We start from the raw sequence: 43,127 nt of genomic DNA, 5'->3' as shown, positions 1-43,127 counted from the left end.
GACGCGCGTCACGAAGGGGGGCGCGGTTATGCCTGCAGTACCGGGCGCTTCGCGGTGGAGCGCACGAGCACGAGGTACACGACGGCCGTGACGGCGAAGCCGACCAGCCAGGCGATGTCGATGTACTGCAAAGGCTCGGCGAACGGGCCGGTGAAGAGCGGCGTGATCATGAACGGGACCTGGGCCGCGAGGCCGATCGCGTAGCTCCCCAGGCCGACCGCGTTCCACTTGCCGTACCGGCCGCCGTCGGGCATGAACATGTCGGCGATCGAGTACTCGCCCTTGTGCACGATGAAGTAGTCCACGAGGTTGATCGCCGACCACGGGATCAGCACGTAGAGCAGCAGCGTGAGGAAGGCCTCGAAGTTCGTCATGAAGTCGCCCTGACCGAGCACGGCGATGACGGTGGCGAGGGTGCCGGAGGCGATGGTCGTCCAGACCCGCACCCGCGAGGTGATGGTCGTCTTGAAGTTCGACTGCAGCACGGTCAGCCCGTTCATCACCGCCGAGTACAGCTCCACCCCGTTGATGAGCGCGGAGCTGACGGCGAAGACCAGCAGCACGATCAGACCGATCGCCCCGAGATGATCGCCGAGCGCGGCGAGCGGGTTGTCGGGGTTGGCGGCGCCGAGCAGCACGCCGAGCGACATCACGAAGACCGAGCTCAGCATGAGGCCCAGGTAGGTGCTCCAGAACGCCGTCTTCGGGCCGGTCTTCTTCGGCAGGTAGCGCGTGTAGTCGGAGACGTAGGGCGCGTAGGCCAGCTGCCAGACGACGCCGATCGCGAGCATGGCGAAGAAGCCCTCGGGGTTGAACACGGCATCGTCGCGCGAGGTGACGACCTCAGGCCGCATCCAGAACATGATCATCGAGACCGCGACCGCGACGCCGATGAAGATCGACAGCCACACCATGGTCTTGCGCAGCAGGTCGTAGCCGAAGACGCAGAGCACGATGCCGATCACCGCGAAGAGCACGATGGCCAGGGTGCCGTTGAAGTCGGGCAGCACCACGAGCAGCGAGTCCTTGGCGACGATGAGGATGCTCGCGAAGAAGCCCATGAACATGATGAACGCGATGAGCGCGAAGAGGCTGGCGCCCAGGTAGCCGAACTGCGCCCTGGCCTGCAGCATCTGCGGCACGCCGAGGTGCGGCCCCTGCGAGGCGTGCAGGGCGGCGCCGAACGCGCCGATCACGTTGCCCGCCACGATCGCGAGGATGCTCCATCCGACCGGCAGGCCGTAGGAGCCGCTGGCGACCGCGCCGGTGACGACGGCGAGCGGCATCATGTTGAGGCTCACCCAGATGGCGAAGATCGACCAGTTGGTTCCGGTCCGTTTGCTCTCCGGGATCGGCATGATGTGCTCTTGCTCGAACTGCACGAAACTCTTCGTGATGACGGGTGGTTCGTTGGACATGGTTCTTCTCTCTTCGTGTGGTGAGATACCGCCCGGTCGCGTCGATGCGGCCGGGCGCGCGGTGCACGTCTAGCGTTCGCGGGTTCAGCGTTCGAATACGGTGTCGCCTCCGAGGACGGTGCGAGCGACCCGGACCCGGTCGAAGTCGCCGGGGTCGCCCAACGGGCCGGTGAGGAGGACGAAGTCGGCGAGGTAGCCCGGGGCGAGCCGGCCGATGCGCTCGGCGAGGCCCGCGATCTCCGCCGCTCCGAGCGTGTACGCCCTGATGGCGGTCGGAACGTCGAGCCGCTCGCTCGGCGTCATCGCCTCCCGCGACGCATCGTTCAGCGCGTGCGCATCCGATGCGGGCGCCGTGCGATTGCAGGCCGTGTGCAGGCCCCACAGCGGATCCGGACTGGTGACCGGCCAATCGCTGCCCATCGCCAGGTGGGCACCTGCACGGTGCAGAGACCCGAACGGGAAGTGCCAGCGGGACCGCTCGCTGCCGAGCAGCGGCAGCTTCCGCTCCAGGATCTCCTGATCGGCCCGCGCCCACAGCGGCTGCAGATTCGCGGTGACGCCGAGTTCCGCGAAGCGGGGGATGTCCGCGGGATCGGCGAGGTCGATGTGCGCGATCTGGTGCGGCTGTCCGGGCCCGTTGCTGCGCCTCGCTGCGGCCACCGCGTCGAGGCACTCGCGCACCGCACGATCGCCCACCCCGTGGAAATGCACGCGCAGCCCGGCGGCGTCGATGGCCGTCGTGATCTCGGCGAGCGCTTCCGGCGGGATGACGGAGTCTCCGCGCGTCTCCGGGTGCACATCGGTGTAGGGAGCGACCAGCGCGGCGGTGCAGTTCTCGCAGATGCCGTCCTGCATGATCTTGACGCTGCCGACCTCGAATCCGGCCTCCCGGCACTCGCGCACGCGCGCCAGGATCCCGTCGATCGCGTCGACCCCGGCACCGGGCGGCCACCAGATGGACCCCGTGACCCGCGCTCGCAGGGAGCCGTCAGACACGGTCTCGAGATACGCCGGCACACAATCCGGCAGTGTGAGATAGCGGCCGAGGATCGCGTCGTGCCAGGCGGTGACCCCGAGCGAGAAGAGGTGCTCCTGAGCCAGCAGGAGGGCCGAGCGCAGGTCCTGGGGCTGAGGCTGCGGGATCAGCGAGGTGACCAGTTCGCCGGCCGATTCGAGGAGCATGCCGGTGGCCGCTCCGTGCTCGTCGCGCACAATGCGTCCCGCGGGTGTATCCGGGGTGTTGTCGTCGACACCCGCGAGTTCCAGTGCCCGAGAGTTCACCCAGACGCCGTGCGCATCGTGACTCGTGAGCACCGCCGGCCGATCCGGCACGAGCGCGTCGAGCAGCCCCTTCTCGGGGAATCCGCCCGGGAACGCATCGCCGAACCACCCGGCGCCGACGATCCATTCCCCCGCGTGCGAGGCGGCGTAGTCGCGGATCAGCCGGGCGTACCCGTCGATCGAGTGCGCCCCGTCGAGGTTGCACCCGAGCAGGCCGAGCCCGCCCGCCTGCGCGTGGATGTGCGCATCGTGGAAGCCCGGGAGCACCGCGGCACCGCCTGCTTCGAGCACCTCCGTGCGGGCTCCGATCAGGCCGCGGATCTCGGCGTCCGAGCCGATCCCGACGATCCGCCCGTCCGAGACGGCGAGCGCCGTGGCACTGCTCGGCTCGGGCGCCCAGAGCTGGGCTCCCAAGACGACGAGGTCTGCTTCCGAGTGCTGCATGATGGAGCTTCTCCGATCGGTGTGGGGACTCGTCCAGCGGGTTACGGTGTCGCGACCGGAACCGCGATCCTCGCCCGTTTCCACAGCACGTAGACGACAGCCGGAACGATGAAGCCGAAGATCCAGGCGATGTCGACGAAGCCGAGCGGTTCGGCGAGCGGACCCGTGTAGAGGGTGGTGACCATGAAGGGTACCTGCACCACCAGGCCGACCGCGTAGCTTCCGAGCCCGATCGCGTCCCACTTGCCGTACTCCCCGCCGTCGCGGCGGAACATGTCCTCGACGTTGTAGTGGCCCTTGCGCAGGATGAAGTAGTCGGCCAGGTTGATCGCGGACCAGGGGATGAGCACGTACAGCAGGATGAAGACGAAGTCCTTGAAGATGACCAGGAAGTCGTCCTTGCCGAAGATCGCGGCGAACATCGCGAGCAGCGCGTAGGCGATCGTCATTCCGATGCGCTTCGCCGTGTTGATGGTGATGCGGGAGGAGATCGACTCGAGCACCGTCAGCGAGGACATGACGCCCGAGTAGATGTTCGCCGAGTTGATGACGGCGGAGGCGATGCCGAACGCGAAGAGCACGATGGGGCCGAAGCCTCCGAGCAGCGCGCCGAGGGCGCCCATGGCGTTCCCGTCTTCGGTCGTGAGGCCCACGAGCGCCCCGAGCAGCATCACGATCACGGTGCCGATGACGAGTCCGAGATAGGTCGCCCAGAACGCCTTCTTGGCTCCGCTCTCCCGCGGCATGTAGCGGGAGTAGTCCGAGACGTACGGGGCGTAGGCGAGCTGCCAGGTGACCCCGACGGCGAGCATGCCGAAGAATCCGGCCGTGTTGAACCCCAGCTCGCGCGTCGTCTCGTAGGTCGCGGGATTGGCCATCGTCACGATGAGCGACGCTACGAACAGCAGGCCCAGCACGATCGACACCGACGCCATCGCCTTGCGCACGAGGTCGTAGCCGAAGATCGCGACGATGAGGGCGATGAGCGCGCAGACCACGATGCCGACATTGATCGCGTCGCTCTGGAACACGGCCATGAAGCTCTGCGAGGCGACGATGAGGTTCGACGCGAAGAAGCCGAGGAACATCAGCACCGCGATGAGCGCCAGCAGGCTCCCGCCGTAGTACCCGAACTGGCCCCTCGCCTGGAGCATCTGGGGGATCCCCAGCTGCGGCCCCTGCGAGGCGTGCAGCGCCGCGCCGATCCCGCCGATCAGGTTGCCGAGCACGATCGCGACCAGGCTCCACCCGATGGAGAGGCCGAAGAGCGTCGTGGCGAGCGCCCCGGTCACCACGGTCAGCGGGAGCATGTTGATCCCGAGCCAGATGAAGAACAGCCCGCGTGTCGTGCCGTGTCGTTCATCGTCCGGGATCGGGCGGATATGCCGACGCTCGAAGGTCACGATCTTCGTAGTGGAGGTGGTGAGCTTCGGGAAGTCTTCGGACATGGATACGCTCCTTTGCGCGGGAACCCGGATCGGGAGATGCTGTGGTGAGGTCTGCTGGAGGGGCGCGGATAGGCTGCACCGTCAGCCTGCGAGAGCCTGCGGGTCGCGGGATCTCCCCTCGGCCTCTGCGGCTGCTCGAAGAATGACGAGCGCCTATCCGCGCGATCGATCTAGAGGCCGGCGCCGTCGGTCGCGATGGCGAAGGCGCGATCCAGCAGCTCGGCCAGCTCGTCGATGTCGGCGCGCGTCATCACGAGCGGCGGCGAGACCTGCACGAGCGGGTTGCCCTCGGCATCGATGGCGACGCGGCAGATGAGGCCGACCTCGGCGAGCGCGGGGTTCAGGTGCTCGCCGACGAAGTCGCCCGCGCTGATCGGCTCGGCCTCCCAGCGCTTCGCCGCGTGGTTCGTGACGAGTTCGAAGCTGCGGTGGAAGCCGTCGCCGCGGAAGTCGCCGACGATCCCCGCGTGCTTCTTCGCGACCCCGGTGAGCTTCTCCTCGAGGTACGGGCTCAGCTCGGCGACGTTCTCGACGACGCCCTCGCGCTCCATGATCTCGAGGTTCTTGAGCGCCGCCGCGCAGGCCACGGGGTGACCGCCGTAGGTGAGCGCGTGGTTGAACATGCCGACCGGGCCGTCGAGCACCGTCTCGATGATCCGGTCGCTCGCGATCACACCGCCCAGCGGCATGTACGCCGACGCGATGCCCTTCGCGAACACGATCATGTCGGGCTGGAAGTCGTAGTGCTGCGAGCCGAACCAGCTGCCGAGGCGACCGAAGCCGGTGATGACCTCGTCGGCGATCATGAGGATCCCGTGCCTGTCGCAGAGGGCGCGCACCCCCGCGAAGTACTCGGGCGTCGGGGGCTTCAGACTGCCGCCGGCGTTCTGCAGCGGCTCCATGATGATCGCCGCGATCGTGTCCGGCCCCTCCTGCACGATGAGCGACTCGAGCTCGCCGAGCAGGAACGCGGTGGTCTGCTCCGGGGTCTCGCCCTCGGGCCGGCGGTAGCGCTTCGTGTTGTGCGTGTGGCGCACGCCCGACATGAGCGGCTCGAACATGGAGCGCACCGCGGTCATGCCGTTGAGGGACATGGCCCCGAAGCTGGTGCCGTGGTAGGCCACGCGGCGGGCGATGAACTTGTGACGGCTGCCCTGGCCGATGGTCTGCTGATACTGGCGGGCGAGCTTGATCGCCGCCTCGTTCGACTCCCCGCCGCCCGATGCGAAGAACACGCGGTTGAGGTCGCCGGGGGCGAGCTGTGCGATCTTCTGGGCGAGCAGCGCCGCCGGCGGATGCGTGACGCTCCAGGTGGTCTGGTAGGGCAGGGCGGCGAGCTGATCGCGCACCGCGTCGCCGACCTCGGCGCCGTGGGTGTAGCCGAGCTGCACGCAGAAGAGGCCGGCGAGGCCGTCGAAGAAGCGGCGGCCGTTCTCGTCGAACACCGAGCAGTGCTCGCCGCGCACGAACACGGGCAGCTCGTCGTCGCGGTACTTGCTCGCGGGGGTGAAGTTCATCACCAGGTGGCGCTTGGCGATCTCCGCGAGACCGCTCGGAGCCTCCGAGACCGTGTCGGCCAGGTCGATGGTTTCTTGCTGCAGAGTCATGATTCCTTCGAGTCCTCTCAGTCGGCTCTGACCGGGCGACGGAGCCGTTGCACACTCATCGTCACACCGGTCAGAACATCTGTAAAATAGTGAAAATCTGTCTTGATCATCTGGAAATCAGATCGCTTCGTGCGTGCTGGGTGGCTGGGATCCTGCGGCTGCGCGCAGATGAGATCCTGCGACTGCGCGCAGGATGACGGGATGAGGCGGAGCGCGAACGCCAGGGCGATTTCGACTCGCTGACGCTCGCTCAATCAGCGGGAAGCGCTCAGCCCCACTGCATCCAGGTGGTCTTGTAGTCGGTGTAGTTCTCGAGCGCGTGCACCGAGAGGTCGCGTCCGAAGCCCGACTGCTTGAAGCCGCCGAACGGAGTGGTGAAGCCCAGCGCATCGACCGTGTTCACCGATACCGTGCCCGCGACGAGGCGCTGCGAGACCCGGTGCGCGCGCGACAGGCTGCCGGTCCACAGCGAGGCGGCCAGGCCGTAGGGCGTCTCGTTCGCCCGCGCGATCGCCTCCTCCTCGGTGTCGAACGGCGTCACCACCGCCACCGGCCCGAAGATCTCGCGCGTGTGCACCTCGTGGTCGGCCGCAACATCAGTGACGATCGTCGGCTCGATGAAGGCGCGGGACCCGCCGATCTCGGGGCGGGATCCACCCGCGTAGATCGTGCCGTCGCGACGCGCGTTCTCGATCGTGGCCCACACCGTGTCGGCGTGCGCCTCGGAGACGAGCGAACCGATCCCGGCCTCGGGATCGAGGGGGTCCCCGGGCGCGTAGGCACCGGCGGCCTCCGCGTAGAGGCGCAGGAACTCGTCGTAGACCTCGCGCTCCACGAAGATCCGCGAGTTGGCCGAGCAGACCTCGCCCTGGTTGTAGAAGCTGCCGAACGCCGCCTTCTCGGCGGCGAGCCTCAGGTCGTCGCAGTCGGCGAAGACCAGGTTCGAGCTCTTGCCGCCCGCCTCGAGCGCGAGGCGCTTCATGTTCGACTGGCCCGCGTACTGCTGCAGCTGCTTCGCCACCTCGGTGGAGCCGGTGAAGGCGAGCATGTCGACGTCCTCGTGCAGCGCAAGCGCCCGGCCCACGGTCGAGCCTCGGCCCGTCACCACGTTGAGCACACCCGCGGGAATCCCGGCCTCGATCGCCAGTTCGGCGAGCAGCAGCGTCGAGTGCGATGCCTCGACCGGCGGCTTCACCACGACCGTGTTGCCCGCGGCGAGCGCGGGGGCGAGCTTCCAGGTGGCGATCTCGAGCGGGTAGTTCCAGGCGACGATCACCCCGATCACCCCCAGGGGTTCGCGGGTCACGAGCGCCGTCGATCCCGGCGGCGTGACCGGGATCAGGTCCTCCTGCTTCTCGATCGCCTCGGCGTAGAAGCGGTAGAGGGCCGCGGATCCCGGAGCATCGATCGTCGACGACTCGCGCACCGGCTTGCCCATATCGAGGCTGTCGTAGAGCGCGAACTCGTCGGCACGCGCCTCGATGAGTCGGGCGAGTTCGAGCAGGCGCTCGCGACGGAAGCCGGCCCCGGCGCGCGACCAGGATCCCGACTCGTAGGCGGCGCGCGCGGCGGCGACCGCCGCATCGACGTCGGCCTCGTCGCACGCGTGGACGTGGGAGATCACCTCGCCCGTCGCCGGGTTGGTCTTCTCGATGGTCGCGCCGGATCGCGCATCGACGCGCGCGCCGTCGATGACCGGGCGGCCGTCGAACTCGAGGGCCGCCGCGGCGGCCTGCCACTCCTCGTAGCTGCGGGACATGTCTTCCTCTTTTCGTGTGGTTCGGGATCTAATCGCGGCCCGAGCGGCGCAGCGCCACGTCGAGCGCGGTCCAGGCGAGGGCGGTCGCGCCGTCGCGCAGCGTCTGCTCGGCGACCGGGCCGACGCAGGCCGCGGCGAAGCCCGGCTGATGATTGCTCGCCTCGCCGCCGACGCCGATGTAGGGGTGGATCGCGTCGACGACCAGGGACACGTTGCCCATGTCGGTGGAGGCGCGGTTCATGGTCGCGGCCTGCGGATCCACGTCGAAGTCGCGACCGAGTGCGATCGCGTTCGCACGGTACAGCGCGAGCGCGTCCTCGTCCGCGCGCATCTCGGCGTAGCGCTTGCTCTCGGGGGTCACGGTGAGCCGCGCCCCGGTCGCGAGCGCTCCGGCTTCGAAGCACTTGAGCACCCGCTCCTCGAGCTCGAGCAGCTGCTCGGTGGTCTCGGCCCGCACGTACCAGCGCCCCTCGGTGCGCTCCGGGATCGCGTTCGGCGCCTCTCCCCCGCGCGTCTGCACGCCGTGCACCCGCACCCCGGAGGGGAGCTGCTGCCGCATGAGCGAGATCGCGAGCTGCGCGATGAGGAAGGCGTCGTTGGCGTTGATCCCGAGTTCGGGGTACGCGGCGGCGTGGGCCGCCCGGCCGTCGTACTGCACGTGCCAGTGCGCCACCGCGAAGGGCCGCGCCTCGGCCACGTCCACGGGAGCCGGGTGGGCCATGAGCGCGAAGTCGAGCTCCTGGAACGCACCGCGCTCGAGCAGCTCGATCTTGCCGCCGCCGCCCTCCTCCGCCGGGGTGCCGATCACCTCGACGGCGATCCCGAGTTCATCGGCCACGGCGGCGAGCGCGATCGCCCCGCCGGCCGACATCGCCGAGATGAGGTTGTGCCCGCAGGCGTGACCGAGCCCTGGGAGGGCATCGTACTCGGCGAGGAAACCGACGGTGAAGCGGGGCTCCGCCGATCCGGAACCCGCGCCGGAGACCGCTCGGAACGCGGTCTCGAGGCCCAGGTACGGCTGCTCCACGGCGAAGCCGTGCGCGGCGAGCACTCCCGCGACCGCGGCCGAGGAGCGATACTCCTGCCAGCCGAGCTCGGGATCGTCGTGCAGCCGGTTCGAGAGCGCGACGAGTTCGCCGTCCACCCGCGACAGGCGCTCCGCGATCCGGCGCTTCAGCTCGTCACTCATCGCCGGGCACACCGTACGACGGGGCCGCGGTCGGGTCGATGCCGCGGCTGACGTAGTCGTCGCGCTGAGGCAGCCACTCTTCCAGGACGCGTCCGAGGGCGCCGATCGGATCCTCATCGGCCCAGTCCACCCGCAGGTCGGTGACCCGCCAGCCGGCATTCGCCACGACCGAGATGCCCGCCGAGTGCACCGGGCCCGCCTCGCCCCCGGCGGCCATGGCCGCCCGCAGCGCGGCATACAGTCGCTCCTCGATGCGCCCCGTCGCAGAGAGCGCCGTGTCCACCAGCGCGTCGAGCACGTCGAGACTCGCGAGCATGTTGCCGCCCGCGACCGCGTTCTCGCGGGCCGCCGATCCGAAGACCCCGAGGGCGCGGCCGCCCGAGTAGACGGCGGCTCGGCCGGCGCCGTCGAGCACCAGCAGCTGACGGTAGTCGATCGTCGCGGGATCGGCCGCGGCGACGACGGCGTCGAGGGCCTGCTGCGCGGACGATCCGGATCGCAGCCGATCCAGGAGCTGCGGCCCGAGACGCGGGTCGGTGACGTTCTGCGAGTGAGCGCCGCCGATGCCGTCGGCGAGGTTGAGGCACCGGGCCGCGACCGCGGGCGAGGAGGAGATCGCCGAGCCGAACTCGCCGGTCTCGGGATCGCGGAGGATCAGGGAGAAGGTCATGGCGCGCGCTTCCTACTTCTCGCTGATGACGGCGGTGGCGTCGATCTCGACGAGCCACTCGGGGCGGGCGAGCGCCTGCACCACGATGCCGGTCGAGACGGGGTAGACGCCCTTCAACCACTTGCCGACGGTGCGGTACACGTCCTCGCGGTAGCGGGGGTCGATGATGTAGATCGTCACCTTGACGATGTCCTCGAGGCGACTGCCCGCCTCGTCGAGGAGCATCTTGATGTTCGCCATCGCCTGCTCCGTCTGAGCGGTCACGTCGCCGATCCCCACCGACTCGCGGGTCTCGAGATCCTGGCCGATCTGACCGCGGAGGTACACCACCCCGTTCGCCACGACCGCCTGGCAGAGGTCGTTGTCGAGGTTCTGCTCGGGATAGGTTTCCTGGGTATTGAACTTCCTCAGCCGCACGTGGGTCGTCTCAGCCACGGGGTCCTCCTCGTCGAGTGATGAATGGTCGTGTTCTACAGGCACCATTCTCGGGAGCAGCCATAGCATCTGTAAAATAGCTAAAACTTACCCAGATCATCTATTCAACAGATCGCCTCTCCGCGCCGCCCGTACCGCCGCGGAATGCCTCAGCACAGGGAGATCGGACATGCCGCAGCGCTTCCCGCTCACACTCACGCAGCTCGTCTACTTCGCCGAGTGCGCCAAGACGCTCAACATGACCGCAGCGAGCCAGGAACTCCACGTCGCGCAATCGGCGGTATCGACCGCCATCACGCAGCTGGAGCGGGCTCTCGGCGCGCCGCTCTTCATCCGCCAGCACTCCAAGGGCCTCGTGCTCACCCCCGCGGGCGAGACGCTGCTGCGGCACTCCCACCAGCTCTTCGACCACCTGAACGACACGCTCGAGACGATCCGGGCCGAGCAGAGCGACATCCGAGGATCGATCACGGTCGCCTGCTTCAACACGCTCGCCCCGTTCCTGCTCCCCCAGCTCATCAGCACGCTGCAGCAGCGATACCCGGAGCTCGAGATCGAGGTCACCGAGGGAGATCACGAGGAGAGCCTCGCCGCGCTGCGCGGGGGCCGGGCCGAACTCGCCATCACCTACAACCTCACCGACGCCGACGGCATCGACCGCGCGATCGTGGGCGAGTTCCGACCCCACGTCATCGTGCACACCGAGCATCGGCTCGCATCGCGCAAGCGGATCGCGCTCGCCGACGTCGCCGACGATCCCTTCGTGCTCCTCGACCCGCCCAGCAGCAGCGCCTACTTCCAGGGGATCCTGCTGCAGGCGGGGATCATGCCGAAGATCAAGTACCGCAGCTCGAGCTACGAGACCGTGCGCTCCATGGTCGCGGCCGGCCTCGGCTACTCGATCCTCAACCAGCGCCCCCGCATCGAGCAGACCTACACGGGCGCCAGTACCGTCGCGATCGAGATCACCGACCCCGTCGCGAGCCTCAGCGTCGCGGTCTCCACCCTCGCGCAGTCGAGGCGCTCGGCCCGGGCTCGAGCCGTCGAGGCCGTGGTGCGCGAGCTCCTCACCGACCCGCGCGTCTGAGCGGGCCCCTCCTCGCCCTCGCCGTCCCAGCACCCAGCACCCAGCCCAACGCGTAGCCATCCCAGCGCCTCAGCCGCTCAGCACCCAGCCCCCGAAACCCCCACTCCCAGAAGCCCCAGCCACCCCAGCGCGAGAGGAGAGTTTCGGCGCCGAAATCGCCCGCGATCCTGGCGCCGAAACTCTCCTCTCGCGCGATCCCTCGGCCACCACCGATGCATGCGTTAAAGCGATCCAGTAACTGTCCTGAATCTAATAGATAGATGCAGTGATCCGCGAACGCATATTGGCTTTGCCCGTTCCTCCTGGGGTTTGCTTGGGGCAGCGGGATGAGCCGGTTCTCATCCCCGGTGCGGATCCCGGCGCGCCCCGCATGCCGGTCCGCTCCCAGCCATCGAGCCATCCGAGTGGAGAAGAACTATGTCCAGCCCAGAAGCCGAGGTCACCGAGGTCCTCGTCATCGGCGCCGGCCAGGCCGGGGTCGCGATGAGCGAGCACCTGACCGCGCGCGGCATCCCCCATGTCGTCCTCGAGCGCAACCGCATCGCGGAGCGCTGGCGCTCGGAGCGCTGGGACTCGCTCGTCGCCAACGGCCCGGCATGGCACGACCGCTTCCCCGGTCTGGAGTTCGACGACGTCGACCCCGACGAGTTCGCGCCGAAGGAGCGCGTCGCCGCCTACTTCGAGGCCTACGCCGAGAAGTTCGATCTGCCGATCCGCACCGGCGTCGAGGTGACATCGGTGCGCCGCAACGAGGGCCGCGGCGGTTTCATCGCGGAGACCAGCGCGGGCGCGTTCGAAGCCCGCTACGTCGTCGCCGCCACCGGCGCCTTCCAGCTGCCGTCCGTCCCGCCGATCGTCCCCGAGGAAGCGGGCATCAGCCAGATCCACTCCAGCCAGTACCGCAACCCGCAGCAACTGCCCGAGGGAGCCGTGCTCGTCGTCGGCGCCGGATCCTCGGGGGTGCAGATCGCCGACGAACTGCGCCAGGCGGGGCGCGAGGTCTTCCTCGCGGTCGGCCCGCACGATCGTCCGCCGCAGCGCTACCGCGGCCGCAGCTTCGTGTGGTGGCTCGGCACGCTCGGGCTGTGGGAGAAGTCCACCCCGGCCGAGGGCGCGGAGCACGTCACGATCGCGGTGAGCGGCGCGGGCGGCGGGCAGACCATCGACTTCCGCAACCTCGCGGCGAGCGGCATCACCCTCCTGGGCCGCGCGAATTCCTACGCCGACGGCGTCATGAGCTTCGGCTCCGACCTGGCCCGGAACATCCGCAGGGGCGACGAGAACTACCTCTCGATCCTCGACGAGGCGGACGCCTACATCGCACGCACCGGCATCGACCTGCCCGAGGAGCCCGCGGCTCGCGAGCTCGGCCCGCTCCCCCGGTGCGTCACCGATCCGATCCTCGAGATCGATGTCGCGGCGGCCGGCATCACCTCGATCGTGTGGGCCACCGGCTTCCGCGTCGACTACGGCTGGCTGCAGGTCGACGCCCTCGACGAGCGCGGGCTGCCGCGGCACGAGCGCGGCGTCTCGGCCGAGCCCGGGGTCTACTTCCTCGGACTGCCCTGGCAGTCGCACCGCGGCTCCACCTTCATCTGGGGCGTGTGGCACGACGCCAAGTTCATCGCCGACAAGATCGAGATCCAGCGCGGATACCTCGCGTACGAGGGCACCTCGATCCCCGCGGCCGGGCTGCCGACGGCGGCAGGGGCCCCGGCGCCGACGGCGGCTCAGTCGCCGCAACTCGCGAGCGCCTGAGGATCCGGCCGGAGGATCCGGGCGGAGGATCCGGCCGCACACCGGAGCATGCTGCAGCCGCTCCCCGCCCCGAATCCCGGAGAGGGGCTTCAGCATGCTCCACCACCGGGCGTCTATATTCGGGTCATGAACACCAAAGAGTTGAACGGGGTCATCTACACCCTGACGCGCCGCGACGCCCCGGGGCCCGACCTGAGCGCCTGGTACTGGCTCGGCGCCGACGGCACCGTCCTGGAGCTCGAGGAGATCGAGATCCGGACCCTGCGCGCGAGCGAGGTCATCCTGGACGAGTAGTCGCCGTCGAGGGCGAGCACCGGGCGGCAAACACCGGGCGGCGCTCAGGACGCTCAGCGTCGAAAGATGAAGAACGCCGGCAGATCCCAGGATCTGTCGGCGTGTCCCCCTTTCGCAGCTCCCCCGTGCCCGGCCGAAGGGGCCCCGGGAAGTCCCCGCAGGGAGGAGAGCACCACCGCGCCAAAGCGAGTCTCAATACGCCGAATCCGCGGTGTGGATCCTGCGACTCGTTCCTCGCGCAGGACGACGAAGGACTCTGCCCCGTTTGCACGGCAGTGCCCTCCGGTTCTGAGCCCGGAGTCGATACCGGCCCTCGATGCGACACCGTCGTGCGGATGGAATCTCGATCCGGCCGCGCGATCACGCGGCAAAATGAGGATCACCATGCTCCCGCACCCTCAACTGTCGATCAGATCGAGCACCCGGCGTAGAAGCAGAGCAACGCTTCGAGGTCACGAGCGGGGCAGCGCACGACGGTGTCGAGAATCTTGCTCCCCGACGCTTCTGATGTCTGAACGGGGCTAGGCTGGCATCATGGCTGCGCTCAACGGGTCCACCATCCAAGAAGTGTATTTAGCCGGTGGTTGCCTCTGGGGTGTGCAGGCGTTCGTCAAGACCCTTCCCGGAGTGGTGTTCACCGAGGCGGGAAGGGCCAACGGGAGGAGCCGCACGCTCGACGGAAGCTACGACGGCTATGCCGAATGCGTGAGAACGAGGTTCGATCCAGACATCGTGTCCGTGAGCGAACTGATGGCGTATCTCTTCGAGATCATCGATCCGTACAGCGTGAACAAGCAGGGTGAGGATATCGGCGAGAAGTACCGCACGGGCTTGTACTCAGAGGATCCCGAACATCTTAAGCAGGCCAGGGCGTTCATCGGCAGGAGACACGATTCCGACCGCATCGTCGTCGAGATTCTCCCTCTGGTGAGGTACGTGAAAAGCGGAGAAGAGCATCAGGATCGGCTGACGAGGCATCCCGGTGATTACTGCCACATTCCCAGAGAACTGCTGCACAAGTATGTCGCGCCGTGAACTCACGAGACGCGTGCGGGACGAGACGGCGAAGTGCGTCGAAGCCGAACAAGGCAACCCCTGCGAAGCGCAGCAGAGGGCGGGCCGAAGGTGAACGCCAGATAACTTCCTAGCGCGACCGCTCCATCGGGCCGACTTCGCTTCGCGCCTCTCACCTGAACTGCACTGAGACCAGTGGCGGTCACACGATTCACGAACTCCGGCAGACCCCCGAAACGATACTCGTCACGCGAGGTGTGGAGCTCCTACCCAGTAGTAGCTCAAGCACCCCCGAGCAGACAGAACCCCCAAGATTCCATAGAATCCCGGGGGTTCTGTCGTTGTTCCCGTGGCGGAGGGTAGGGGATTTGAACCCCTGATGCAGGGTTACTGCATGCTTGTTTTCAAGACAAGTTCCTTCGGCCGCTCGGACAACCCTCCGCCGTCGAGCTTAGCAAAGCCGCCGCCCCGCGATCCCGCGCGCTGCCTGGCCCGATTCGAGTGCCAGCCCGCTGCGGAAGATATGGGATCTGCAGAAGATATGCTTGGCTCGCGTGAAGATGTCATATCTTCTGCAGATCCCATATCCACGGACGTCGCGCCGGCGGTCGGCCGACGGTCGCGCCGGCCCTTCCACCGGCCCTCGCACCCGCTACTCCCGCGCGTGGTCGAAGAGCTCGGTGCTGAGGTAGCGCTCCCCCGTGTCGGGCAGGATCGCGACGATCGTCTTGCCCGCGTACTCCGGCCGCGCCGACAGATCCCGCGCGGCCGCGAGCGCGGCGCCCGACGAGATCCCGACGAGCAGTCCCTCGAGCGCCAGCGCCTCGCGGGCGGTGCGGATCGCCTCGTCCTGCGGGATTCCGATGATCTCGTCGGCGATCTCGATCTCCAGCACGGGCGGGAAACCGTTGCCGCCGATGATGCCCTGGATCTTGTGCGGCTGGAACTCGCCGCCCTGCAGCACGGGCGCCTCGGCCGGCTCGACCGCGATCACGCGGATGTCCGGATTCTGGGCCTTCAGGTAGCGGCCGGCTCCGGTCAGCGTGCCGCCCGTCCCCACGGTCGCGACGAGCACGTCGACCGAGCCGGCCGTGTCGGCCCAGATCTCGGGCCCCGTCGTGCGCTCGTGCACGGCCGGGTTCGCGTCGTTGCCGCCCTGCCCCGAGAGGAACGCACCCGGTGTGCTCTCGAGGATCCGGCCGGCCTCCTCGTTCGCCCCGGCCATCGCCTGCGGCCCGGGTGTGAGCACGAGCTCGGCGCCGAGCGCCCGCAGCAGCGTGCGCCGCTCACCGGAGACATCGTCGGGCATCACGATGATCACGCGGTACCCCTTGACGGCGCCGATCCAGGCGAGTGCGATGCCGGTGTTGCCGCTCGTGGCCTCGATGATGGTGCCGCCCGGCTGCAGGCGCCCGTCCGCCTCCGCCGCCTCCACGATCGCGAGCGCGGTGCGATCCTTCACGCTCGACGCGGGGTTCGCGGCCTCGAGCTTGCCGAGCACCCGCGCCCCTCCCCCGGGCACCACCCGGTTGATGCGGACGAGCGGGGTTCCTCCCACGAGCTCCGCGACACTTCCGGCGACGCGCTCTGCGCGCGCGGCCGGGATCGGGGTCGCATCGGCGGCGGACTCCTGCAGCAGCTGATCAGACACTCACGGGCTCCGTTTCCACGTCGGCTGCGGCGGCCGATGCCGCCGTGTGCTCGACGGTACCAGCGTTCCCCTCGCGCGCGCCCGGCGCGTCGTCATATGACGACTCGAAGAAGCCGCGGGGGCGGGGCAGCCCGAGGTGTCCGCGGAACGTGTCGGTCTCGTACTCGCGGCGGTGCAGACCGCGCTGCTGCAGGATCGGCACGACCTCGTCGACGAAGCGGTCGAGCTGCGACCACAGGTAGGGCGACTGGACGTTGAAGCCGTCGGCCGCCCCGCTCGTGAACCACTCCTCGAGAAAGTCGGCGACCTGCGCAGCCGTGCCGTTGATGATCGGGAATCCGTCGATGATCGCCGAGTACAGCAGGTCCTTCGCGCGCAGCGGCTGGGCACCGCCGGGCTTCCGATCCGTGCGCGACGCGGCCTGCGCGAGCAGCCGCCGTCCCTCGTCGTTGACACTCGCGGCGAGTTCCTCGGAGACCAGCCCCTCGAGACCCAGCGCGGTGAGGTCGGCGCCGATCCGCGCCGAGACGACGGCGAGGTTGCGGAAGCCGTAGCGCAGAGGCCCGCCGTTGCGCGGGTTCTCGACGAACTCGCGCCAGTGCGCCGCGTCTTTCCCGCCGGTGATCGGATCCTCGTCGAGGGGCAGCGACTCGTTGAGGCGATCGTAGACCGCGATCGCCGATTCGCGGGTGTCGCCGATGATCGGGGTGACGCCGGGCAGGAAGAAGACTTCGTCGGGATTGCGCCCCAGGGCTGCCGCGCGAGCGCGCACATCGGCGTTGAACTCGGCCGAATCGCGAATGGACTTGGGGCCCGTGAAGTTCACGTCGCACCACTTCGCGGTGAGCTGCCGGGACAGCTCGCTCGCACCCGCGTAGAGGAGCGGTGGGTGGCCCTGCGGCGGCCGTCGCAGCGGCAGCGTGCCCTCGACGCTGAAGTGCTTCCCCTTCCAGTTGAGACGGTGGATCTTGCTGTTGTCGATGAACGCGCCGGACGCTTTGTCCTGGATGTAGGCCCCGTCCTCGACGCTGTCCCACAGCCGTTTCACGATCTCGATGAACTCGTCGGCGCGCTCGTAGCGGGTCTCACCGCCGAGGTCGGGCAGGCTGAAGTTGCGCGCGGCGACGTCGTTCGCGCCGAGCACCACGTTCCAGGCGAGCCGGCCTCCGCTCAGGTGGTCGAGCGAGGCGGTGAGCCGGGCGAGGATGTAGGGATCGTAGTAGGTCGGGTGCGCGGTGACGACGATGCCCACCCTGCTCGTCTGCAGGGCGAGCTGCGACGCGAGCGTGAACGGTTCGAGTCGCCCGGTGTTGTGCGTGGTGATCCACTGCTCGGTCACCAGATCTCCCGGCAGCGTGTCGCCCAGAAAGAAGAAGTCGAACTTGCCACGCTCGACGGTCTGCGCGGCTCGCAGCGCGTACTCGAAGTCGAAGGCGCCGTCGGTGGGCGCCTCGGGCTGGCGCCATCCGCCCCAGTGGGTGCCGTTCACCCAGTACATGTAGCCGAGGTGCAGGTGCCGTGCCGGTGTGTCGCTCATGGTGTGCCTTTCTGATGCGTGGTTCGGGATCGGGTCGGGCCGGGATCGGGTCGGGCTGGGATCGGGGCGGTTCGGGATCGGGGCCGGGATCAGGGAAGCGCCGGATCCCGCACGATGCCGGGAAGATCGGGCTGCGGGATCGCCGCGAGGAGCTCGCGCACGTAGTCGGTGCGCGGCTGGCGCAGGACATCGAGCGCGGTGCCGCTCTCGACGACCGCCCCGTGCTGCAGCACGAGGATCTCGTCGGAGATCTCGCTGATCACCCCGAGGTCGTGAGAGATGAAGAGATAAGTAAGGTCGAGTTCGCGCTGGAGCTCCGCGAGCAGGTCGAGGATCTGCCGCTGCACGGTGACGTCGAGGGCCGAGACCGGCTCGTCGCAGATGAGCACCTCCGGGCGCACCGCGAGCGCGCGGGCGATCGCGATCCGCTGGCGCTGACCGCCCGACAGCTCGGCCGTGTACCGGCTCGCGACGCCGGCGGGAAGACCGGTCAGGTCGAGCAGCTCGGCGACTCTGCGACGACGCTCTCCCCGGTTTCCGAGGCGGAACCCGGTGAGCGGTTCCTCGAGGATCGTCTCGACCGTGTGCCTCGGGTTCAGGGCGGCGAACGGGTTCTGGTAGACGATCTGCAGCCGGCGGTAGAGCCCGCGGCGGCCCCTCGCCCCGCGGGCTCCGTACTCGACGGGTTCGCCGTGGATCGACGCGCTGCCGGCATCCGGCTTCGCGAGGCCCGCCAGCGTGCGCATGAGTGTCGTCTTCCCGGATCCGGACTCGCCGACGATGCCGAGCGTCCGGCCGCGGCCCACGCTCACAGAGACGTCGTCGAGGGCGACCACCGGTTCACCCGCGCGGTTCGGGAAGGTCTTGCGGAGCCCCTCGGCGAGCACTACGGGGGCTTCGCCCGGCTGCTCCTGCGCCGCCCGCGCCCGCGGCGCATCCGCGAACGCCCGCCTGGATCGAGCGACATCGACGGCGGTTCGCCCGAGATGCGAGGAGGCGATCAGGCGACGCGTGTACGCCTCTGCCGGCGCCGACACGATCTCCGCGGCGGAGCCGTGCTCGACGAGCCGGCCGTTCTGCAGCACCACGATGCGCTGGGCGCGCTCGGCCGCAACGCCGAGGTCATGGGTCACGAGGAGTACGCTCAGCCCCTCCGCCCGCGTCAGCTCGACGAGCAGGTCGAGGATCCGCTTCTGCACGGTGACGTCGAGCGCGGTCGTCGGCTCGTCGGCCACGATGAGTTCGGGGTCGGCCGCGATCGCCGCGGCGATGAGCACGCGCTGGCACATGCCGCCCGAGAGCTCGTGCGGGTAGCTGTCGTAGACCTGCTCGACCCGTCGCAGCCCGACGCGCTCGAAGAGCTCGAGGATGCGCCGGCGCCGTGCGCCGCGATCGAGCCGGGTGTGCACGCGCAGCGGCTCCTCGGCCTGCCTGCCGACCGGGATCAGCGGGTTCAGCCCGAGCAGCGCGTCCTGCGGCACGTATCCGATCGTGCTGCCGCGCAACCGCTCGTACTGCTTCGCTGCCAGGCCGACGAGTTCGCGCCCGTCGAGCCGGACCGAGCCGGAGGAGATCCGAGCATTGGGCGCGAGGGTGCCGGTCACGGCCCGGGCGAGCGTGCTCTTGCCGGATCCGGACTCGCCCACGAGCGCGAGGATCTCCCCGCGCGGCAGCGAGAACCCGACGTCGTCGAGCACCCGGTGCGGGGCGCGCCCGCGCACGCGGTACTCCAGCGACAGCGAGGAGAACTCGAGGATAGTGTTATCCGACAACGCTGGTCCTTCCCTTGTTCATCGAGCGGCCGATGCGGTAGACGGCCAGCACCGAGATGACGATGACGAAACCCGGGAGCGTGCTGAGCCACCACTGGACGGTGAGGTACGAGCGGCCTCCGGCGACGAGGGCGCCCCACTCCGGGGTGGGCGGCGGTGCGCCGAAGCCGAGGAAGCTGAGCGCGGCGACACCGAGGATCGCGGTGCCGATCTCGAGGGTGGCGGCGGCGAGCACCGACCCCGAGGCATTCGGCACGATGTGCCGAAAGAGCCGGTAGGTCGCGCCGTGACCCGCGAACGCGGCCGCCTCGACGTAGGGCAGGCCTCGTACGCGCAGCACCTCGGAGCGCATGAGGCGCGCGAACGTCGCGACGCTCGTGATCCCGATGGCGATCGCGATGTTGATCGTTCCGCGGCCGAGCGCGGAGACGATCGCGAGCGCGATGATGAGGCTCGGAACCGCGAGCATGACGTCGATCACGCGCATCAGGATCGTGTCGACCGCGCCCCTCAGCGCTCCGCCGACAAGGCCGATGAGCGATCCGAACACGAGGCCGATGAGCACGGCGACGACCGCGGCCTGCAGCGACTCGGAGGTGCCGTAGACGGTGCGCGCGAACTGGTCGCGGCCGTAGTCGTCGGTACCGAACGGATGCTCGGCGCTCGGCGGCAGGAACCGCGAGTACGCGTCCTGCTGCAGCGGGTCGAAGGGCGTGAACCACTGCGGCACGAGCGCCGAGAGGAGCACCACCGCGATCCACAGCCAGGCGCCGAGGAGCGTCGGCTGCCCGAACAGGGTCACGAGGAGACGACGGCCGAGCGGCGGAGCGGTGTTCGCGACGGGACCCTCCGGCTCCCCGGGGTCTCCAGAGGCGCCTCCGGAGCCGGGCGGTTCGGCGGCGCCCGCCCGGCCTCGGGATCCTGCTCGGCGATCATCGGCGGCGGGCACCGCGCGCGGCGGCGAGATGAGATCGGTCATCGCTCCTCCAGAGAGATCCGCTTGTCGATCAGCGGGTAGAGTGCGTCGACGACGAAATTGACGACGACGAAGATCGCCGCGCTCACGGTGACGCAGACGAGCACGACGGGGGTGTCGCGGCCGTCGACGGCGTCGACGATCACGCGCCCCACCCCGAGCCGCGAGAACACGATCTCCGTGAGCACCGTTCCGCCGATCATGATGCCGACGGTCGTGCCGAACGACGTGATGACCGGCAGCAGGGAGTTGCGCAGGGCGTGCCTGATGATGACGGCGCGCTTGCCGAGCCCCCAGTTGCGCACGGTCTCGATGTACGGCGAGGTGAGTGCGCCGCGGAGGTTCGCGGTGAGCAGCTGGGAGATCGCTCCGGCGCCGGGTATCGCGAGCGCGAGCGACGCGACGAGGAGGCCGAGGAAGCTGTCGTTCCCGGTGGATGAGATGATTCCGAGCTTGAAGGCGAAGAGCTGGAGCAGCAGCAGGCCGATCCAGAACGGCGGCACGGCCACGGCGATTGCGGGGAGCGACAGCAGCGCCTCCCGCGCCCACTGCCAATCGACGAGCTCGATGAGCACCGAGAGCCCGATGCCCAGGATCACGGCGAGCACGAGCCCCGTCGCCGCGAGCTCCAGCGTCTGCCCGAAGGACTCGAAGTAGAGTTCGGTGGCGGGTCGGCGCTGATAGATGCTGTCGCCGAAGTCGCCGCGGAGCGCGCCCCAGAGCGCGTCGAAGTACTGCACGAGCACCGGGCGATCGAGGCCGAGGAGCGCGCGCTGCTCGGCGAGGAGCGCCTCGATGTCGTCCCCCTCGGCCCCGAACGTCAGCCCTCCCGCGGCATCGCCCGGAAGGATGTACAGCAGGAAGAAGCTGGCCGTGAACGCACCCCAGAGCACGATCACGCCGTACAGCAGCCGCTTGCCGAGGTACCGCGCGAACGCCGCGGCCCCGTTCCGGCGCGGGGCCCGGAGGCCGGCGCGCGCGGCGCCCGGCCTCCGGGTGATCGACGTCGTCATGATGCTCCTCGTGTGTCGTCTACTCGGCCGGCGTCAGCCAGGCGTCGTACAGCAGCTGATCGAGGCCGTTGTTCTTGATGTCGTGCAGACGCGGCGACGACACCCAGATGTCGGTATCGACGGAGAGGTTCAGCACATACGCGTCCTCGGAGAGGATGCGCGCGGCCTGATCGACGACCTGCTGCCGCTCGTCGCGGTCGAGGATCGTGTTCTGCTGCTGCAGCAGCGCGTCGAGCTCCTGCCCGCGCTCGTCGTCCTCGCGGATGAAGGAGCGGTTCGACCCGGTCTTCACGCCGTAGTTGGCGCGCAGCACGTCGGCGTCGGGCGAGGAGTGATACCAGTACGCGATGTCGTACTCGCCCGAGAGCAGCTTCTCGTTGGCCTCGGCCGCGAGCGGCACGTCGATCACCAGCTCCACGCCGATCTGCTTCCACTGGTCCTGCACCGCCGTAGCCGCCGCGCGGTCGGAGGGGAAGCGCAGCGAGAGGCGCTCACCGTCGGCGTTCACGCGGATCCCGTCGTCGCCGACCTCGTCCCAGCCGGCTTCCTGGAGCAGTTCGACGGCCTTGTCGGGGTCGTACGCGAGGAACTCGCTCTGGTCCGAGAAGAAGGGGTTCTCGGGGCTGAGCGGCCCCTGCGCCGGGAGGTCGTAGCCGTTCGAGGTGAACTGCACGAGCGCCTGGCGGTCGATGCCGTACTGGAGCGCCTGGCGCACCTTCACGTCGCCCAGGAACTTCGAGGAGGTGTTGACGGGCCACTCCTCGCCGGTCGCCGGGTTCACGGCCTCCGACGAGACGTTCAGACCGGCGGCCTCGAGCTCGGGCACGTAGGTGCCGTCGACCCAGTAGATGAACTGCAGCTCGTCCGACTTGATGGCCCCGTTCCGCACCGAGTCCTCGGGGATGATCTTGTAGACCACCTGATCGAGGAAGGCCCGCCCCTCGTGATCGAAATAGTCCGGCGCCCAGTCGTAGTCGTCCCTGGCTTCGAGCACGATCTCCTGGTTCTCCGTGTAGGAGACCAGCGCGAAGGGCCCGCTGCCGTCGACCGCCTTCTGCCGCTCCTCGACCGGCAGCTTCGCCGTCGCCTCCGAGACGATGCCGGCGTGGGCGCGCGACAGGCTCGGCAGGAACGCGGCGTTCGGCTCTGCGAACTCGACGACGATCTCGTACTCGCTCGGTACGGTGATCGACGAGATGCCCTGCACGATGGTCTTGGCGCTGGAGTGGATGCCCTCGCGCTGCAGGCTCTCGAAGTTCGCCTTGACCACGTCGCCCGTGAGCTGCGTGCCGTCGTTGAAGGTGACGTCGTCGCGCAGCGTGAAGCTGTAGCTGCGCGCGTCGTCGCTCACCGTCCACTCCTTCGCGAGCCACGGCTCGATCTCGGAGGTCTCCGGGTTGCGGAAGACGAGCGAGTCGGACAGCGCGCGGGCCACGTGGCGCCACACCTGGTTCACGACCGCGGCGTCGACGCCCTGGGGGTCGGCGTTGAGTCCGATGTTCAGGGTTCCGCCGTAGCGATCCTCCTCGCTGGTCTCGGCTGCGGCGTCTCCGGCGTTCGCAGTGGTCGATGAGCAGGCGGTGAGCGCCAGTGCGCCGGCGACGAGCGCCGCCGCGGCGAGGTGCAGGCCGCGCCATCTCTTCGGGGTGTGCATGATCGGGATCAGTCCTCTCGTGTGTCCGGGTACAGTTCGTCGAGCTGCGCGAGAAGCGCGTCGCCGAGCTGCGGGATGCGTGCTGACGCCAGGTTGGCGTCGAGTTGTTCGGGCTTGCTGACGCCGAGCAGCACGCTCGTCACGGCCTGCTCGCGCAGGATCCAGCGCAGCGCGAGCTGCGGCGTCGTGGCCCCCTCCGACTCGGCGAGCCCTGCGAGCGCACGGGTGCGCCGCAGGTAGTCGTCGGTCAGGAAGTCGGTGCCGAGGAACTCGCTGCGGCCGGCGCGGGCGTCGTCGGGGATCGCCCCGTCGAGGTACCGGTCGGTGAGCAGGCCCTGCGCGAGCGGCGAGTAGACGACCACGCCGAAGCCGTGGGTCTCGGCGAGGTCGAGCACGTGGCCCTCGCGCTCGATCGTGCGGTCGAGGAGCGAGTACCTCGGTTGCACGAGTGCGACGGGCGCACCCGCCTCGCCCAGGAGCGGTGCGATCGCGGCGATCGCCTCCGGCGGGTAGTTCGAGAGCCCGATGTAGCGCGCCTTGCCCTGGCGTGCGATGTCGGCGAGCGCCTGCGCGGTCTCCTCGAGCGGAGTCGCGGGATCGTGGCGATGCGAGTAGAAGACGTCGACGTGCTCGACCCCCAGACGCTCCAGGCTGCGGTCGATCTGGTCGAGCAGGTGCTTGCGCGACGCACCGGATCCGTACGGGTGGGCGGCGATCTGGTTGCCGGCCTTCGTGCTGATGGTGATCTCGTCTCGGTGGGCGCGCAGCTCGCGCCCGAGCACGTCGCCGAGCACGCGTTCGGCGTGACCGTGCGGCGGCCCGTAGCGATTCGCGTTGTCGAAGTGGGTGATCCCGCGATCGAACGCGCCGACGATGAGATCGGCCTGCGCGCGGCGCTCCCGCGTCTCGCCGAAGCTGTGCCAGAGACCCAGTGCGAACGCGGGCAGCAGCAGGCCCGACCGTCCGGCGCGACGGTAGGGCACGCCCCGATGGGCGAGTTCTCCGAGCTGCGTGTCCGTCATCCGTGCGCATCCTTCTCCGTTGTGCCGGCGTCTCCCGTCCCGTGCGGGGCGAGAGACGCCGTGCGATGTCCGACCGTCCGGAAGCGACCGGTCGATGTTTTGATTATGTCTGCCATAACTTTTCAAACTAGAACATATGACGGTATATTTCATTGAGAATCAATATAGAAATACGTAACGAAACGTCATCACACGTATATTCACACTCGAATTCAATAGAAATACGAGTACAGATTCCGTCCGGCGACCCCGGACCTCACCAAGGAGGCACCATGCCACTCATCCCGGAAGCCGCGATCCCCGACGGACATCGCCCCGTCGGCTCCTCCGGCCTCATCGTGTCCGAGCTCGGCGTCGGCGCGAGCACCTTCGGACGCTCGGGCATGCGCGCGCAGAGCGCCGAGCAGGTCCGGGCGATCGTCGACCGCGCGATCGACCTCGGCGTCACCTACTTCGACCTCGCCGAGGGCTACGGCGACGAGGTCGGCCTCAGCGAGCGGCTCTTCGGCGACGCGCTCCGCGGCCGCCGCGAGCAGGTGGTCATAGGCACCAAGTTCGGCCGATCGCTCCAGCAGACGCACGGGCCGGCCTATTCGTCGACGGGATCCCGGAAGTACATCCTGACCTCCGTCGAGGAGTCGCTGCGCAGACTCGGCACCGACTACATCGATCTCTACCAGATCCACTTCCCCGACGCGCACACCCCGATCGACGAGACGCTCTCCGCGCTCACCGATCTCGTGCGATCCGGCAAGGTGCGCTACATCGGCGCCTCCAACTTCGCCGCCTGGCAGATCGCGGACGCTCAGCACATCGCCGCCGCCGCGGGGCACGCAGCGTTCGTCTCGACGACCGACGAGTACAACCTGCTCTGGCGCAGGCCGGAGCAGGAGCTCATCCCGGCCCTGCAGCGCTTCGGGCTCGGTTTCATCCCCTATTTCCCCCTGCAGAACGGCCTGCTCACCGGGAAGTACTCGGCGCAGCACGCGCCCCAGGGAGCGAAGATCACGAACCTCAAGCGCAATCTGCTGCGCGAGGCCCCGTGGGAGGCGCTCTCGCGGTTCGAGGCCTTCGCCGCGGAGCGGGAGATCACTCCCGCCGCCGCCGCGCTCGGGTGGCTCCTCGCGCAGCCGACCGTGGCGAGCGTCATCGCGGGGGTCACGATTCCCGAGCAGCTCGACGAGAACCTCGTGGCCAGCCGCTGGGTGCCGACTGCCGACGAGGAGCGGGAGCTCCGCGACATCCTCCCGGGTGCGCTGAGCGGCGGGCCGGGCAGGGTCGTCACGGACGACGGAGCCGGCTCGTGACGGCCCCGGCCGCGGGGACCGCCCTCGGGACCGAGCTCCGGCCCGCGACCGCCGCTCGCCCGGAGGAGACCGCGGCGCGGGCGATCCCATCGCCGCTCGTCGCGCTCGATGCGCTGCTGGCCGCGCCGGCCGATCGACCCCACCGGCTGGTCGAGGTCGGCGCGGGTCCGGTCTCCGATCCCGGAAGCGACCAGGATCCCGAACCCCGGATACCCGACCCCCTGGTGCCCGGAGCGATCCGCCTCGGGATCTCCGACTTCGCGGGCGCCGAGGGCCCGACGACCGGTCGGCAACCGCTGCCCGACCACACCCGGCTCACCGACACGCTGACCGCGGCCGGCATCGCACCGGGTACCGCCCTGCTGCTGTACGCGCGGGATGCATCGGCCCTCAGCATCGCGGCGCGCGGCTGGGTGACTCTGCGCTGGGCGGGAGCGACCGATGTGCGCGTGCTCCGGATCGGGCCCGGGCTCCCACCGGCTCCGCGCATCGCCGAGCTCGCCGCATGGATCGCCGATTCCGTCACCCAGCACACCCCCGATGCACCCGAGGCCTTCGTTCCGGATCCCACCGTCGTGGCGACGACCGAGCAGGTCGCCGCCCGACACGCGGAGACCCTCCTCGTCGATGCCCGAGGCCCCGAGGGCTACGGAGGTGCCGGCTCCCACATCGCCGGTTCGCGGAACCTGCCCACCGGGCTGCTCGTCGGCGAGGACGGGCCGCGCGCCCCGGAGCAGATCCGTGCCGCGTATCGCTCGGTGCTCGGCGTCGCACCGGAGGATCAGGAGATCATCCTGTCGTGCGGCAGCGGGATCTCCGCCAGCCTGCAGGCGCTCGCCCTCGCATCCGCCGGGGTCGCGGCCCCTGTCTACATCGGGTCGTGGTCGGAGTGGAGCAAGCGCGACGGAACAGGCTCGGCGGAGCACGCTCGAAGCGATAACGTCGCACGATATCATTCGTGATATACGCAGCAGTATGCTCGGTGCAACCAGGAGTATTTTATGGCGTTCGAACGTAAATACAGCGATGAGGTGCGCACCGCATCCGTCGAAGAGGTGTTCCGGCGCCGCCGTGCCGAGCCCGGCAACCGCGCGATCATCCGCGAGGTCGCGGAGGAGTTCGCCGTGGGGCCGCAATCGCTGCGGCAGTGGCTCGCCAGATACGACGACGGCAGCTACGACTTCGACGATGCCCCGGCGCCCACCACATCGCTGAGCAAGCAGGAGCTGCTGCAGCGGGTCTCCGAGCTGGAGCAGCGCATCGCGACGCTGGAGGAGGACAACCGCAGTCTGACCCGCGTCGTCGCGATGTTCGCCGATCAGCTCCGGCCCACGGCGTTCTGACGCCCCGCCCGGCGTAAGACTTCTCAACAGCGGGCCGGGGTCGCGGCACCGCTTGCTACAGTGTGCGAACGCGATGCACGCCGGCGCCCCGCCGGCAGTTCGCGCCCGCCCGATCAGGAGGCACCCGGATGGAAGACAGCGTCATCGTCGCGAGCCGGCTGCACGGCGAGTTCACCGACACCCGGGGCCGCTACCGGCTGCGCGGCGACGGCTTCGAGCTGCTGTCGGACGGCTCGCCGCTCAGCGGCGGCCCCGGTGAGGCGGCGAGCGCGATCGACCTCCTCGTCGCGTCGCTCGTCTCCTGCGCGCTGAACGCGTTCAGGCAGGATCTGCTCGGCGAGGGCGAGGGAGACCGACGCGTCGAGATCTTCGCCCGCGTGGAACGGGCCGTGGACGCGCGCACGCTCGGCACGCTGATCATGGAGTGCTTCATCGACAGCGACGGCGAGGATCCCGTCAGCCCCGAGCGACTCGTCGGCGAGTACAAGCGGCGCTGCCGGATCTACAACGCGCTCAAGGACGATCTGCCGGTCGAGTTCGTCATCCACGGCTCGGACGACGCGGGCTGGTAGCCGGTGCGACCCGCGGATGCGCTGCTGTTCCGTCCCGGGGCGCCTCGCGCGGCGGCACCGGTCTTCGTCGAGGTCGTCCCGTGGCGCACGCCGCCGGGCGACACCTCCCTCTCCGAACCGACCGTTCCGGGCGCGCATCGCGCCGGAGTGCGGACGGTGTTCGCGGGACCCCCGGGGCCGGGCACCGGCCACCTGCCGCTCCCCGACCCCGCGCTCGTCCGCGCGGAGGCCGCGCGCTGGCGGGCCGACGCCGACGCCGGCGCTCCTGCCCCTGCCCCTGCGGACATCGTGCTCTTCACCCGGAACCCCGGGGATCTCACCTCGGCGACGCGGGCGTGGTTCGTCCTGTCCTGGGCGGGCGTCGGCGGTGCGCGGGTGATGCTCGGCGGGCTGCCGGCATGGCTCGCGGCGGGCGGGGCGCTGGGCGACGCGGCGCGGGATCCGGCCCTCGGATCACCGGGTCCGGGCTCACCGGCCCCGGCGCCCCCCGCGGCACAAGCCGCCGAGCAGCCCGCGCAGCCCGGGCCGCGATTCGCGCGCACGCTCGATGCCGACGGGGCCGTGGAGATCGCCGCCGGGGGAACACTCCTCGACGCCAGACCGGTGGAGCACTACGCCGGCTTCCTCGACGACGAGCGCTCGGGGCACGTTCCCGGGGCGGTCTCCGCTCCGGCGTCCGAGATACTCGCCCCCGATGGCTCACTGCTCCCGCCGGCGGCGCTGCGCCGCTGGTTCCTGGAGCGCGGCGCGATCGGCACGCACCGTGTCGCCGCCTACTGCCACGGAGGGGTTGCGAGTTCGTCGCTCGTCTTCGCCGCCGCACTGCTCGGGCAGCGCATCGATCTCTATGTCGACTCCTGGAGCGCGTGGGCGCAGGATCCCGGTCGCCCCGTCGCACACGGCGTCGAGCGCGGCCTCACCGCGGGACTCGACACCGGCTGCTTCGATCCGATCGAGTCACGCTGAGCATCGGAATCACGCCTTGCTCGACCACCGCTGTTCCCTTTCCCCGGCACGCAGCTCCAGATCGAGTCTGTTCTCCGGCGGCGGGAGGGGGCAGAGATACGCCGCAGTGAAGGAACAGGGCGGCAGATACGACCGGTTGAAGTCGAGTTCGACCGGTTGTGCATGCGCGTGTCCCCGGGGCAGTTCGATATCGAGAAATCTGAACGACGTCGTCTCCGATCCGTTCGTCGCATCGGCGAAGGTGACGTGCAGGCCCTGGTCGACACGGAATCCCAGAACGGAGTACTCCCGCCCACCGGCGCTGAACCGGATCCGTCCCGCCACCGGGAAGTCGGCCGCGCCGCCGTCGGCCTGCTGCACTCTGACCGCTCGGGGAGCGGGATCGAACTCGCCGAAGAGGCGCCAGCTCGGATCCCAGTCGAATGCGTCGATGTCTTGGAGCGCCTCGCGCGCCGGGGAGGTGGGATCGAACACTCGCACCGCCAGGGCTCCGTCGCGGGAGACGATGCGCACGAGTCGCTCGCCGAGCGCTACGGACTCACCAGCCGCAAACGCCGAATCGAGTCCTTCCACCTCATGCGGATGCACCCCGCCGTCCGCGGCGGACCAGAGCCCGGGCAACCCCTCGACTCTCCGGGGTTCGTCATCGAGCCACACCGTCGAGATGGCAGCAGCGATGCCGTGCGGGGCGAGCGCAGCAGCGCGGCGCTCGCCCCGCCAGGCCTCCCACCGATTCCTCTCACTCGACGGCTCACTCTCCTCGAGCGCTCCGTCATGCGAACGCGCGTTCACCGCAACTGTCATCAGAATCCCCTTCCCGGGTTCAGGATCCCAGCGGGATCGAATACGCGCTTGATGCCCTCGTGGAGCTCGACTGCCACAGCGCCGAGTTCCTTCCGACTCCAGGCTCGCTTCACGCTGCCGACGCCGTGCTCCGCGCTCACGGTCCCTCCGAACTCGAGCGCGAGGGCGAAGACTTCGTCGGCGGCGACCTGCGCGGACGCCGCAAGATGGGCGCGGTGTTCGGGGTCGTCGTCGTCCGGCACGAGGATGATGGGGTGGAGGTTGCCGTCACCCGCGTGGCCCATCGTGAAGATGCGGGTGCCGGTGCGCGCCTCGATCTCCTCGATGCGCTCGACGACGCGGGCGAGTCGGCTGACCGGAACCGCGATGTCCTCGATGAGCAGCCTGCCGAGGCGCTCGATCGATGGCAGCGCGAGGCGTCGGGTGCGGATCAGCAGGTCGGCTTCCGCGGGGTCGGCGGTCCGGTGGATCTCGGAGGCGAAGGGATCGAGGAGCTCTGCGATACGCGCGGCCTCGGCCTGCGACCCCCAGCCGTCCACCTGCACGAGCAGGAACGCGTTGCCGCGCCGGCTGTAATCGGTTCCCGTTGCCGCGTCGATGGCGCGAAGCGTGGCAGCGTCGAGGATCTCGCAGAGACTCGGAGTCACATCCGAACCGAGCAGCGCGACCGCCGCCTCGGCAGCAGCATTGATCGAGGGGAAGTAGGCCGCGAGCGTCACGGTATCGCGTGGGATCGGCTGCAGCGCCACCGTCGCTTCCACGACGACGGCGAGTGTACCCTCCGAACCCGTGATCAACGATACGAGGTCGAACCCGACCACACCCTTCGCCGTCGACGCTCCGGTGCGCAGTGTGCGACCGTCCCCGGTCACGACCGTGAGCGCACGGATCGCGTCGCGGGTCACGCCGTATTTAACCGCGTGGAAGCCGCCGGCGTTCGTCGCGATGTTGCCGCCGATCGACGAGATCTCGACGCTCGCGGGATCGGGAGCGTACTGCAATCCGTGGGCGGCAGCAGCGGAGTCGAGCTCTGCCGCGGACACCCCAGGCTCGACGACCGCGATCTGATCGACGGCGTCGATCTCCACGATGCGATCGAGCCGCGACACATCGAGCACGATCCACCCGCTCCCCGCTGCAGATCCACCGGCGAGTCCGCTCCCCGCCCCCCGCGTCGCGACGGGCACCCCGAAAGCGGATGCCGTGCGGAGCGCGTGCGCGACGCCGTCTCGGTGCAGCGCGCGGATCACCGCAACCGGCGATCCGTCGACGGATGAGGACGACCGGTCGCGAATCGGACCCGCCGTCGGCAGGTCGATCTCGAGGTCCGCGGATTCTCCGAGTGCTGCGAGGAGAGCAGTCTCGGCTCCAGTCCCTTGCGACGTCGCCGCACTCCCGTGCCGACCTTTCTCGGGCTGCGCCATCTCTACGGCCTCTCTTCAGCGCTCGCGGGCGGAGCGCCTGATCTGCTCGGACACGCATCGAGCGATCCGATCTCCGACACTAGGATCGCTTCTCCCGGATGTCCAAGAAGTTCCCTCGATGGGCATCCATCGCCGATCGGTATCAATCGGCGATGGCCAATGATCACGCCGATCCTCGCCCCATATCGCCTGCCGGAAGACGGTCACGCGCCGTCATCAACGCACCGGCGCCTGCATTCCGAACCGGCGGGGGATATAGTCCGAATCATGACGAACCGTGATTCGATTCTCATCACCGCACAGGACCTCGCAGCGCAGTTGCGCGCCGAACGCGATCTGCCCGCCGATGCGCCCCGCACGCGCCTGCTCGACGTGCGCTGGACGCTCCCGCAGCCTGACGGCCGGGCGGCCTTCGCCGAGACGCACATCCCCGGAGCCGTGTACGTCGACCTCGATACCGAACTCGCCGAGCACAAGTCCCCGCGCGACGGCCGACACCCCCTTCCGGATCCCGATCATCTCCAGCGAGCAGCACGGTCCTGGGGTATTCGCGAGCAGGACCAGGTGGTGGCCTACGACGGAGGAGGCAACTACGCGTCGGCACGCGTGTGGTGGGTGCTGCGGAACGCCGGGTTCGCTCGCGTGCGCCTGCTCGACGGAGCGCTGCCTGCGTGGGTCTCGGCCGGGTTCCCGGTCGAGACCGGAGTTCCGGAGGTCGTGACGGGCGACGTGACGCTCGGCTCAGGGCATCTTCCGGTCATCGACCTCGACCAGGTGACGAGCTTCGTGGCCGCGGGGGGCGCACTCCTCGATGCGCGGGCGCCGGAACGGTACCAGGGGCTCGAAGAACCCGTCGACCCTCGCGCGGGGCACATCCCCGGTGCCCTGAACGCCCCCACCGGCGAAAATCTCGATGACTCGGGCCGGTTCCGCCCCGTCGACGAGCTGCGGGACCGTTTCGCGGAACTCGGCGTCGATCGCACCCGGTCCGTCGGCGTCTACTGCGGTTCGGGCGTGACCGCCGCGCACAATCTCGTCGGGCTCGCGCTTGCGGGCTTCGAGGGCGCACTCTTCCCGGGCTCCTGGTCGCAATGGTCGAATCACGAGGAGCTGCCGGTCGCCACCGGTATCGATCCCTGAGTCACGGGTTCTGTCCCGGCACCCGCACCCGCTGCGAGCGCGCCGGCGATCAGGGCGCCGGTGCCGGCTGCGCTGCGGCGACCAGCTCACGGGTGTACTCGGCGAGCGGCTGCTGCAGGACCGCGGCCGTGCTCCCCGACTCCACGACGCGACCGTGCTGCAGCACCACGACCTCATCCGCGATCTCGCTGACGAGCGCGAGATCGTGCGAGATGAACAGCATTCCGATGTCGTGCTCCCGCTGCAGCCGGCGCAGCAGCGAGACGATCGTCGCCTGCACCGTTACATCGAGCGCACTGGTCGGTTCGTCGCACACGAGCAGGTGCGGCTCGAGACTCAGCGCGCGCGCGATCGCTACGCGCTGCTGCTGCCCGCCCGACAGCTCCAACGGACTGCGGTCGGCGAACGCCGCGGGCAGACCGACTTCCTCGAGGAGGAGGCTCACCCTCCCGGCCGCTGCAGCGGCCGAGCCTCCGTTCGCCCGGATGGGTTCGCCGATCACCTCGGCGACCGTGTACCTCGGATCGAATGTGACCGCGGCGCTCTGAGGGATCAGCTGTGTGCGCCTGCGGAACTCGCGCCGCGCCTCCCGGTCCTGAGCGCTGAGGCGATCGCCCGCGAAGACGATCTCTCCGTCGCTGAGCGGATCCAGGTCGAGCGCCAATCGACCGACGGTCGTCTTGCCCGCACCGGACTCGCCGACCAGGGCGAGCGTCGAGCCTCGGCGAAGCGCGAACGACACGTCTTCGACGAGGGTCGTCTCCGTACGTCTCCACGATCCCTCCGCACGCGCCGGCACCCGTCGGCTGATGGCCTCCGCGCGCAGCAGTACGGACTCGTTCGGAACCTCGACGTGCCGTGCGGGGACCGGCTCGGCCCGGCGGATCCGGGGCGAGGCCCGGATCAGCGCCCGCGTGTACTCCTCCCGCGGGTACTCGAACACCGTGGACGTAGCACCGTTCTCGATGATGCGGCCGTGCCGCATCACGTACGACGTGTCGGAGTACCGGGACGCCACGGAGAGATCGTGCGTGATGAGCAGGAGGCCGCGATCCTGCCCGGACGACAGCGAGCGGAGCAGGTCGAGGATCTGCCGCTGCACCGTCGCATCGAGCGCGCTTGTCGGCTCATCGGCGACGATGAGTCTCGGTTCCCCGGCAACCGCTATCGCGATCAGGACGCGCTGCAGCATTCCGCCTGAGAACTCGTGGGGGTACTGATTCGCGCGCCGCCGGGGTTCGGAGATCCCGACCTGTTCGAGCAGTTGCTCGGCTCGCACGCGGGCAGCGGCACGACTCAGCGGCCGGTGCGCGCGCAGCGCCTCCACGATCTGCGCACCGATCCGCTGCAGGGGGTGCAGCCCCCGCCGGGGATCCTGCGGAACGAAACCGATCGCAGCTCCTCGGAGCGCGCGCAGCGTGCGCTCCGGGGCCCCGACGATCTCCTGCGCACCGATGGAGATGCTGCTCCCGGCCGCGATCCTCGCACTCGCGGGCAATTGCCCCACCACGGCCTTTGCGAGCGTGCTCTTGCCCGATCCCGATTCCCCGACGAGCGCGACGAACTCCCCTGAGCCCACGGTCAGAGAGGCCTCCGCGACGGCGCGATTCTCGGATCCCGTCGGAAGACGGTAGTCCACGGACAGACGGTCGATCGCGAGTACGGATCGCGGGGTGGGCGGAACGGGGGTCACGTTCCCTCCTTCGTCAAACGTTGAAAGTGCAGGTAGATCCCGTTCGCCGCCACCACGACAGCGGTCACGGCGATCCCGGGGAAGGTGGTCATCCACCATGCCGTGCTGAGGAACCCTCGTCCCTCGGCCATGAGCGCTCCCCACTCGGGCTCGGGCGGGATGACCCCCAAGCCGAGAAAGCTCAGCGAGGAGATCGCGATGATGCTCGCACCGAACTCGAGCGCGGCATAGGCCGCGACCGGGGAGAATGCGTTCGGCAGCACATGGTGGATGAGGTTCGAGAATGGACCTCTGCCCGCAAGGCGTCCCGCCTCGACGAAGGGGGCCTGCGCGGTCACGATCACACTCGAGCGCATCAGTCGGGCGAATGGCGCGATCCCGGCCAGACCGACGGCGAGCGCGACGTTCTGCGTGCCGAACCCGAGCGCGGCGACGATCGCCAGGGACATCATGAGGCTCGGCACCGACATGAGAAGATCGGTCACCCGCATGATGACGGCGTCTGCGCGCCCGCCGATGGAACCGGCAGCGAGCCCCAGCACGCTCCCGCCGATGCAGGAGATCCCGAGTGCGAACAGGCTGGCCACGAGCGAGATGCGCGCACCGTAGATCACACGGGTGTACACGTCGCGACCGAGGTTGTCGGTGCCGAACGGGTGCTCGGACGAAGGTCCCTGCAGCTTGTGATCCGAGAACAGCTCGTAGGGCGACTTCGTCGTGAACCACTCGGGCATGAGCGCGGCGAGCACGGCGATGGCGAGCACCGCCAGCGGCACCACGAGACCGATACCGCGCCTCCGACGACGGCGACGGCCCGTTCGGGCAGGTGGATGCCCCGGCTCACCGGGCGCGGGTGTTGCAGGGGGACGGTCGACGTCTGCGCCGCTGCGCGCCTCTTCGATCACTGCGGTCATCGCGATGCCCTCACTCTCGGGTCGACGATCGGGTAGACGGAGTCGGTGACGAGGTTCACCAGCACGAAGGCGACCGCCGTGACGACGATGATCGCCTGCACGAGCGGCAGGTCGCGCTGCAGGACCGACGATTGCATGAGCGCGCCGATCCCCTGCCTCGAGAAGATCGTCTCGGAGACGACGGCCCCTGCGAGCAGCGTGCCGAAGTTCACTCCGATGACGCTGATGGTCGGCAGGAGCGAACTGGGGAGCACATGCCGGAGGTGGACCCGGGCGCTCGACACGCCCTTCGCCACAGCGGTCTCGACGTACAGTTCGCCTCGGGACCTCGCGATGCCGTCGATCGTGACCTGAGCGATGAGAGAGGCGTACGGCACCGCGATCGTCACCGCCGGCAGCACGAGCGAGCGCCACCCGTCATCGCCCGCGACGGGGAAGAGGCTCCACCTGAAGGAGAAGAGCTGCAGCAGGATCAACGCGATCCAGAAGGTCGGCACGGCGGTGCCGAAGGCAGGGAGGATCCGGAAGAGCCGTGCGGCCCCCGATCGCGGCCGGAAGGTGACGAGGACGGCGAATGCGATCCCGAACACGATCGCGAGCGCCATGGCCGCGAGCGTCAGTGCGATCGTGGAGGGGATGGCCTCGGCCAAGAGCTGGGTGACTGGCGCGCCGTAGCGCACCGATTCGCCGAGGTCGAGACGGAGATACTGCTGCAGCACGTCGAAGTACTGCAGCAGGAACGGACGGTCCAGCCCCAGCGAAGCGCGCAAGGCCTCCTGCTCGGCGGGGTCCACGTAGGTACCTCCGTCTCCGCCGAGCAGGACGCTCACGCTGTCCCCGGGAATGAGGTAGAGCACGATGAACGAGACCGTGAACGCGCCCCACACGACGAGGACTCCCTGCGCGAGGCGCAGCAGCAGCCGTTTCGCGGGCTCGTGCATCTTGGCGGCCTAGTTCTCGAGGGTGATGTCGGTGTACAGAGGTCCGGGGCCGGAGAGGAAGGGCAGCTGGATGCTCCCGCCCACCTTGCTCGACACGACGAAGGACTGCGCCCAGTCGTAGATCGGGATCAGGTAGCCCTCATCGATGATCTCGGCCTGGATCTCGGCCAGCACCTCGTTGCGCTCGGCGACATCCGCAAGCTGCACCTGCCGGTCGAGAAGCTCGTCGATCTCGGAGGACTCCGTGCGGTGGTTCCAGTTCCCGTCTGCGAATCCGAGCACCGCGCGGAGCGTGTCGGGCTCCGGCGTGTAGCCGTTGGCCCAGCGGACACCCTGCTCACCGGCGTCGTAGACCGCCTGCTGCTGCCCCGTGGGAAGCAGGTTGATCGTCACCTCGACGCCGATCTCGGCGAGCTGCTCCTTGAGCACCGCCGCGATGTCCGGGCTGCTGTTCCAGCTGAACTCGCCCGTGATATCGAAGGAGAGCCGCTGACCGTCCTTCTCGCGGATCCCGTCCGTACCGACGATCCAGCCGGCCTCCTCGAGGATCCGCTCCGCGCCCTCGGAATCGTAGACGAGCCGATCGCTCAGATCCTCATACCCCACCGTCACATGGCTGAGGGCCGAGGTCGAGGGTACGAACCAGTCTCCGATCACGCCGGCGACTGCGGACTCGCGGTCGATACCGATCTGCAGCGCGTCGCGCACAGCCGGGTCGCCCAGCACCGGATGCTGCAGGTTCGGCACCAGCGTCACCGGGTAACCGCCGTTGGTCGTCGTATACACCTTGCCGCCGCCGGCTTCGATGCGATCGACATCCTGCGCGAGTGCGACCGAGTAGGCGTCGATCTGACCGCTCAGCAGACTGTCCGCGAGCACCGCGGTGTCCTGGATGCTGACGATCTCGAGGCCGGCGAGATACGCAGCACCCTGGTTCTCGGCCAGCGGGTTGCCCCAGGCGTAATCCTCACGGCTGGAGTAGACCAGCGATTCGCCGGGCGTGAAGCTGTCGATGACGAAGGGGCCGGTGCCGATGACGCCCTGCGCGCAGCGCTCCTCGGCCGACAGCGCGGCGGAGGCCTCGGAGACGATCCCGAGATTCGTGGTCGCCGTGCCCTGGAGGAAGGCGATGTTTGGCGAGGAGAAGGTGACCGTGACCGTGTGCTCGTCGGTCGCTGCTGCCGTCTCGTAATCATTGAGATATCCGATCGGCAGCGAGGCAGCCGCACCGAGCTCCTCCGCAATGGCGTTGAGACTGGTCGCGACCGCCTCGGGTGTGAGGTCGGTGCCGTCGCTGAAGGTCACGCCCTCTCTGATCGTGAACAGGAACTCCGTCGCGTCGTCGTTCACCGCGTACTCGCTCGCGAGCCAAGGGAGGTACTCGCCGGTCTCCGGATCCTGCGCGAGCAGACTGTCCGTCACCGGCTTCAACTGGTAACTCGAAGGGTTGTTGCCCCGCTGGTGGGGGTCCGCGCAGTCGACGACCTTGTCGCCGAATCGCAGCACGCCGCCTCCCCCGTTCGTATCCGAGCCCGACTCCGCGGGCGCGCCGCTCGAGCACGCGGCGAGAGCGACGAGAGACGCGGATGCCGCGACGAGGAGCGCGGCGCTCCGGACTGTGTATGTCATGTTTCCGTACTTTCTGATCTTGACGATGGTTGAGTGGTTCAGGATGAGCCGACGAGCCGACGAGCGCGGGCGGGGTGGCCTTCATCGAGTCTGGAGCGCCCGAACAGGCGCTCGCGGAGCGTGCCCTGACCCTCGTGCTCGCCGCGCAGCAGTCCTCGCTCGGTGAGCACCGGGGACAGGTGGTCGGCGAAGTCCTCCCAGGAGCCGGGCGAGATGAGGTAGTGGACGTTGAGTCCGTCGACGCCGACGTCGCGCCAACGCTCGATCGCATCTGCGATCTGCTCAGGCGTGCCGACCGTATGCTGCCGACCGGTCCAGCGCACATACTCCTCGAACGTCCAGTCGTGGTCGGGTGCGCGCTCGAGCCGAGCACGCAGCCCGCCGAGACGCTCCTCTCCGTGCCGTTCGAGGAGTTGCGAGAGCTTCGCGCGCCAGGGGATCCACGCCAGCTCAGCACCGGCGCTCTCGGCGAGCTTCACCAGCAGCGACTCGGGCGATCTGAACTCCGCGAGTTCGTCGTCGAGGGCGCGGGCCTCCGCCTCGGTGCTGCCGAGCACGAAGGCGAACTTCGTGAAGATCTTCAGATCGGCGGGGTTCCGCCCCGCACGCTCGGCACCGGCGCGGATCCGCGCGACGTTCTGCGCCGGGTCACCGACCTCGATCGAGGAGAACACACCCTCGGCGTGGGTTCCGGCGAACGCGGCGAACCGGTCGGAAGCGCCTGCCGTGAAGATCACCGGTGTGCGCTGCGGGGACGGTTCCGAAACGTGACGACCGGGCACGTCGAAGAACTCCCCGGTGTGTCCGATCGCACGGATGAGCGACGGGTCGGCGTACCTGCCGCTCTTCCGGTCGCGCAGCACCGCTTCCTCATCCCAGCTCTGCTCCCAGAGGCGGTACACCACATCGAGGTATTCCTCAGCGCGCGCATAGCGATCCTCCCGAGCGGGCAGGCCCCCGTATCCGAGGTTCCGGCCGGTCCCGGCGATCGAGCCGGTCACCACGTTCCACCCCAGGCGGCCGCCGCTCAGATGATCGAGGGTGGTGATCTTTCGCGCGAAGGAGTACGGGGGCTCCTGCAGTACGTTCTGGGTGAACGCGAACGAGAGTTCCTCGGTGCTCCCGGCGAGCAGCGAGACGATGCTCGCCGCATCGAGGACGGGCGCCTGCAACCCGGTCGACAGCGCCAGATCACCTGTGCCGTCGACCGTCTCGTAGGGCGCGAGCACATCGGCGAAGAAGAGCAGGTCGAATCGCGCCCGTTCGAGCGTCTGCGCGACGTGGATCCAGTAGCGCGGATCCGTGTACTGCAGTTGACGGCTCCGCGGGTTCGCCCACTGGCCGTGGTCGTGGTGCGAGGGCGCCAACATGTTGAACGCGCTGAAGACGAGGGGCTTCGGGTTCGGCATGGCGATCTCCTGTTCGGGTGAATGACGGAATCGATGAGGGCCGGCTCGTCGGCGCCGCCCCTGACACGTTGAGAACGTACGGGAGCGGTTCGCATCATGTCCAAGCACGAAACGATATGCCGAGCGATCCACAGTCGTGATGACCCGGAATCCCGAGGCGCCGTCTCGAATCCGAGCCGGGAACGGATCTGGGGAGCGCGCTCCGGCGGGCGGCAAGGTTGCGTTCTGTTACCGGCCCCGCTCCGTCCGGATCGGCCTCAACGGCCGACGGAGCCCTGTCGCCGCCTGGCGGGCGATCCATCGATCCCGCTGATGATTCGGCATCGTGGTTCCTGCTTGGACACCCGTATACGGGGTGTCATAGCGTTCGAGAGCACCACCACCGGCACACCTCGAAAGGCCCGAATTGCCCTCCACGAAGAAGCCCATACGTCTTGTCTTCAATCTCATCCCCTCCGGGATCCACGATGCCGCCTGGACGCAGCAGGATCGCCCGGCCGAACTCTCGACCGACATCGACCGGCTCGTGCAGAACGCGCAGATCGCCGAAGCCGGTAAGCTCGATGCCGTGTTCATGCCGGACAGCTACGGCGGCTTGAACCTCTCGGATCCTCCGCGTCGTCCCTGGCGCGCGCTCGATCCCACGGTGGTCTTCTCCGCGATCGCCGTCGCCACGGAGCGGATCGGCCTGATCCCCACCATCAACGCGACCTACGGATCGCCGTATCAGGTCGCGCGCGACATCCTCTCCCTCGACCATCTCAGCCGGGGCCGAGCCGGATGGAACGTGATCACGAGTCAGAACGCAGCGGCGCTCGACATCCTCGGCATCGACGGTGTCGACGACCGCGATACGAAGTACGCACGCGCGGAGGAGTTTCTGACGATCGTGCACGAGCTGTGGGAGTCCCTCCCGGAGCGGGCGATCGTGGCCGATCCGTCCGATCTCCGGTATCTCGACGTCGATGCGGCGCGACCGATCGACTTCCGGGGCACCCATTTCACGAGCGCCGGAGTGCACTCGCTCCCGCGGTACCGGGGGAACAAGCCGGTGATCGTCCAAGCGGGTGCGTCGCCGCAGAGCCAGGAGTTCGGCGCCCGCTGGGCGGACGCGCTCTTCACGAAGCACCGCACGATCGCATCGGGCCGGGAGTTCACCGCGAACGTGAGACGCCACACCGCGGCGGCCGGACGCGACCCCGACGACATCGTCATCCTGCCTGGCCTCCTTCCGATCGTGGCCTCCACCGAGGCCGAGGCCTTCCGCGTGAAGCGCGAACTGGATGAGCAGCTCGACCTCGACTATCTGCGGGAGGCCCTCGCCGAACGGCTCGGGGTGCCGTCGACGCTGCTCGATCTCTCCCGCCCCCTGCCCTACTCGGAGATCGAGGTCGAGCACGCGAGCCCGTACGACCGGCAGCAGCGCGGCAATCTGGTGCAAGAGGCGCGGGACAAGGACCTCACGACCCATGACGTGCTGCTCAACAATTTCTTGGCGGGCCACCGGGTCGTCATCGGAACTCCGGAACAGGTGGCGGACGACCTGCTCGAGTGGGTCGACGCGGACGCCTCGGACGGCTTCGCCTTCAATGTCGAGTCCAACCCGCGGGGCATCACCTCGATCGTGGAGGGGCTCGTCCCCGAACTCCAACGTCGCGGCAGGTTCCGGACCGAGTACACCGGAGAGACCTTCCGCGAGCAGCTCGGAATCGGTGCCGGAGTCCGTCCTCACCGAGAGGTGCGCGCATGAGCCCCGTCGTCGTCGCCCCTCGGGCCTCGCTGTTCGACGTCGAACGGCTGCGCGAGCTCACACGGATCGCGACGGAGGATGCCGAAACCAACGATCGTGAGTCGCGTTTTCCCACCAGAACGCTCGGACGGCTGCACGAGGAAGGGGTCTATCACGCCATCTTCGCGACGGATCCCGCCGCGTCCAACCTGGAGCTGGTGCGGCTGATCCAGGCGGTGTCCGAGGGTGACCCGGCAGCCGGTCTCGTCCTCGTCAACACCATTCACGCCGCGCACAAGTTCTCCCTCACGGATTCCTGGCCGGCGGGACTCTCCGACCGATTCGACGAGTTGCTCGCCGCCGGGCCGGTCAACCTCAACTCGGCCCGCGCCGAACCCGAGCTCGGCGCCCCAGCCCGCGGCGGGCTGCCCAAGACCGTGGCTCGAAGGACCGCGCACGGCTGGGCGGTCTCGGGGCGCAAGGCGTATGTCACCGGAAGCCGCCATCTCGACTATCACTCGGTCTGGGTGCGTACCGACGAGGACGCGACCCGCGTCGGGCATGTCCTGGTGCCCGCCCGCCATCCCGGGATCGAGGTCATCGAGACCTGGGACCATCTGGGGCTCCGGGGCAGTGCGACGAACGACGTCGTGTACACGGACGTCGAGGTGCCGCTCGACCATTTCACCGAGATCCCCTACGTCGACGGCAGATACGTGGATCCCGTCGGCCGGGGCGGTCCGTCGAGCCTCTTCCACGTCGCGATCTACGTGGGGGTCGCACGCGCGGCGCAGCGAGCCTTCGCCGATTTCGCCTGGGGCCGGGTCCCCTCCGCGCTCGGCACGCCGATCGCGGAGACCGAACGGATCCGCTCGATCGCGGGCGAGATCGAGGGCCATCTCGTGCAGGCCGAGGAACTGCTCATCGGTCTGACCGCCCGCGCCGATCTCGGGGATCCCGTAGCGGTCGAGCGCACTCGGATCGCGAAGCCCCTCATCGCGGAGTCGGCGATCGCGGCTGTGCAGACCGCGATCGCGGCACTCGGAAACCCGGCGCTCTCGCGCGCGCTCCCACTCGAGCGCCACCTGCGTGACGTGCTTCTCGCACGAGTGCACCCACCGCAGCTCGACCTGGCTCGTGTCGCGGTCGGTCGCCGCGAACTCGATCGACTGAGACCCGTCGCATTGCTCGGAAAGGATCTCTCGTGACCCGCTACGTGATCATCGGCGCCGGAGCCACGGGCGCCTCCCTGGCTGCGCAGTTCCACCTGCACGGACAGCCCTATCTCCTCGTCGCCCGTGGAAGACAGGCCGAAGTGCTGCGGCGATCGGGGCTGGTGTATCAACGACCCGATCGCCGTGACACGCTCAGGCTCGCAGTCACCACCTCGGATGCCGAGACGGAGCTTCGGCGCGACGACGTGCTCATATTCACCCCGAAGGCGCAGGATCTCGACGCCGCGCTGGGAGATTGGGCATGGCGACCGGTGTCGGAAGGCGGCGTGGCATCGCAGTTGCCCGCCGTGACGCTGCAGAACGGGCTGGAGTCGGAGCGGTGGGCCCTGCGCCGATTCCCTCGAGTCCTGGGCGCATCGCTGAACCAGGCAGCGCTCTTCATCGAGCCAGGGCATGTCTCCGTACGATCGGCACCGACGCCGGGAGTCTTCATGCTCGGCGCGTTCCCCGGTGGCCCTTCTGCGCTCGCCGAAACGGTCGCCGAGGATCTGCGTCGTTCAGGGTATGCGGTGCAGACGACCGAGGACATCGGCAGGTGGAAGGCGGCGAAGCTGCTTTTCAACGTGAAGAACGCGGTGGATGTCTTCGGCGGTTCGCCCGAGACGACCGCCCGTCTGCGCGACGCGCTCGTCTCCGAGGCGCGCGAGGTGCTGACGGCCGCAGCGATAGACTTCGCAGGCCCCGAGGAGCGGACCGTCGACGACTCCGGCTTCATCGTGCGCAAGGCACCCGATGAGCCGCCGGGAATGTCGACCTGGCAGAGCTTCGCCCGCGGCGACGCCCGAGGCCAGGAGGCGGATTATCTCAATGGGGAGATCGCGCTCATCGCGCGGTTGCACGGCCTGGAAGCACCCCTGAATGCAGCGGTGCAAGAGGCGCTCGCCGTCTCCTTCCGGGCCGGGGAGCCACCCGGGACTCGCGACGTCGAGAGCATTCTCCGCTCGGTCGCGGCCTGACACGAGCGGCTCAAGCGGAGACGGCCCGCAGCTTCTGGAATCGATGTCCTGAGAAGAAATCGGTCAAGGCCTCGCGTGCCGTCTCCTCGAGGCCGCCGTCGACCCCGCGTCTCGCGGCGAGGTTCACTCCGATCTCGCCGAGTCCCGGCAGGGAGCTCCGCACCTCGAGTCCATTGGGAGGGGTCAGGCCCGCTGCGGGGAGCACCGCGACGCCGAGGCCGGCTCGAGCCGCTGCGATGACGCCCTCGAGACTTGCTGATTCGACTGCGATCTCGACCTGGTAGCCCGCCTGATTCAATTCCTGCAACGCGCGCTGCCGCATGCCGCACGGTTCGACGTAGGCGATCAGCGCGATCGGTCCTCCCGGTGTCGGCGCGAGCCAGTCGGGAGCCGCATACCACTGGAGCGGTAGACTGCCGACCTGGGTTCCGACGGTCTCCGTGCCGAATCCGAGCACCACAGCGAGATCGAGCTCGCCCCGGCCGATGGCCTCGCCGACCTGTGTCGACCGGTCGATGGTGAACTGCACCTGGTATCCGGGGTAGGCCTCCTTGATCGTCCGCAGCAGGTCGGGGAGGATCTGCTCGGCAGCTGTTTCAGACGATCCGATCATGACCTGCGGAGTCGGGCCGGCGTTGAGCCGGGAGAGGGCCTCGTCATGCGCAGAGAGAATCCGTCTGGCCTCGAGCAGGAGCGATTCTCCCGCCTGCGTGAACCGGGTTCGACGCCCCTCACGGTCGACGAGCGGCTGCCCGAGGCGTCGCTCGAGTTGGCGCACATGCTGACTCACGGCGGGCTGGCTCAGATGCAATGCTGTTGCTGCGCGACCGAATCCGCCATATTCCGAGATCGCCAGAAACGTTCTCAAATGCGAAATCTCAAGAATGGAAGACATAAGGACATGTTATGCCGCGAAGTACCCTCATCCCGCCACCCGGGTCTCTGTTCGTAACACGCTCCCCCGGTCGAGCGCCGGAGGCGGCCCCGGCCGGAGCAGAGTCGCGTCTCCTCGCGGGGCTACAGCCAGGCGAAGCGA

At 68.8% G+C, this 43,127-nt stretch carries 37 protein-coding genes and 1 tRNA gene (1 of these 38 cut by a window edge); 13 read left to right on the top strand and 25 right to left on the bottom strand.

Translation table 11 applies throughout. The features are described from left to right. Positions 1 to 26 precede the first annotated feature (26 nt). The 8 genes from AMS65_RS15630 to AMS65_RS15595 form a co-directional block, all read right to left on the bottom strand. Entirely contained in the window at positions 27 to 1,418 is a 1,392-nt protein-coding gene (locus AMS65_RS15630) for a purine-cytosine permease family protein (protein WP_053385100.1), read from the bottom strand. An 84-nt stretch (positions 1,419 to 1,502) separates the two neighbouring features. After that, complete coding sequence (locus AMS65_RS15625) at positions 1,503 to 3,143, bottom strand: amidohydrolase (protein ID WP_053385099.1); 1,641 nt, start codon at positions 3,141 to 3,143, stop codon at positions 1,503 to 1,505. Positions 3,144 to 3,184: 41 nt separating this feature from the next. Beyond that, on the bottom strand, positions 3,185 to 4,591 hold the full coding sequence (locus AMS65_RS15620) for a purine-cytosine permease family protein (protein WP_053385098.1): 1,407 nt from the start codon (positions 4,589 to 4,591) through the stop codon (positions 3,185 to 3,187). A gap of 170 nt (positions 4,592 to 4,761) precedes the next feature. Continuing rightward, positions 4,762 to 6,198, bottom strand: coding sequence for an aspartate aminotransferase family protein (locus AMS65_RS15615; protein ID WP_053385097.1), 1,437 nt, complete (start codon positions 6,196 to 6,198; stop codon positions 4,762 to 4,764). A 268-nt stretch (positions 6,199 to 6,466) separates the two neighbouring features. Beyond that, positions 6,467 to 7,957: an aldehyde dehydrogenase family protein gene (locus AMS65_RS15610; RefSeq protein WP_053385096.1), complete on the bottom strand. Its 1,491-nt coding sequence runs from the start codon at positions 7,955 to 7,957 to the stop codon at positions 6,467 to 6,469. Positions 7,958 to 7,985: 28 nt separating this feature from the next. After that, a complete protein-coding gene (locus AMS65_RS15605; RefSeq protein ID WP_053385095.1) occupies positions 7,986 to 9,146 on the bottom strand; it encodes a M20 family metallopeptidase in 1,161 nt (386 codons plus the stop codon). Further along, the gene (locus AMS65_RS15600; protein ID WP_053385094.1) at positions 9,139 to 9,816 is read right to left on the bottom strand and encodes a DUF1028 domain-containing protein; all 678 of its coding nucleotides are present in this window, start codon (positions 9,814 to 9,816) and stop codon (positions 9,139 to 9,141) included. Before AMS65_RS15600 ends, AMS65_RS15605 begins: the two co-directional genes overlap by 8 nt. 12 nt (positions 9,817 to 9,828) lie before the next feature. Continuing rightward, positions 9,829 to 10,251 carry a RidA family protein gene (locus tag AMS65_RS15595; protein WP_162231779.1) on the bottom strand — a complete coding sequence of 141 codons (423 nt, stop codon included), beginning with the start codon at positions 10,249 to 10,251 and terminating at the stop codon, positions 9,829 to 9,831. 169 nt (positions 10,252 to 10,420) lie between these two features. Between AMS65_RS15595 and AMS65_RS15590 the strand changes: the two genes are divergently transcribed. The 4 genes from AMS65_RS15590 to AMS65_RS15580 all read left to right on the top strand — a co-directional run bounded on the left by AMS65_RS15590 (position 10,421) and on the right by AMS65_RS15580 (position 14,425). Next, the gene (locus AMS65_RS15590; RefSeq protein WP_053385092.1) at positions 10,421 to 11,338 is read left to right on the top strand and encodes a LysR substrate-binding domain-containing protein; all 918 of its coding nucleotides are present in this window, start codon (positions 10,421 to 10,423) and stop codon (positions 11,336 to 11,338) included. Positions 11,339 to 11,755: 417 nt separating this feature from the next. Beyond that, entirely contained in the window at positions 11,756 to 13,096 is a 1,341-nt protein-coding gene (locus tag AMS65_RS15585; protein ID WP_053385091.1) for a flavin-containing monooxygenase, read from the top strand. 126 nt (positions 13,097 to 13,222) lie between these two features. Then, positions 13,223 to 13,390: a hypothetical protein gene (locus AMS65_RS19545; RefSeq protein WP_157502349.1), complete on the top strand. Its 168-nt coding sequence runs from the start codon at positions 13,223 to 13,225 to the stop codon at positions 13,388 to 13,390. A 534-nt stretch (positions 13,391 to 13,924) separates the two neighbouring features. Next, a complete protein-coding gene (locus AMS65_RS15580; RefSeq protein ID WP_241489473.1) occupies positions 13,925 to 14,425 on the top strand; it encodes a peptide-methionine (S)-S-oxide reductase in 501 nt (166 codons plus the stop codon). A 329-nt stretch (positions 14,426 to 14,754) separates the two neighbouring features. On the opposite strand, the gene AMS65_RS15575 is transcribed toward AMS65_RS15580, so the two are convergent. From AMS65_RS15575 to AMS65_RS15540, 8 genes are all read right to left on the bottom strand, one after another. Next, positions 14,755 to 14,845 (bottom strand) — tRNA-Ser (locus AMS65_RS15575). A gap of 211 nt (positions 14,846 to 15,056) precedes the next feature. Then, positions 15,057 to 16,010, bottom strand: coding sequence for a cysteine synthase A (gene cysK / locus AMS65_RS15570; RefSeq protein ID WP_053385114.1), 954 nt, complete (start codon positions 16,008 to 16,010; stop codon positions 15,057 to 15,059). A 37-nt stretch (positions 16,011 to 16,047) separates the two neighbouring features. Then, positions 16,048 to 17,592 (bottom strand): NtaA/DmoA family FMN-dependent monooxygenase, encoded by a 1,545-nt coding sequence (locus tag AMS65_RS15565; protein ID WP_053385090.1) that lies wholly within the window; start codon positions 17,590 to 17,592, stop codon positions 16,048 to 16,050. An 89-nt stretch (positions 17,593 to 17,681) separates the two neighbouring features. Next, positions 17,682 to 19,364, bottom strand: coding sequence for a dipeptide ABC transporter ATP-binding protein (locus AMS65_RS15560; RefSeq protein ID WP_053385089.1), 1,683 nt, complete (start codon positions 19,362 to 19,364; stop codon positions 17,682 to 17,684). Then, positions 19,354 to 20,343, bottom strand: a complete 990-nt coding sequence (locus AMS65_RS15555; protein WP_083451763.1) for an ABC transporter permease — start codon at positions 20,341 to 20,343, stop codon at positions 19,354 to 19,356. Before AMS65_RS15555 ends, AMS65_RS15560 begins: the two co-directional genes overlap by 11 nt. Next, a complete protein-coding gene (locus AMS65_RS15550; protein ID WP_053385088.1) occupies positions 20,340 to 21,353 on the bottom strand; it encodes an ABC transporter permease in 1,014 nt (337 codons plus the stop codon). The genes AMS65_RS15555 and AMS65_RS15550 overlap by 4 nt, the downstream gene beginning before the upstream one ends. A gap of 19 nt (positions 21,354 to 21,372) precedes the next feature. Continuing rightward, entirely contained in the window at positions 21,373 to 23,007 is a 1,635-nt protein-coding gene (locus AMS65_RS15545) for an ABC transporter substrate-binding protein (RefSeq protein ID WP_053385087.1), read from the bottom strand. Positions 23,008 to 23,015: 8 nt separating this feature from the next. Then, positions 23,016 to 24,029, bottom strand: a complete 1,014-nt coding sequence (locus AMS65_RS15540; RefSeq protein WP_053385086.1) for an aldo/keto reductase — start codon at positions 24,027 to 24,029, stop codon at positions 23,016 to 23,018. A 272-nt stretch (positions 24,030 to 24,301) separates the two neighbouring features. Between AMS65_RS15540 and AMS65_RS15535 the strand changes: the two genes are divergently transcribed. The 5 genes from AMS65_RS15535 to AMS65_RS15515 all read left to right on the top strand — a co-directional run bounded on the left by AMS65_RS15535 (position 24,302) and on the right by AMS65_RS15515 (position 28,217). Beyond that, positions 24,302 to 25,336 carry an aldo/keto reductase gene (locus tag AMS65_RS15535; protein WP_053385085.1) on the top strand — a complete coding sequence of 345 codons (1,035 nt, stop codon included), beginning with the start codon at positions 24,302 to 24,304 and terminating at the stop codon, positions 25,334 to 25,336. After that, positions 25,333 to 26,298, top strand: a complete 966-nt coding sequence (locus tag AMS65_RS15530) for a sulfurtransferase (RefSeq protein WP_053385084.1) — start codon at positions 25,333 to 25,335, stop codon at positions 26,296 to 26,298. The genes AMS65_RS15535 and AMS65_RS15530 overlap by 4 nt, the downstream gene beginning before the upstream one ends. 39 nt (positions 26,299 to 26,337) lie before the next feature. Next, positions 26,338 to 26,679, top strand: coding sequence for a transposase (locus tag AMS65_RS15525; RefSeq protein WP_053385083.1), 342 nt, complete (start codon positions 26,338 to 26,340; stop codon positions 26,677 to 26,679). Positions 26,680 to 26,807: 128 nt separating this feature from the next. Then, positions 26,808 to 27,251: an OsmC family protein gene (locus AMS65_RS15520; RefSeq protein ID WP_053385082.1), complete on the top strand. Its 444-nt coding sequence runs from the start codon at positions 26,808 to 26,810 to the stop codon at positions 27,249 to 27,251. A 3-nt stretch (positions 27,252 to 27,254) separates the two neighbouring features. Beyond that, positions 27,255 to 28,217, top strand: a complete 963-nt coding sequence (locus AMS65_RS15515) for a sulfurtransferase (RefSeq protein WP_053385081.1) — start codon at positions 27,255 to 27,257, stop codon at positions 28,215 to 28,217. A gap of 9 nt (positions 28,218 to 28,226) precedes the next feature. Here AMS65_RS15515 and AMS65_RS15510 read toward each other — a convergent pair whose 3' ends face one another. Then, positions 28,227 to 29,021, bottom strand: a complete 795-nt coding sequence (locus AMS65_RS15510) for a DUF1684 domain-containing protein (protein ID WP_053385080.1) — start codon at positions 29,019 to 29,021, stop codon at positions 28,227 to 28,229. After that, a complete protein-coding gene (locus AMS65_RS15505; protein ID WP_241489472.1) occupies positions 29,021 to 30,271 on the bottom strand; it encodes an FAD-binding oxidoreductase in 1,251 nt (416 codons plus the stop codon). The genes AMS65_RS15510 and AMS65_RS15505 overlap by 1 nt, the downstream gene beginning before the upstream one ends. 441 nt (positions 30,272 to 30,712) lie before the next feature. Between AMS65_RS15505 and AMS65_RS15500 the strand changes: the two genes are divergently transcribed. Next, positions 30,713 to 31,585, top strand: coding sequence for a sulfurtransferase (locus tag AMS65_RS15500; protein WP_053385078.1), 873 nt, complete (start codon positions 30,713 to 30,715; stop codon positions 31,583 to 31,585). Positions 31,586 to 31,634: 49 nt separating this feature from the next. Here the strand turns inward: AMS65_RS15500 and AMS65_RS15495 are convergent, their stop codons facing one another. From AMS65_RS15495 to AMS65_RS15475, 5 genes are read right to left on the bottom strand one after another with little or no spacing between them, the layout of a single operon-like run. After that, a complete protein-coding gene (locus AMS65_RS15495; RefSeq protein WP_053385077.1) occupies positions 31,635 to 33,278 on the bottom strand; it encodes an ATP-binding cassette domain-containing protein in 1,644 nt (547 codons plus the stop codon). Beyond that, positions 33,275 to 34,192, bottom strand: coding sequence for an ABC transporter permease (locus AMS65_RS15490; RefSeq protein WP_083451761.1), 918 nt, complete (start codon positions 34,190 to 34,192; stop codon positions 33,275 to 33,277). The genes AMS65_RS15495 and AMS65_RS15490 overlap by 4 nt, the downstream gene beginning before the upstream one ends. Continuing rightward, on the bottom strand, positions 34,189 to 35,133 hold the full coding sequence (locus AMS65_RS15485; RefSeq protein ID WP_053385076.1) for an ABC transporter permease: 945 nt from the start codon (positions 35,131 to 35,133) through the stop codon (positions 34,189 to 34,191). Before AMS65_RS15485 ends, AMS65_RS15490 begins: the two co-directional genes overlap by 4 nt. Before the next feature lie 9 nt (positions 35,134 to 35,142). Then, positions 35,143 to 36,762: an ABC transporter substrate-binding protein gene (locus AMS65_RS15480; RefSeq protein WP_053385075.1), complete on the bottom strand. Its 1,620-nt coding sequence runs from the start codon at positions 36,760 to 36,762 to the stop codon at positions 35,143 to 35,145. 38 nt (positions 36,763 to 36,800) lie between these two features. Further along, the gene (locus AMS65_RS15475; RefSeq protein ID WP_053385074.1) at positions 36,801 to 38,171 is read right to left on the bottom strand and encodes an NtaA/DmoA family FMN-dependent monooxygenase; all 1,371 of its coding nucleotides are present in this window, start codon (positions 38,169 to 38,171) and stop codon (positions 36,801 to 36,803) included. A gap of 406 nt (positions 38,172 to 38,577) precedes the next feature. Between AMS65_RS15475 and AMS65_RS15470 the strand changes: the two genes are divergently transcribed. From AMS65_RS15470 to AMS65_RS15460, 3 genes are read left to right on the top strand one after another with little or no spacing between them, the layout of a single operon-like run. Further along, positions 38,578 to 39,921, top strand: coding sequence for an NtaA/DmoA family FMN-dependent monooxygenase (locus tag AMS65_RS15470; protein ID WP_053385073.1), 1,344 nt, complete (start codon positions 38,578 to 38,580; stop codon positions 39,919 to 39,921). Next, positions 39,918 to 41,108, top strand: a complete 1,191-nt coding sequence (locus AMS65_RS15465; protein WP_053385072.1) for an acyl-CoA dehydrogenase family protein — start codon at positions 39,918 to 39,920, stop codon at positions 41,106 to 41,108. Before AMS65_RS15470 ends, AMS65_RS15465 begins: the two co-directional genes overlap by 4 nt. Further along, on the top strand, positions 41,105 to 42,091 hold the full coding sequence (locus tag AMS65_RS15460) for a ketopantoate reductase family protein (protein ID WP_053385071.1): 987 nt from the start codon (positions 41,105 to 41,107) through the stop codon (positions 42,089 to 42,091). Before AMS65_RS15465 ends, AMS65_RS15460 begins: the two co-directional genes overlap by 4 nt. Positions 42,092 to 42,101: 10 nt before the next feature. Here AMS65_RS15460 and AMS65_RS15455 read toward each other — a convergent pair whose 3' ends face one another. Together AMS65_RS15455 and AMS65_RS15450 are read right to left on the bottom strand one after the other, a co-directional pair. Next, positions 42,102 to 42,986, bottom strand: coding sequence for a LysR family transcriptional regulator (locus AMS65_RS15455; protein WP_053385070.1), 885 nt, complete (start codon positions 42,984 to 42,986; stop codon positions 42,102 to 42,104). Between the two features lie 122 nt (positions 42,987 to 43,108). Further along, positions 43,109 to 43,127: the 3' portion of an HAD family hydrolase gene (locus AMS65_RS15450; protein WP_053385069.1), read on the bottom strand. It continues 842 nt past the right edge of the window; 19 of the gene's 861 nt are visible here — the last part of the coding sequence; its start codon lies beyond the right edge, outside the window — the gene reads right to left on this strand; it ends in the stop codon at positions 43,109 to 43,111.

It is taken from the genome of Leucobacter celer subsp. astrifaciens (assembly GCF_001273835.1).
In the GTDB taxonomy this organism is placed as follows: Bacteria; Actinomycetota; Actinomycetes; order Actinomycetales; family Microbacteriaceae; genus Leucobacter; species Leucobacter celer.
The sequence above is the reverse complement of the archived record's forward strand: the minus strand, read 5'-3'. Positions and strand labels throughout refer to the sequence as shown.

What these genes read in the sequence shown, in the direction of transcription:
- AMS65_RS15630 (WP_053385100.1), bottom strand. Translation starts at nt 1,418, where the DNA reads ATGTCCAACGAACCACCCGTCATCACGAAGAGTTTCGTGCAGTTCGAG.
- AMS65_RS15625 (WP_053385099.1), bottom strand. Translation starts at nt 3,143, where the DNA reads ATGCAGCACTCGGAAGCAGACCTCGTCGTCTTGGGAGCCCAGCTCTGG.
- AMS65_RS15620 (WP_053385098.1), bottom strand. Translation starts at nt 4,591, where the DNA reads ATGTCCGAAGACTTCCCGAAGCTCACCACCTCCACTACGAAGATCGTG.
- AMS65_RS15615 (WP_053385097.1), bottom strand. Translation starts at nt 6,198, where the DNA reads ATGACTCTGCAGCAAGAAACCATCGACCTGGCCGACACGGTCTCGGAG.
- AMS65_RS15610 (WP_053385096.1), bottom strand. Translation starts at nt 7,957, where the DNA reads ATGTCCCGCAGCTACGAGGAGTGGCAGGCCGCCGCGGCGGCCCTCGAG.
- AMS65_RS15605 (WP_053385095.1), bottom strand. Translation starts at nt 9,146, where the DNA reads ATGAGTGACGAGCTGAAGCGCCGGATCGCGGAGCGCCTGTCGCGGGTG.
- AMS65_RS15600 (WP_053385094.1), bottom strand. Translation starts at nt 9,816, where the DNA reads ATGACCTTCTCCCTGATCCTCCGCGATCCCGAGACCGGCGAGTTCGGC.
- AMS65_RS15590 (WP_053385092.1), top strand. Translation starts at nt 10,421, where the DNA reads ATGCCGCAGCGCTTCCCGCTCACACTCACGCAGCTCGTCTACTTCGCC.
- AMS65_RS15585 (WP_053385091.1), top strand. Translation starts at nt 11,756, where the DNA reads ATGTCCAGCCCAGAAGCCGAGGTCACCGAGGTCCTCGTCATCGGCGCC.
- AMS65_RS19545 (WP_157502349.1), top strand. Translation starts at nt 13,223, where the DNA reads ATGAACACCAAAGAGTTGAACGGGGTCATCTACACCCTGACGCGCCGC.
- AMS65_RS15580 (WP_241489473.1), top strand. Translation starts at nt 13,925, where the DNA reads ATGGCTGCGCTCAACGGGTCCACCATCCAAGAAGTGTATTTAGCCGGT.
- AMS65_RS15565 (WP_053385090.1), bottom strand. Translation starts at nt 17,592, where the DNA reads ATGAGCGACACACCGGCACGGCACCTGCACCTCGGCTACATGTACTGG.
- AMS65_RS15555 (WP_083451763.1), bottom strand. Translation starts at nt 20,343, where the DNA reads ATGACCGATCTCATCTCGCCGCCGCGCGCGGTGCCCGCCGCCGATGAT.
- AMS65_RS15550 (WP_053385088.1), bottom strand. Translation starts at nt 21,353, where the DNA reads ATGACGACGTCGATCACCCGGAGGCCGGGCGCCGCGCGCGCCGGCCTC.
- AMS65_RS15545 (WP_053385087.1), bottom strand. Translation starts at nt 23,007, where the DNA reads ATGCACACCCCGAAGAGATGGCGCGGCCTGCACCTCGCCGCGGCGGCG.
- AMS65_RS15540 (WP_053385086.1), bottom strand. Translation starts at nt 24,029, where the DNA reads ATGACGGACACGCAGCTCGGAGAACTCGCCCATCGGGGCGTGCCCTAC.
- AMS65_RS15535 (WP_053385085.1), top strand. Translation starts at nt 24,302, where the DNA reads ATGCCACTCATCCCGGAAGCCGCGATCCCCGACGGACATCGCCCCGTC.
- AMS65_RS15525 (WP_053385083.1), top strand. Translation starts at nt 26,338, where the DNA reads ATGGCGTTCGAACGTAAATACAGCGATGAGGTGCGCACCGCATCCGTC.
- AMS65_RS15520 (WP_053385082.1), top strand. Translation starts at nt 26,808, where the DNA reads ATGGAAGACAGCGTCATCGTCGCGAGCCGGCTGCACGGCGAGTTCACC.
- AMS65_RS15510 (WP_053385080.1), bottom strand. Translation starts at nt 29,021, where the DNA reads ATGACAGTTGCGGTGAACGCGCGTTCGCATGACGGAGCGCTCGAGGAG.
- AMS65_RS15500 (WP_053385078.1), top strand. Translation starts at nt 30,713, where the DNA reads ATGACGAACCGTGATTCGATTCTCATCACCGCACAGGACCTCGCAGCG.
- AMS65_RS15490 (WP_083451761.1), bottom strand. Translation starts at nt 34,192, where the DNA reads ATGACCGCAGTGATCGAAGAGGCGCGCAGCGGCGCAGACGTCGACCGT.
- AMS65_RS15485 (WP_053385076.1), bottom strand. Translation starts at nt 35,133, where the DNA reads ATGCACGAGCCCGCGAAACGGCTGCTGCTGCGCCTCGCGCAGGGAGTC.
- AMS65_RS15480 (WP_053385075.1), bottom strand. Translation starts at nt 36,762, where the DNA reads ATGACATACACAGTCCGGAGCGCCGCGCTCCTCGTCGCGGCATCCGCG.
- AMS65_RS15475 (WP_053385074.1), bottom strand. Translation starts at nt 38,171, where the DNA reads ATGCCGAACCCGAAGCCCCTCGTCTTCAGCGCGTTCAACATGTTGGCG.
- AMS65_RS15465 (WP_053385072.1), top strand. Translation starts at nt 39,918, where the DNA reads ATGAGCCCCGTCGTCGTCGCCCCTCGGGCCTCGCTGTTCGACGTCGAA.
- AMS65_RS15455 (WP_053385070.1), bottom strand. Translation starts at nt 42,986, where the DNA reads ATGTCTTCCATTCTTGAGATTTCGCATTTGAGAACGTTTCTGGCGATC.